Origin of the sequence: Metallococcus carri (genome assembly GCF_011440275.1) — a bacterium.
Taxonomy (GTDB): Bacteria; Actinomycetota; Actinomycetes; order Actinomycetales; family Dermatophilaceae; genus Metallococcus; species Metallococcus carri.
This window is the reverse complement of the sequence record NZ_JAAOIV010000007.1, coordinates 56,114-113,784: the sequence shown is the minus strand read 5'-3', so window position 1 is coordinate 113,784 and position 57,671 is coordinate 56,114. Positions and strand designations below refer to the sequence as shown.

At 68.5% G+C, this 57,671-nt stretch carries 53 protein-coding genes and 1 CRISPR repeat array (1 of these 54 cut by a window edge); of the genes, 31 read left to right on the top strand and 22 right to left on the bottom strand.

From position 1 onward, the window contains the following. The first annotated feature begins 378 nt into the window (after window positions 1-378). The 7 genes from cas3g to G9U51_RS10670 all read left to right on the top strand — a co-directional run bounded on the left by cas3g (window position 379) and on the right by G9U51_RS10670 (window position 10,945). Window positions 379-3,075 carry a type I-G CRISPR-associated helicase/endonuclease Cas3g gene (gene cas3g, locus G9U51_RS10700; RefSeq protein WP_166196816.1) on the top strand — a complete coding sequence of 899 codons (2,697 nt, stop codon included), beginning with the start codon at window positions 379-381 and terminating at the stop codon, window positions 3,073-3,075. Then, window positions 3,072-3,956: a hypothetical protein gene (locus tag G9U51_RS10695; RefSeq protein WP_166196814.1), complete on the top strand. Its 885-nt coding sequence runs from the start codon at window positions 3,072-3,074 to the stop codon at window positions 3,954-3,956. The genes cas3g and G9U51_RS10695 overlap by 4 nt, the downstream gene beginning before the upstream one ends. Window positions 3,957-3,965: 9 nt before the next feature. Then, window positions 3,966-4,586, top strand: a complete 621-nt coding sequence (locus G9U51_RS10690) for a type I-E CRISPR-associated protein Cas6/Cse3/CasE (RefSeq protein ID WP_166196812.1) — start codon at window positions 3,966-3,968, stop codon at window positions 4,584-4,586. After that, window positions 4,583-5,743, top strand: a complete 1,161-nt coding sequence (gene cas7g, locus G9U51_RS10685) for a type I-G CRISPR-associated RAMP protein Csb1/Cas7g (RefSeq protein ID WP_166196810.1) — start codon at window positions 4,583-4,585, stop codon at window positions 5,741-5,743. The genes G9U51_RS10690 and cas7g overlap by 4 nt, the downstream gene beginning before the upstream one ends. Beyond that, a complete protein-coding gene (csb2, locus tag G9U51_RS10680; protein WP_166196808.1) occupies window positions 5,740-6,969 on the top strand; it encodes a type I-G CRISPR-associated protein Csb2 in 1,230 nt (409 codons plus the stop codon). Before cas7g ends, csb2 begins: the two co-directional genes overlap by 4 nt. 44 nt (window positions 6,970-7,013) lie before the next feature. Further along, a CRISPR array of direct repeats spans window positions 7,014-9,869; the repeat unit is 28 nt; unit sequence GTCCGCTCCGCACGCGCGGAGGTTGAGG. A gap of 594 nt (window positions 9,870-10,463) precedes the next feature. Further along, a complete protein-coding gene (locus G9U51_RS10675; RefSeq protein WP_235945952.1) occupies window positions 10,464-10,688 on the top strand; it encodes a hypothetical protein in 225 nt (74 codons plus the stop codon). Next, window positions 10,685-10,945, top strand: coding sequence for a hypothetical protein (locus tag G9U51_RS10670; RefSeq protein ID WP_166196804.1), 261 nt, complete (start codon window positions 10,685-10,687; stop codon window positions 10,943-10,945). The genes G9U51_RS10675 and G9U51_RS10670 overlap by 4 nt, the downstream gene beginning before the upstream one ends. Window positions 10,946-10,966: 21 nt before the next feature. Here the strand turns inward: G9U51_RS10670 and G9U51_RS10665 are convergent, their stop codons facing one another. Further along, entirely contained in the window at window positions 10,967-12,187 is a 1,221-nt protein-coding gene (locus tag G9U51_RS10665) for a M20 metallopeptidase family protein (RefSeq protein ID WP_166196802.1), read from the bottom strand. Between the two features lie 49 nt (window positions 12,188-12,236). Continuing rightward, on the bottom strand, window positions 12,237-12,458 hold the full coding sequence (locus G9U51_RS10660; RefSeq protein ID WP_166196800.1) for a hypothetical protein: 222 nt from the start codon (window positions 12,456-12,458) through the stop codon (window positions 12,237-12,239). 251 nt (window positions 12,459-12,709) lie between these two features. Between G9U51_RS10660 and G9U51_RS10655 the strand changes: the two genes are divergently transcribed. Together G9U51_RS10655 and G9U51_RS17095 are read left to right on the top strand one after the other, a co-directional pair. Then, a complete protein-coding gene (locus G9U51_RS10655; protein ID WP_166196798.1) occupies window positions 12,710-12,940 on the top strand; it encodes a hypothetical protein in 231 nt (76 codons plus the stop codon). Further along, window positions 12,937-13,104 (top strand): hypothetical protein, encoded by a 168-nt coding sequence (locus G9U51_RS17095; protein ID WP_171715604.1) that lies wholly within the window; start codon window positions 12,937-12,939, stop codon window positions 13,102-13,104. The genes G9U51_RS10655 and G9U51_RS17095 overlap by 4 nt, the downstream gene beginning before the upstream one ends. 28 nt (window positions 13,105-13,132) lie before the next feature. Here the strand turns inward: G9U51_RS17095 and G9U51_RS10645 are convergent, their stop codons facing one another. Then, entirely contained in the window at window positions 13,133-13,987 is an 855-nt protein-coding gene (locus tag G9U51_RS10645) for an LLM class flavin-dependent oxidoreductase (protein ID WP_166196796.1), read from the bottom strand. A 190-nt stretch (window positions 13,988-14,177) separates the two neighbouring features. Between G9U51_RS10645 and G9U51_RS10640 the strand changes: the two genes are divergently transcribed. Then, window positions 14,178-14,639 carry a DUF2087 domain-containing protein gene (locus G9U51_RS10640; RefSeq protein WP_166196794.1) on the top strand — a complete coding sequence of 154 codons (462 nt, stop codon included), beginning with the start codon at window positions 14,178-14,180 and terminating at the stop codon, window positions 14,637-14,639. A 121-nt stretch (window positions 14,640-14,760) separates the two neighbouring features. Here G9U51_RS10640 and fgd read toward each other — a convergent pair whose 3' ends face one another. Continuing rightward, window positions 14,761-15,768, bottom strand: a complete 1,008-nt coding sequence (gene fgd, locus G9U51_RS10635) for a glucose-6-phosphate dehydrogenase (coenzyme-F420) (protein ID WP_166196792.1) — start codon at window positions 15,766-15,768, stop codon at window positions 14,761-14,763. A gap of 155 nt (window positions 15,769-15,923) precedes the next feature. Beyond that, window positions 15,924-16,151, bottom strand: a complete 228-nt coding sequence (locus G9U51_RS10630; RefSeq protein WP_166196790.1) for a hypothetical protein — start codon at window positions 16,149-16,151, stop codon at window positions 15,924-15,926. A gap of 82 nt (window positions 16,152-16,233) precedes the next feature. Here G9U51_RS10630 and G9U51_RS10625 point away from each other — a divergent pair, with 82 nt between their 5' ends. After that, window positions 16,234-17,145 carry a LysR family transcriptional regulator gene (locus G9U51_RS10625; RefSeq protein ID WP_166196788.1) on the top strand — a complete coding sequence of 304 codons (912 nt, stop codon included), beginning with the start codon at window positions 16,234-16,236 and terminating at the stop codon, window positions 17,143-17,145. 16 nt (window positions 17,146-17,161) lie between these two features. Here the strand turns inward: G9U51_RS10625 and G9U51_RS10620 are convergent, their stop codons facing one another. Next, entirely contained in the window at window positions 17,162-18,187 is a 1,026-nt protein-coding gene (locus tag G9U51_RS10620; protein WP_166196786.1) for a metallophosphoesterase family protein, read from the bottom strand. Window positions 18,188-18,329: 142 nt separating this feature from the next. Between G9U51_RS10620 and G9U51_RS10615 the strand changes: the two genes are divergently transcribed. Beyond that, window positions 18,330-19,154, top strand: coding sequence for an SDR family NAD(P)-dependent oxidoreductase (locus G9U51_RS10615; protein WP_166196784.1), 825 nt, complete (start codon window positions 18,330-18,332; stop codon window positions 19,152-19,154). Window positions 19,155-19,245: 91 nt separating this feature from the next. Continuing rightward, entirely contained in the window at window positions 19,246-20,037 is a 792-nt protein-coding gene (locus tag G9U51_RS10610) for a hypothetical protein (RefSeq protein WP_166196782.1), read from the top strand. Between the two features lie 77 nt (window positions 20,038-20,114). Here G9U51_RS10610 and G9U51_RS10605 read toward each other — a convergent pair whose 3' ends face one another. The 8 genes from G9U51_RS10605 to G9U51_RS10570 form a co-directional block, all read right to left on the bottom strand. Further along, the gene (locus G9U51_RS10605) at window positions 20,115-20,855 is read right to left on the bottom strand and encodes an IclR family transcriptional regulator (protein WP_207948222.1); all 741 of its coding nucleotides are present in this window, start codon (window positions 20,853-20,855) and stop codon (window positions 20,115-20,117) included. A gap of 35 nt (window positions 20,856-20,890) precedes the next feature. Further along, window positions 20,891-22,108 carry a cytochrome P450 gene (locus G9U51_RS10600; RefSeq protein ID WP_166196777.1) on the bottom strand — a complete coding sequence of 406 codons (1,218 nt, stop codon included), beginning with the start codon at window positions 22,106-22,108 and terminating at the stop codon, window positions 20,891-20,893. A 30-nt stretch (window positions 22,109-22,138) separates the two neighbouring features. Next, on the bottom strand, window positions 22,139-23,062 hold the full coding sequence (locus G9U51_RS10595) for a PDR/VanB family oxidoreductase (RefSeq protein ID WP_328823430.1): 924 nt from the start codon (window positions 23,060-23,062) through the stop codon (window positions 22,139-22,141). A gap of 227 nt (window positions 23,063-23,289) precedes the next feature. Next, window positions 23,290-24,114, bottom strand: coding sequence for an ATP-binding cassette domain-containing protein (locus tag G9U51_RS10590; protein WP_166196775.1), 825 nt, complete (start codon window positions 24,112-24,114; stop codon window positions 23,290-23,292). Beyond that, window positions 24,111-25,148: an ABC transporter permease gene (locus G9U51_RS10585; RefSeq protein ID WP_166196773.1), complete on the bottom strand. Its 1,038-nt coding sequence runs from the start codon at window positions 25,146-25,148 to the stop codon at window positions 24,111-24,113. Before G9U51_RS10585 ends, G9U51_RS10590 begins: the two co-directional genes overlap by 4 nt. 14 nt (window positions 25,149-25,162) lie before the next feature. Then, window positions 25,163-26,146: a substrate-binding domain-containing protein gene (locus tag G9U51_RS10580; protein ID WP_166196771.1), complete on the bottom strand. Its 984-nt coding sequence runs from the start codon at window positions 26,144-26,146 to the stop codon at window positions 25,163-25,165. Window positions 26,147-26,275: 129 nt separating this feature from the next. Next, on the bottom strand, window positions 26,276-27,154 hold the full coding sequence (locus G9U51_RS10575; RefSeq protein WP_166196769.1) for a TIM barrel protein: 879 nt from the start codon (window positions 27,152-27,154) through the stop codon (window positions 26,276-26,278). Between the two features lie 144 nt (window positions 27,155-27,298). Continuing rightward, the gene (locus G9U51_RS10570) at window positions 27,299-28,759 is read right to left on the bottom strand and encodes a CCA tRNA nucleotidyltransferase (RefSeq protein WP_166196974.1); all 1,461 of its coding nucleotides are present in this window, start codon (window positions 28,757-28,759) and stop codon (window positions 27,299-27,301) included. Between the two features lie 79 nt (window positions 28,760-28,838). Between G9U51_RS10570 and G9U51_RS10565 the strand changes: the two genes are divergently transcribed. The 8 genes from G9U51_RS10565 (at window position 28,839) to trxA (ending at window position 38,228) form a co-directional block, all read left to right on the top strand. Beyond that, window positions 28,839-29,324 carry an NUDIX hydrolase gene (locus G9U51_RS10565; RefSeq protein ID WP_166196767.1) on the top strand — a complete coding sequence of 162 codons (486 nt, stop codon included), beginning with the start codon at window positions 28,839-28,841 and terminating at the stop codon, window positions 29,322-29,324. 5 nt (window positions 29,325-29,329) lie between these two features. After that, window positions 29,330-31,657, top strand: a complete 2,328-nt coding sequence (locus tag G9U51_RS10560; RefSeq protein ID WP_166196765.1) for a DUF6049 family protein — start codon at window positions 29,330-29,332, stop codon at window positions 31,655-31,657. Beyond that, the gene (gene murJ, locus G9U51_RS10555; protein ID WP_166196763.1) at window positions 31,654-33,519 is read left to right on the top strand and encodes a murein biosynthesis integral membrane protein MurJ; all 1,866 of its coding nucleotides are present in this window, start codon (window positions 31,654-31,656) and stop codon (window positions 33,517-33,519) included. The genes G9U51_RS10560 and murJ overlap by 4 nt, the downstream gene beginning before the upstream one ends. 67 nt (window positions 33,520-33,586) lie before the next feature. Next, a complete protein-coding gene (locus G9U51_RS10550; protein WP_166196761.1) occupies window positions 33,587-35,350 on the top strand; it encodes a protein kinase family protein in 1,764 nt (587 codons plus the stop codon). Beyond that, on the top strand, window positions 35,347-35,895 hold the full coding sequence (gene sigM / locus G9U51_RS10545) for an RNA polymerase sigma factor SigM (RefSeq protein ID WP_166196759.1): 549 nt from the start codon (window positions 35,347-35,349) through the stop codon (window positions 35,893-35,895). Before G9U51_RS10550 ends, sigM begins: the two co-directional genes overlap by 4 nt. 148 nt (window positions 35,896-36,043) lie before the next feature. Beyond that, complete coding sequence (locus G9U51_RS10540; protein ID WP_166196757.1) at window positions 36,044-36,763, top strand: hypothetical protein; 720 nt, start codon at window positions 36,044-36,046, stop codon at window positions 36,761-36,763. A gap of 106 nt (window positions 36,764-36,869) precedes the next feature. Next, window positions 36,870-37,859, top strand: coding sequence for a thioredoxin-disulfide reductase (gene trxB, locus G9U51_RS10535; RefSeq protein WP_171715608.1), 990 nt, complete (start codon window positions 36,870-36,872; stop codon window positions 37,857-37,859). Between the two features lie 45 nt (window positions 37,860-37,904). Then, the gene (trxA, locus tag G9U51_RS10530; RefSeq protein WP_166196752.1) at window positions 37,905-38,228 is read left to right on the top strand and encodes a thioredoxin; all 324 of its coding nucleotides are present in this window, start codon (window positions 37,905-37,907) and stop codon (window positions 38,226-38,228) included. Between the two features lie 363 nt (window positions 38,229-38,591). Here the strand turns inward: trxA and G9U51_RS10525 are convergent, their stop codons facing one another. The 8 genes from G9U51_RS10525 to rpmH all read right to left on the bottom strand — a co-directional run bounded on the left by G9U51_RS10525 (window position 38,592) and on the right by rpmH (window position 44,166). Next, window positions 38,592-39,593 (bottom strand): ParB/RepB/Spo0J family partition protein, encoded by a 1,002-nt coding sequence (locus G9U51_RS10525; RefSeq protein ID WP_166196750.1) that lies wholly within the window; start codon window positions 39,591-39,593, stop codon window positions 38,592-38,594. Between the two features lie 100 nt (window positions 39,594-39,693). Continuing rightward, entirely contained in the window at window positions 39,694-40,713 is a 1,020-nt protein-coding gene (locus G9U51_RS10520; RefSeq protein WP_166196972.1) for a ParA family protein, read from the bottom strand. Between the two features lie 308 nt (window positions 40,714-41,021). After that, window positions 41,022-41,738, bottom strand: a complete 717-nt coding sequence (gene rsmG / locus G9U51_RS10515) for a 16S rRNA (guanine(527)-N(7))-methyltransferase RsmG (RefSeq protein WP_328823427.1) — start codon at window positions 41,736-41,738, stop codon at window positions 41,022-41,024. A 7-nt stretch (window positions 41,739-41,745) separates the two neighbouring features. Continuing rightward, window positions 41,746-42,270 (bottom strand): Jag family protein, encoded by a 525-nt coding sequence (locus G9U51_RS10510; protein WP_166196746.1) that lies wholly within the window; start codon window positions 42,268-42,270, stop codon window positions 41,746-41,748. Between the two features lie 55 nt (window positions 42,271-42,325). Then, window positions 42,326-43,354, bottom strand: coding sequence for a membrane protein insertase YidC (yidC, locus tag G9U51_RS10505; protein ID WP_166196744.1), 1,029 nt, complete (start codon window positions 43,352-43,354; stop codon window positions 42,326-42,328). 13 nt (window positions 43,355-43,367) lie between these two features. Then, window positions 43,368-43,643 carry a membrane protein insertion efficiency factor YidD gene (yidD, locus tag G9U51_RS10500; RefSeq protein ID WP_166196742.1) on the bottom strand — a complete coding sequence of 92 codons (276 nt, stop codon included), beginning with the start codon at window positions 43,641-43,643 and terminating at the stop codon, window positions 43,368-43,370. Beyond that, complete coding sequence (gene rnpA / locus G9U51_RS10495) at window positions 43,640-44,005, bottom strand: ribonuclease P protein component (protein WP_166196740.1); 366 nt, start codon at window positions 44,003-44,005, stop codon at window positions 43,640-43,642. The genes yidD and rnpA overlap by 4 nt, the downstream gene beginning before the upstream one ends. A gap of 23 nt (window positions 44,006-44,028) precedes the next feature. Continuing rightward, a complete protein-coding gene (gene rpmH / locus G9U51_RS10490; RefSeq protein WP_166196738.1) occupies window positions 44,029-44,166 on the bottom strand; it encodes a 50S ribosomal protein L34 in 138 nt (45 codons plus the stop codon). 530 nt (window positions 44,167-44,696) lie between these two features. On the opposite strand from rpmH, the gene dnaA reads away from it, so the two are divergent. The 10 genes from dnaA to G9U51_RS10440 all read left to right on the top strand — a co-directional run. After that, entirely contained in the window at window positions 44,697-46,157 is a 1,461-nt protein-coding gene (gene dnaA, locus G9U51_RS10485) for a chromosomal replication initiator protein DnaA (RefSeq protein WP_166196736.1), read from the top strand. A gap of 626 nt (window positions 46,158-46,783) precedes the next feature. Beyond that, entirely contained in the window at window positions 46,784-47,914 is a 1,131-nt protein-coding gene (gene dnaN, locus G9U51_RS10480; RefSeq protein ID WP_166196734.1) for a DNA polymerase III subunit beta, read from the top strand. Window positions 47,915-47,977: 63 nt separating this feature from the next. Then, the gene (gene gnd / locus G9U51_RS10475; protein ID WP_166196731.1) at window positions 47,978-48,889 is read left to right on the top strand and encodes a phosphogluconate dehydrogenase (NAD(+)-dependent, decarboxylating); all 912 of its coding nucleotides are present in this window, start codon (window positions 47,978-47,980) and stop codon (window positions 48,887-48,889) included. Between the two features lie 75 nt (window positions 48,890-48,964). Continuing rightward, a complete protein-coding gene (gene recF, locus G9U51_RS10470; protein WP_166196729.1) occupies window positions 48,965-50,110 on the top strand; it encodes a DNA replication/repair protein RecF in 1,146 nt (381 codons plus the stop codon). Further along, window positions 50,103-50,642, top strand: a complete 540-nt coding sequence (locus G9U51_RS10465; protein ID WP_328823426.1) for a DUF721 domain-containing protein — start codon at window positions 50,103-50,105, stop codon at window positions 50,640-50,642. The genes recF and G9U51_RS10465 overlap by 8 nt, the downstream gene beginning before the upstream one ends. Before the next feature lie 45 nt (window positions 50,643-50,687). Further along, window positions 50,688-51,596 carry a hypothetical protein gene (locus G9U51_RS10460; RefSeq protein WP_166196727.1) on the top strand — a complete coding sequence of 303 codons (909 nt, stop codon included), beginning with the start codon at window positions 50,688-50,690 and terminating at the stop codon, window positions 51,594-51,596. Window positions 51,597-51,775: 179 nt separating this feature from the next. After that, the gene (gene gyrB, locus G9U51_RS10455) at window positions 51,776-53,830 is read left to right on the top strand and encodes a DNA topoisomerase (ATP-hydrolyzing) subunit B (protein ID WP_328823425.1); all 2,055 of its coding nucleotides are present in this window, start codon (window positions 51,776-51,778) and stop codon (window positions 53,828-53,830) included. 156 nt (window positions 53,831-53,986) lie between these two features. Beyond that, complete coding sequence (gene gyrA, locus G9U51_RS10450) at window positions 53,987-56,617, top strand: DNA gyrase subunit A (protein WP_166196725.1); 2,631 nt, start codon at window positions 53,987-53,989, stop codon at window positions 56,615-56,617. Beyond that, entirely contained in the window at window positions 56,614-57,120 is a 507-nt protein-coding gene (locus G9U51_RS10445) for a DUF3566 domain-containing protein (protein WP_166196723.1), read from the top strand. The genes gyrA and G9U51_RS10445 overlap by 4 nt, the downstream gene beginning before the upstream one ends. Window positions 57,121-57,122: 2 nt before the next feature. Then, on the top strand, window positions 57,123-57,671 hold the 5' portion of the coding sequence (locus G9U51_RS10440; RefSeq protein WP_328823424.1) for a TrmH family RNA methyltransferase. It continues 282 nt past the right edge of the window; the window shows 549 of its 831 coding nt (coding positions 1-549); the start codon lies at window positions 57,123-57,125; its stop codon lies beyond the right edge, outside the window.

Genomic DNA, 57,671 nt, shown 5'->3' with positions numbered 1-57,671 from the left:
CCCGCGCACGCGGGGCGCGATCACGGATAACGTATAGGTTATGGGGATCTAGGGGACCCCTTGACGCCGAACGGGCGCCTGTGTAGCGTGGCCCCAACTCTCGCCTCGACGCAAGGGCGAGGGAGGGGAGGCGCAGATGTCAGCGACAGCGCGGCGTTTCACGGACTTCGAGAAGCAGCTCGCGATCTTCCTGGTGATGTCCGCACTTCTCACGCCCGGTCAGGTCGCTGCGGCGTATGGGATCACCCGGGCGACCTTGAGGCGTTGGTTTGCTGAGGGCCAGCGGAAGTACCTGGAAGCCGGCGTTGTCACATTCGCAGGCAGGCTGATCGAGAGCCACGAGGAGCTCGGTCGACTTACTAACAAGCCACGGCAGCCATGACGGGGTCCGCCTTCGGCGCCGCGCCAGGCATGCCAACTTTTCGCGAGTTCGTCCTGGCAGTGTTGGGTTTCTATCCCTACCGCTGGCAGGAGGAGTTGGCCGAAGCCATCCTCAGGGGGCATCCGCCGACCAGGATCACCGCCCCCACCGGCATGGGCAAGACCGTCATCGTCGTCGCCTACGTCTGGGCGCTCGCCATGGATCTCGAACGCTGCGCCATGGATACTGCTGCCCGGCGTCGGGTGCCGATCCGGCTAGTAGTCGCGGTGGACCGGCGCGTCGTGGTCGATGGAACCGCCGCAATAGCCACCGATCTCGCGGAGGCACTCGCCAACCCAGGCGAAGACTGTCCCGCGGTCGCTGCCGTCGCGCGGGTGCTGCGCGACTACGCACCCGACAGTCCTCAGCCGCTCCAAGTCACCGTCCTACGCGGCGGGATGCCCGAACGCCCCGAGAACATCCGGCACCCCGCTGCCCCGGCCGTCATCGTCGGGACCATCGACCTCACCGGCTCGCGCTTGCTCGGCCGACCGTATGGCGTTGCCCCAAGGCGGCGGGCGATCGAACTCGCGTTAGCCGGGTGCGACGCGTTGTGGGTGCTCGACGAAGGCCACATCGCGCCTCAGTTCGAAACCACGCTCTCGCTCCACACCGGTGAAGCTGGAGCTCGCGAGAGTCTCATCGGCGGTGCCATCCCGCCACTGCGAGCGATCACCATGACCGCGACTCCAAAGGCCGGCAGTGCCCCCTTCGACTGGGCCGCGGAGATCGACACCGACCCCAAAGTCGGCGTGCGCAGGTCCCAGCGACGCGCGACGAAGCTGAATGTGGTGACCGTCGAAGCGGGGTCGGGGGACGCCGGTGTGGCGCGGGTCGTCAGCTCAGTGAGCCTGCTGCCTGGCGAGTCCCTCATCGTCTATGCGAACACCCCGGCCTCTGCCCGTCGCCTGGCGGCTGCCCTTCGCAAACGCAAGGATCTGTGCCCGGCTGGCCAAGAGGTTCTCCTGTTCATCGGAGGTATGCCGGAGCTACTCCTCCAGACTCAGCGCGCCAGGCTTGATCGCGTCATGACCAAGGCCAGGCGAGAGGAAAACGCTTCACCTGGTGGCGACCCGATGCCTGCCCTCGTTGTCGTCGCAACGCAAACCCTGGAGGTGGGCGCTGACCTCGACGCGGATCACGTCGTGACTCCGCGGGCGTCTGCGGAGGCCATCACGCAGCGCGCCGGTCGCGTCAACCGGCTCGGTCTGCGGACCGCCGGCTCGATGACGATCGTCAACGCGACCGGCGCAAAGGAACCGGTGTACGGCGACCGCGCCGTTGCCCTCGGTCGCGACCTCGATGCTCGACGTCCCAACACCATCGGCGAGTTGGAAGACCTGCTGAGCAGCGACGAAGCGCGGGCCTGGCGTGCCGAGGAACAACCACCAGCGGTGCTGCCGGCACACGTCGCCGACCAATATCAACGCACCGCCGGGTCACCGCACGAACCCCCCGTTGCGCGGTGGCTCCGGGCGCCGAGCGACGGTCGCGCGGAAGTCCAGATCGTCTTCCGGCAGTCCGTCGCGCAGATCAGCGATGACGATGAGTTGATCGAGCATCTGCACCGGTGCCCACCCGACGGCGCCGAGATGTGGACTATGACCCCGGACACGGCTGCCGAGATCATCAAGGAACGCCTGCAGCGCGCGACCTCGGAGGGGGCGCGAGCTGCACGCCTCGTGGTCCTCGACCTCAGCCGAGTGCGCCAGCCCACGGTGACGACGTCGAGCCCCAGTCGTCTGACGAGCGGTGATCTCATTGTCCTAGCAGCGTGCCCGGACGACGCGCTACTCGGTATCGAGGGCCTTGGCGTGGACTTCAGCCAGGAATCGCCAGACCCCCCATTCCAACTCGTGCCGCCTGAGGACACAGCGGATGGTGCCGATGATTCCCCAGATGAGGGTGAGGCTGACGAGACTGCGCCTGTCGACGAGGGCCAGTCCCGCAACACCCTTTCCGACCACCTCATCTATGACGGCGACCGCGCCGAATGGTGGGAAGTCGTTCCCGTCCGCACTGCGGCCGAGGCCGCCAAAGCCGCCGAACCAGTCACCCTGGATGACCATCAGTCTGACGTCGCGCTGGTCGCCGAGCGATGGGCGCGGCGCCTCGGTCTTAACGACGACCTGGTCGCCGACATACGACTCGCCGCGCTCCTTCACGATGAGGGCAAGCGCCGGGACGCCGTCCAGCGCATGATGCGTTTCTCCGTCGACCGCAACGGGGCCCTTTCAGACCTGGGGGATGACACGGTCCTGGCCAAGTCGCGGTTACCGCGTCACCTGTGGCGGCGGGCGAGTCGGCTCGCTGCCCTGCCCGTGGGGTTCCGCCACGAAGCGGCCTCCGCTGAGTGCTTCGACCACAAACTGCACAGCCGCGAAATCGCGCCGCACGACCCCGAGCTGGTGCGTCATCTCATCCTCACCCATCACGGGCACTTCCGCGGGGCCGCACCGTGGATGGACGGTCCGGCCACGCCGTGGATGGAGGGTCCGGACGCTCCGGCATACCAGGATGTGACGCGAGCCGAGTGGCTGACGAGACCCGACGAGTTCGCCACCCTCTTGGAGCGATACGGCCCGTACTCGCTGGCGCTTCTCGAGACCATCGTTCGGCTTGCCGACTGGCACGTTTCCGGTGGGTCCAAATGACCACGACCCACACCGTGCGCGCGCTCGACGCGACCCACCCCGTCGATTACCTGGCCGCGATTGGGCTCCTGGCCTGCGTTTCGGACGGCAGTGTGCAGTTCAACGAGTCGAATCGTCCCGTGCTCCTGACACCGGCGAGCGCCGAGACCACTGCGACTGAGGTGACCGCAGAGCTGGAGCGATGGACCAACCCCATCCACTCGGCGCTGCCTACGAGCCTGCAGTCGACCACCCCGGACTGGCCGCAGCTCGAACCCCTCTGCCGTGACTCGTGGCAGAACCCGATCACCGACGGACACCTGCGGACATTCGACGTCGGCTCCGCGAAAGACCCGGCCCACCGTCCACTGCAGGTCTTGTCGGCCGCGCTCATGCTCGTCACGGGGAAGAGCTATTTGCGCAAATCACTCGAGGATCTCTGGCCAGCGCCGTCCCGGAAGAAGGACGTGCAGGCAGCCCGTGACCGGACCCGAGCCGAGTTGTATGACGGAGTGCTCGCCCTGCTCTGTGGTGAACGGCCGTCCAGTGTCCGCGGTGGAATGGCGCTTCGGCTGACCACGTCGGACATTTCCCCCAGACTGCGAAGCGGGACCGAAACGGCGCTCCTCACGCCGACGATCGAAGCCCTCGCTGCTGTCGGAATCTTTCACCTCCTGCCCCGGCAACGCGGCATCACTGTCGAACGGGGGCAGGGTCGGCGTCCGCAGCATCGGGCCGGCTTGACCTGGGCGCTCAACCCAGCGCCGCTCAGCTTGAGGTCGCTCGTCGACATCCACGAGGAGAGTCACCCGCCGCCGTCCTGGCCCCGCTTCACCTGCGTGGTGCAGACCATTGGCGGCGGCACCAAGGCCGCCCAATTCACTCACATCCGACCGATCTAGGAGGCACTCATGGACGTGGTCACTCACTGGCCGCTTGATGCGGCTCATCTGCGCCTGGCCGCAAATCCGGACACCCTGCACAAACGAGTGATGCGGTACCTGCCCGACCTGGGCGGCCGCTCATCCGCGATCCGAGCGGACACCGACACGCAATATCGGGTGGATCTGCCCAATGACGTGTGCGGTGACCGCGGCCGCATCACCCTGCGGCTGAGGAGCCACGCACTCGAGGGCTTCACCGCCTCGGAGGGAGCACCGCAACTCGCGAACGGCATACGACTGACGGCGGTGGTGGCCGCCGAGAAGCGTGCAACACAGGACGACGGACGGGTACGAATTCGACCCGTCACCGATGACGAAGCCGAGGAGTGGGCGCGGGAGTTGCTGCGTCGTCACGGGTTCGACACATCCACGCTCGCAGTCTCGGCTGCACGCGCGTTCGGCTCCCTCAAGGCGAGGCGAAGCGTGCACTTCACGGTCCGAGACATCGTCGCAACCGTCAACATCGCTGATCCAGCGCTTGCCGCCTTGGCTGTCGAGCGAGGGATCGGTCGCGGTCGCGCCTACGGACTCGGCATGCTGGTCGCGATGCCTTCGGCGGCTCCAGTCCGAGCGGAGTCGGCGTCATGAGCGACTTCGTCACCCGCATTCGAGACTTGCTCAACGACGACGCGGCTGCCGGTCTGAGGATCATCACGCGGTATGACTCTGCCCAGCTCACGGTGACCCCGCCGGCCGGCACGCTCCGAGCTAATGGGCAGGACGTGCAGGGCGAATTCGGTATGCCGAACGGAACGACGGCTGTCACCGTCGACTCGTGGTCATCCCAGATGTCTCGGTTCGAGCTTGAGGCGGAGGCTGTGGCTGACGCCATCGGCTATCCGCTGATTCGATTTATCGGCCCCGACGGCGAACGGTGGACGAGTTCCGCAAGGCTGTCGCATCGTCAGGCGGACGCGACCTGGCGGGCTGCGCGGAACGTGTTGGAGGCTGCCGGCGTGCCGTTCGGCGACATCCAGGCGGCCACGGTTGCCGATCCGTCAGCCCTGCTGCGCTGGTTCCCGCTCTCGATCCTGGGCGGATGGTGGCACTCACATGTCGTGCCCGCGCCGAAGAAGGCCGTTGACCAGGCGAAGGCTCGAAAGATCTGGGCGAGGGACCAGGACACCGTCGACGCTTTTGCTGGCTATGCCCGCATGCGTCCGGACGCTCGATCAGCGCGGCTCGTGACGTCCGAAATCATTGCGCTCAACGCACGTCGGCGGTCGCGGATGGCGGCCAAAGTCGACGACCTGTTCGGTGCAGTGACCGGGAAGGAAGGTGAGCAGAAGGGCCCATCCGCGGTCGGTTTGGGTTCGCTGCCCCCGGTGCTGGAGTCGAAGGCTCCGGTCGACGTGACATTCGGAGCCATCGAGGGCCGGTGGTTCTTCTCGTTCGCCGGCTTGCGTGAGTTCGCCTTCGACGACGACGTCCGCGACGACGCCCGGGTCTTGGCGGTTGCCCTCGCCGTTCTGCTGCATCTCAAGGCTCAGCAGCGGACACGGTTGCGGGCAGGGACCGAACTCATTGTCGACGTGAACTCTTCACGCACTGAGGTGTTGCGCCACGACGGAGCGGCGGAGCCCATCGAGCTGCCGCCGATGTCGGACCTCATCGACGTGGTCAAACGGCTGGGCGCACGGGTGGGTTGGGGCGGCCCGGTAGACATCTCTTTCACCGAAGATTCGATCTTGGCGAGGCTCGTTCGCAACCTCACCAAAGACGGCGCCGCGGAAGACGAGGCGTGACCCTCGTCATCGAGGCCCGGTTCCCCCTCGGCCAGTATCTGGCGCATGACGGTGCCGGGTTCCCGGAGTGGCCACCATCACCGGCGCGGCTCGCTGCTGCGACCGTGGCGGCGGCATACCGGATGGGAGAAGGAATCGAGGCGGCTCGGCGATTCTGCGACCTGGACCCACCGACGATCGTGACGCCGATGGTGGGAATGCGGGATGGCTCAGTGTCCCGCTGGGTGCCGGTCGATAACCCGGTGGATCCCGACAAGGGCACCATCGGTCGAGGCGGACTCTCGGCGAAAATCGCAAAGCCCCCTGAGCGGGGGACCGTGGTCGGCGATGCACCGGTCAGGTTCGAATTCGTGAGCGCGCCGCAAGACGACGAATGGCGCACCGGGCTCGGGGAGGTTCTGCGCGGCGTTCCCTACCTCGGTCGGCCGACAAGTCCGGTGCTCCTACGCGTCGCGAGCTCGATGCAGCTGTCTGACGGGGGATATCTCTGGGAGCCGGACAGGGCTGGCGACCGTCTCCTCCCCACCGCAAACCGCGCGTTCCTGGAAGCGCTTGATGAACGCGAGCGAGAGCGTGAACGCTCGGGCGTTACCGGCCATCACCCCCGGCTAGCGGTCCGACCGGTCACCCGTTATCGCCGCGTTCGCTTGGGTGCCGACCAAGGTGACTGTCGCCCAGCGACATTGCGTGAGGCGCGAGCCCATCTGCAGTCAATGGTCTACATCAGGACAGCGAAGGCGGAGCCGGCGGACATACGCAAGGTGATCGACGCGTTCACGGAGGCCGAACTTCTGCTGCCGGTCTACGGAGTGGTGACCAAGCAAGGTCTTGAGATCCCTAGGCTCTTCGGCGTCCTTGCTGCTCCAGCGTGGGTGCGCGCATCCGCAGTGGCCCTCGGGAGTGGCAGCGTGGTGGTTCGTCCAGAGCTTCCGCCTGACACACGCCACGTCGTTGACGCAGTCAGGACCGCCTGGGGCGAAGCGCGCGCGTGGACGACCGCAGCACCTCTCAAGGGATCAAAGGAGGAGATCGCGGATCTGATCAGGGGTTGGTCCGCGGGGTTCAACGCGAAGCTTGTGCAGGCTCAGAGCCACAGTTCTCCCCGCCTCGTTGGACCGGAGGCCACAGAAGATGAGTTGCACGTGTCGCTGCTCTTCGATCGTCCCCTTTCCGGACCGCTCGTCCTGAACCGCTGCGCCCTGATTCCGTTTGCCCTCGAAGAGTGATGCTGAAACTGCGCGAGGCTGAGTGTTTCCCCAGGTCAGCAAGTGTCCGCTCCGCACGCACGGAGGTTGAGGCACCCCGCCGCGGGCGGTGAGGGCACGTAGGTGGTCCGCTCCGCACGCGCGGAGGTTGAGGGGCGCTGAGCACCTACAGGATCGATGATGAGACGTCCGCTCCGCACGCGCGGAGGTTGAGGCAGAACTCGCTGGCGGGGATGAGGGCTCCGGAGGTCCGCTCCGCACGCGCGGAGGTTGAGGGAAGAACAGCTTGACTGATCAACTCCAGGAGGAGTCCGCTCCGCACGCGCGGAGGTTGAGGGATGGGCGGGTCGCACCCACGGCAGACATCTATGTCCGCTCCGCACGCGCGGAGGTTGAGGGTCATCCGACTTGTCGGCCCCGGACTGGAAGCCGTCCGCTCCGCACGCGCGGAGGTTGAGGCGACTGCTCGGTGACGGTGGACCCCGACGCCCCGTCCGCTCCGCACGCGCGGAGGTTGAGGTGGTCACTCCCGCAACGGAACCCGTGCGCACCAGTCCGCTCCGCACGCGCGGAGGGTGAGGCCACATCACCGCCGGCGCGACCGACCTCCTCGGGTCCGCTCCGCACGCGCGGAGGTTGAGGGCGCTTGAACCCCAAGACGATCCGCGCCCGGCAGTCCGCTCCGCACGCGCGGAGGTTGAGGCGCGGTGGTGATGAGCGCATGACCGCCTGCCAAGTCTGCTCCGCACGCGCGGAGGTTGAGGGCCGTTGAAGCGCGCCCAGACCCGGTCGCCCTGGTCCGCTCCGCACGCGCGGAGGTTGAGGCCTCGTCACCCTGACTGAGCAGGCGGACCTTGAGTCCGCTCCGCACGCGCGGAGGTTGAGGCACGTCAGCGATGTGGTTCGCCGACGACGCCGAGTCCGCTCCGCACGCGCGGAGGTTGAGGGCAAGACCGGCGATCATGAGCGACCGCATCCGCGTCCGCTCCGCACGCGCGGAGGTTGAGGCGGGGGCCGGGTGGACTGGTACTCGGCATACGCGTCCGCTCCGCACGCGCGGAGGTTGAGGTGATCCAGGACAACACCGCCGGCATTCAAGCACGTCCGCTCCGCACGCGCGGAGGTTGAGGGCGGCGGTGCGCAGCACGTTCGAGCAGTTGGAGGTCCGCTCCGCACGCGCGGAGGTTGAGGGCACAGGTCGACTCTGCGACGGCCCGGCTGCTGGTCCGCTCCGCACGCGCGGAGGTTGAGGCAGCTGCGTCGATGAATCCCCGCTTGGTCCCCAGTCCGCTCCGCACGCGCGGAGGTTGAGGCCTGTCCGGGAAGCGCCGCCTGATCGGCACGGCGTCCGCTCCGCACGCGCGGAGGTTGAGGGGTGTATTGCGGGACGAGGTTCCCGCCGGGGGCGTCCGCTCCGCACGCGCGGAGGTTGAGGCCGTTGACGTCGGCGACAAGGCGGACAACTACTGTCCGCTCCGCACGCGCGGAGGTTGAGGGCATCGGCAAGGTCGCAACCGGATTCGGGATGTGTCCGCTCCGCACGCGCGGAGGTTGAGGCTCCTCCTGCAGGTCGTCGACGTCGGTGCGCCAGTCCGCTCCGCACGCGCGGAGGTTGAGGCACGAACGCGAACTCGGCGTCCGGTTGCCCGCAGGTCCGCTCCGCACGCGCGGAGGTTGAGGCGTCGGCACAGGCAGGTCGGGGAACATCTGCTGGTCCGCTCCGCACGCGCGGAGGTTGAGGCCAGCCGCCCTCGCGTTCTTCCCACGCCTTCTCGTCCGCTCCGCACGCGCGGAGGTTGAGGCCGGCCCAAGCCGATGACGTACGCAGTGCGTGCGTCCGCTCCGCACGCGCGGAGGTTGAGGCGGGCAGTCGTTCAGCGTGGAGCTTGATCAGACGTCCGCTCCGCACGCGCGGAGGTTGAGGCCCGGGCGGTGCGGCATGAGCCCGATCCGCCCGGTCCGCTCCGCACGCGCGGAGGTTGAGGCGAGCGCCGAGGTGGGGATCACGACGTTGCCGTGTCCGCTCCGCACGCGCGGAGGTTGAGGCGCCCAGGTCTACGGCAACGTCCAGGTCTCCGAGTCCGCTCCGCACGCGCGGAGGTTGAGGGCCATCTCGGCGTCCAGGCGCTGCCGCTCCAACGTCCGCTCCGCACGCGCGGAGGTTGAGGGCCCGAGAAGCGGTTGGGCCCGGTATTCCGGGCGTCCGCTCCGCACGCGCGGAGGTTGAGGCACGCCCAGCGCGGTGTCGATCCACTCGCTCACGTCCGCTCCGCACGCGCGGAGGTTGAGGCGTGCCCTGCGGAATCGACGCCGTGACGACGGTGTCCGCTCCGCACGCGCGGAGGTTGAGGCGTCGCCGGTATGTCGGCGAGCGCTCGCGGCACGTCCGCTCCGCACGCGCGGAGGTTGAGGCCTCGCCGTCGAACTCGTCACCGAACTGTGCTGGTCCGCTCCGCACGCGCGGAGGTTGAGGCCGTCACCTACCAGGTGACGACCGACCCCGACGGTCCGCTCCGCACGCGCGGAGGTTGAGGCCTGCCGGGCGTGCCGGTGGTGGAGTTCACACAGTCCGCTCCGCACGCGCGGAGGTTGAGGGGCCACCGACACCCTCACCGGCACCTTGGCGGCGGTCCGCTCCGCACGCGCGGAGGTTGAGGCTCAGTGCGGCTCGTAGCCGGCACCAGCCGCTCGTCCGCTCCGCACGCGCGGAGGTTGAGGGCGGGCGGTGAAGCTCATGCCGCACCGCCCGGCGTCCGCTCCGCGTCGCCTACGTCCGCTCCGCACGCGCGGAGGTTGAGGCCCGGGGAGTTCGATGACGGTCGACTGGCCCCGGTCCGCTCCGCACGCGCGGAGGTTGAGGGAACTCCGACCAGGGGAAGGTGTCGACGAGCTTGTCCGCTCCGCACGCGCGGAGGTTGAGGGCCCCACCGAAAACCGGTGAGGCTCAATGAGATGTCCGCTCGAGCGTGAGCCCCGCGCCCGCGGGGGGTCGAGGTCACCACGCGCTGATCACCAGCTACGACGGCAAGTGAGCCCCACGCGTGCGGGGGTCAAAGCAGATCGTTGAGTCGTTCCGCGAGGTCATGGAGGTGAGCCCCGCGCCCGCGGGGTCGAGGCTTCAAACCTGGTGCTGACCACCAGACGTCCGAGTGAGCCCGCGCCCGCGGAGGTCGAGGCTGCGCCAGGTGTCGACGACGCTTGAAAACTCGACAGTTGCGACCCTCGAAAAGTGAACACTCATGACGATCGGAGAGTGATCACTTTGGAGAACTGGGCGTCGATCCAGCGGCTGGCGAGCCGGGGGTCCGCTCCGCCCGCGCGAAGGTTGAGGGCTGTACGAGCAGTTCACGAACCACACCGTGGAGTGCTCCCCGTAAAGGCGGGGGGCTGAGGCCAGCTGACTGGAGGGACGAGTACGGGCGCTATCCCCAGGGCTGCGAGGGCCAACTTCGTCGTCCACAAGTGGTAACCAAGGTTGACACGCAACTCGATATCGGTAACTATGGTTGTCAACGGTGGAGATCACGGAAAGTGCCAGACGCCACGGCGTGCGTGATGCCGACATCCGGCATGCGGTGCGTCACCTGCTTCGGCAGTGGCCGATGGACGACGGCTTCACGATGATCGTCGGGCCAGCGCAAGACGGTCAGCTTCTCGAGATCGGCGTCAACGCGAACGACGTGATCATCCACGCTATGCGGGCACGGCGGAAGTACCTGGAAGGGAGGGAGCAGAGGTGACAACAAGAACGAAGAGGTCCGACGCTGACTTCCTCGCAGAAGTCGAGCGCGACGAGGACAAGCCACTCGGACCAGCCATTGACGGTGCACCCATCCGGGCCATCACCGCGGCCGTCGACCGGCGCCAACGGGTCGAGACCGAGATCGCCGAGCACGTTGCCGCAGCCCGAGCGGCAGGGTTCTCGTGGGCGGTGATCGGCGAGGCGCTCGGGGTGACCCGCCAGGGCGCGCTCAAGCGCTACGGCGCGAACCGCTGACCACCGTCGGCGCCGGTGGAGTCACGCCGTCGGATCTGCCGCGGAGGACGCCATACCGCAGCGGCGCAGCGCCATCTCGGCCAGCCAGGCCGCGGCATACGGCAGGACGCTGTCGTCGAAGGCGGCACGCGGCGAGTGGTTGTCCGGCGCGCCCTCGGGCTCGTCCGAGGGGCAGGCGCCGAGGAAGAAGTAGGCGCCGGGCACCCGCTCGAGGACGAACGAAAAGTCTTCCGCGCCCATCTCGGGCGTGCGCCGCTCGGTGAAGGCGTCATCGCCGAACAGGTCACGGATCACCTGCACGCCCAGGTCGTATGCCGTGTCGTCATTGATCGTCGCCGGATAGGAGTCGAACCAATGGAATTCGGCGCGCACATCGTGGGCCGTCGCGATGCCGGTGGCCACCCGCTCGATCACCCGGCGGGCGCGCTCACGCGTCTGCGGCCCGAGCGAGCGCACCGTCGCCACCAGGTGCGCGTCGTCGGGAATGATGTTGGACGCGGTGCCAGCGTGCAGCGACCCGACGGTGATCACCACCGGGTCGAAAACGTCGAATTCCCTTGTCACTCTTGTCTGTAGCGCCGTCACGAGTTCCGCGATGGCCGGGATCGGATCCTTCGCCTCCTGCGGCTGCGACCCGTGCCCGCCGGCGCCGTGCAGCGTGATCCGCACATCCTCGGCGGCCGCCATACAAGTGCCCGGCCGGGAGGCCCAGTGCCCGCGTGGCAGTTGCGAGGCCGCCACGTGCAAGGCGTATGCCGCCTCGACCGGTCGCCCGGCCGCGTCGAGCACACCTTCGGTGAGCATCACCTCTGCGCCCCCGCCACCCTCTTCACCAGGCTGGAACATGAAGACGACGTCGCCTGCGAGTTCGTCGCGTCGGGCATGCAGCAGTCGCAGCGCACCCATCAGCCCGGCCACGTGCAGGTCGTGCCCGCAGGCGTGCATGCACCCATTGGTCGAGCGATAGTCGACCTCGGTCTGCTCGACGACCGGCAGCGCGTCCATGTCGCCGCGCAGCAACACCACCGGGCCGTCCGGGCGCGCCTTGCCGCGCAAAACGACTGTGACAGAGTCGAGTTCGCGACCGGTCGTGATTTCGATGTCGTCCAGCTCGGCCAGTTGCTCCAGCACGACGGCCTGGGTCTGTGGCAGTCGCAACCCAAGCTCGGGGATCTGATGCAGCGTGCGGCGCAGGGCGGACAGCTGTGGGCCGAGGAGGAGCGCTTCGTCGACGATCGTCATACGGCTCAGTGTGCTGACCACCGGACGGGATCGCGCGGGCGGGCTGCCCTCAATCAGGTGGTCGGTCCGCTCCTGACGGGGTGACGCCGCGCTGGGACCGCAGGTAGGCCCGCCAGGTGAGCACCGCCGAGAGGATCCCGAAGAGCAGCAGGAGCAGCGTGAGATCCCACGCGCGGGCGCAGGCGAACGCGACGGCCAGCCCGAGTGCGACGACCGCCTGGACCAGATAGACCCGGAACTCCCGCGAAGGGCCCGGCAGCTGACGACCCACGACTCACCCGGACGTGGCATCAATCGGCTCGCTGCTCAGACATCTCGGTCGATCCGACGCACTCATGGCAACCCCCACCTGCGATTCCCCGAGCCGCGCGCTGGACATCCCCCGACAGCGCCCGCCCCAGGATGCCGAGTCTAGGCGCGAATGCAGCGCACCTACAGAGGTGAATCGGCCGACCAACCTGGCAGGCCCGATGGCTCCTTACGGATCGATGCATCACTCAAAGATGCACCTACGATGCAGGGATGCGGACGACCGTCGACCTTCCTGCCGCGCTGCACCAGCGTGCCGTCGCTCTCGCGCGCCAACGCGGCACGTCACTCTCCGCGGTCGTCGCCGACCTAGCGGCTCGTGGGCTCGGTCAGCTCGGTGAGCCGCTGGAGGTCACCACCGATGCGACCTCGGGATTCCCGGTGATCAGCGTCGGGCGCCGGGTCACCTTCGACGAGATCGCGCAAGCACTGGCCGACGAGTGACCACCTACCTGCTCGACGCCAATGTGCTGATCGCTCTCACCGTCGCCGAGCATGAGCACCACGATGCCGATCCCGCCAGCCTTGCTGCGTCGTATGGCGGCCGCCTCGCCACCCTCGATGTTGCCCTCGCCTCCGCGCGCCCGGACGTCGTCACCGCGGTCTGAAACCGGCGCGCGGGGCACAACGCCGCGGTCAGCCTCGCCAGCGGGGCAGCACCTCGGAGGCGACTTGTTCGAGGGTGGCGACCGAGCCGGCATACGGGCTGTCGGGCCGCGGCCAGTGGGTGATCAGGTCGGTGAACCCGAGCTCGCTCGCGCGACCGGTCATCTCCTCGAAGGCACCGACGCTCGACAACGAAAACTCATGTCCCGCATCGAGATTCAGATAGCGCGGGAAGGTCGCACCGAGGTCGTCGAGCTTGCTGGACAGGTCCGAGAGCGACGCCCACCAGTCGTCCTGGGAGTCACCCTTGACGCCGGTGGTGACCCAGCCTTGCCCGTAGCGCAAGGCCAGCCGCAGCGACCGGGGACCGTTGCCGGCCATGATGAACGGCGGCCGCGGCTGCTGCACCGGGCCCGGCAGCGTGCGCACGTCGTGGGTCTCGTAGAACGTGCCGCGGTGGTCGACGTGGTCGGTGGTGAGCAGCGCGTCGAGCAGGCCGACGAACTCCTCAAACCGGTCAACCCGTTGTCGCACAGTCAAATCCGGGCCGCCGAGGATATGGGAGTCGAGGTTGCCGCCGGTGCCGAGCCCGAGCAGCAGCCGCCCCGCGCTGATGTCGTCGAGGGCGAGAATCTCGCGCACGAAGGCTCCGGGGTGACGGAAGTTCGGCGAGGCGACGAAGAAGCCGAGGTCGATGCGCTCGGTCACCATCGCGGCAGCGGTGAGCGTGGTCGTCGCGCTGAACCACGGCGCATCTGGCAGGCCGGCCCAGGTGAGGTGGTCATAGGTCCACGCGTGGTCGAAGCCGAGCTGCTCCGCAGCGCGCCATTTCGGCTCCGCCTCACGCCACGCGAACTCCGGCAGGATCGTCAGCCCGAATCTCATGTGACGAACGTAGCGCGTCCGTGCGACACTGCTGGCGGCGTGACTGACGCCGAGCCCGCCCGGGGCCCCAGCTTCCGGCGCAGCGGCGAAGGGGAGCGAATCCTCCAGTCGGACAACGGATTTCGGCATCACGCACGACCGCAGAGCGCGGGCTGGGGACGCGGCATACGCGGTCGGTGAGGTGACCCGAATGACCACAGACCACGACTTCAAGCAGCTCGTCCGCGCGCGCATGCGCGAGACCGGCGAGAACTACACGACCGCGCTCATGGCGCTGCGCGACGACGTCGCCTACCGCGAGGCCGAGCGCGAGCAGCACCGGATCGTCGCGCGTTGGTTCGACGACGGCCGGTTGCGCGATATGCCCGCCCGCCGGGCGGTGCGGGCGGCCGTGTTGCTTGAGGTGCTCTCGCGCTTCGAGCCCGGCCGTCGCTATCGCGAGCGTGAGGTCACCGCGTTGCTCTCCACGGTGTATGCCGACCACGCCTGGCTGCGGCGCCTGCTCGTCGAGCACGACTATCTCGAACGAGCCGACGGTGAGTATTGGGTGGTGACCACGCCGCCGGTGCGCGAGGGTCAGCGGCTGACCCAGGAGACGCCAGCCTGGGAGCTGGCCTGGCTGCCCCGCTTCATCACTCGTGGCACTCGCTGATTGAGCAGGGCCCGAGCGTGCGCGATGTCCTGAGCAGCGCGACGACGGCGCCGTCCTGAGTAGCGCGACGTAGGAGCGCGTATCGAAGGGAGCGCGTGTCGAAGGGAGGGCCGCGTCGAAATCACCCGAGGTCGGCCAGCGGCGAGCGCAGGTCCTGCTCGAAGAGCTCGAGGAAGCGCCGCTGGTCCGCGCCCGGTGCGTGGAACACCAGGTGGTTGAACCCGGCGTCGACATACGGCTGCACCTCGGCGAGCACCTCGTCCGGGGTGGACGCGACGATCCAGCGCTTGGCGACCTGCTCGATCGGCAGTTCGTCGGCGAGGCGCTCCATCTCGCGCGGGCTGTCGACGCTGTGCTTCTGCTCCGGGGTGAGCGACAGCGGAGCCCAAAAGCGAGTGTTTTCAAGGGCTTTCGCCGGATCGCGGTCATACGACAGCTTGATCTCGATCATCTTGTCGAGCGCGTCGTAATCCTTCTTGCCGACCTCGCACCCTTCGCGCACCGCGGGCAGCAAACGGTCGACATACAGCTCCATCCCCTTGCCCGAGGTGCAGATGAAACCGTCGCCCATGCGGCCGGCATACTTCGCGACGGTCGGTCCACCGGCGGCGACATAGACCGGCACACCGCCCGTCGGGGTGTCGTAGATCGACGCGCCGGAGGTGCGGTAGTAGTCGCCGTCGAAGTCGACCGCGTCGCCCTTCCACAGTGCGCGCATCAGGCGCACCGACTCCCGCAGCCGGGCGAATCGCTCCTTGAAATCCGGCCACTCGCCGGTGAAGCCGGTGGCGATCTCGTTGAGCGCCTCGCCGGTGCCCACGCCGAGCACGATCCGGCCGGGGTAGAGCAGACCCATGGTCGCGAAGGCCTGCGCGATGACCGCCGGGTTGTAGCGGAAGGTCGGCGTCAGCACCGACGTGCCGAGGGTGATCGCGCTGGTGCGCTCGCCGACCGCGGTCATCCACGCGATCGCGAAAGGCGCGTGCCCGCCCTCATGCCGCCACGGCTGGAAGTGGTCGGACACGAACGCCGACTGCATCCCGTGCGCCTCGGCGGCGACCCCCAGTTCGACCAGCTCACGCGGGTCGAACTGCTCGGCGGACGCCTTGTACCCCAGCTTGATCGCCATGCCTCGATCGTATGCCGGTCTCGGTCGCCGCCCGCTCGCCTCTGGTCGAACGCTGGTTGAGGAAGGCGCGAGCTTGCGCGCCGTCCTGAGCGCGTGTCGAAGGGAGGGCCGCCTCGAAACCTACGGGCACGCGGTCCGAGGGAGGTTGATCACACTCAGTGCATGCCGGTGCGCGGGGCGTTCCAGGGGCTGTTGATCTCGATGATGCGGCGCTGCAGGTAGGTCTGCTCACGCCATTGGCCGACGATTTCGCGCCAGGTGCGGTGGGCGGCCCGGGCGAGCAGCGTCGGCCGGCGACGGCTGCGCACCACGGCGAGGTCATAGGCGACGCGCTCGGCGTCGCGGTCGATGGGCTGGTGACGGAGTGACTGTGCGGTGTTCATGGCTTCTACGATCCGCCGACCAACTCGTCAGCACAAGCGAATGTTTCTTCACAACCATTCAGTGATGCTTTAGCATTGAGCCATGCTTGATGTGAACCGCCTGCGGGTCTTTCGATCGGTCGTCGCTTCCGGCTCGGTGAGCGCGGCCGCGACGCGCCTCGGCTACACCCCGAGCGCGGTCAGTCAGCACATCAGCGCGCTGCAGCGCGAGACCGGCCTGACCCTCTTCGAGAAGTCCGGTCGCGGCATCGTGCCGACCGCGCACGGCCGCGAACTCGCTTCTCGCAGTGAGGAACTCATGTCCTCACTGCAGAAGCTCGACGTGATGGTCGACGACCTGCGCGCCGGCCGGACCGGCCGCCTCACGGTCGGCACCTTCGCCTCCGCCGGCGAGTGGTGGCTGCCGTCGGTCGCGACGACCGTCGTGCAGGAGTTCCCCGACACCCAGCTGATCATCGAGCTCACCGACCCGCCGACGACGGCGCAGCCGCCGGATATCGACATCCGCACCGAGAACCCCGCTGAGGAGCCGACGGTGCCCACCGGGTTCACCCGATGCGAGATCACCACCGAGCCCTATGTGCTGCTGCTGCACCGTGACCACCCCCTCGCCGATCGGGAGCAGGTCGCCGCGGCCGAGCTCGCCGACGAGCTGTGGATCCGCGACGACATCGCCGAGAGCACCTGCTCCCGGATCACGAAAACCGCTTGGCGCTCAGCGGGTTTCACACCCAAGTCGATCATCCAAGCGGCCGACCACCACGGGGCGATCGCCTTCGTGGCCGCCGGCCTGGGCGTCTGTGTCATGCCCCGGTTGGCGGCGGCGACGATCCCCGACCAGGTCCGTCGCCTCGCTCTTGTCGACCCGACTCCCGAGCGACGCATTGCGGCATATGTGCACGACAGTGCGCGCAGTCACCCGGCGACGGCACGGATCGTGGACCTCATCCGCACCGCCGCCGCTGCGCCGCTGCCGGCCGATCAGCCGGCCTGATCAGACGGGCGGGTGATCAGCTGGTGTAGGGCACCCGCGTCCAGGACAACACCTTGGCGCTGCCGGGCTTGTTGACGGTGATCTTCAGCCAGTCGGTGTTGTTGCTGGAACCGTCGACCGTGACGCGCTCCAGGTTGGGCACCGAGCCCTGCACGCCATACCGCTCCAGCCAGGTCGAGCCGGGCGCGAGCGGGCGGTCGTCGTTGTACTTGTGGCTGTCGCCGTCGAGCAGGTAGACCGGCTTGCCGAACTGCTGCGCCTCCTTGGCCAAGGCCTGGACATAGGGCGTGAACGCCGAGATGTCCTCCGGCGTCGGGCTGTAGGTCGGGTCGAACATGTCGGCCTGCTGCATGACCACCACGGCGCGGTCGCCGCGCTTCTTCGCCTCGCCAAAAGTCTTCTGCAGCAACGCGATTGCGCCCTTGGTGCGCAAGCGGTAATCGGCCATCTGCTCAGCCGTCGGCTCGGTGTAGCCCAAGCCGGTCCACGGCTGGGTGCCGTCATTGGAGCCCGGCATGTTGATCGCGGCGAAGTCCACCCCCGCCTTGCGGTAGGAGACATTCTCCGGCAGGCCCATCGAGGCCTGGGAGTAGACGTTCATCTGCTTCTGACCGAGCGTGCGCCCGGGCTGGTTGAAGAACACCGAGCGCAGCTTGGCGAGCCGCTCGAGCGGGTTGTAGGCGCCGTTGTTCTGCCGGTGGCAGTCGGTCCATTCGTTGTCACCAGGGGTGTAGACGAAGGGATCGGCGAAGGTGTCGAAGTCCTTGCGGATCATCGAGAAGTACTCGTTCGAACACACCGACGAGCCGTTCTTGATGTCGCCCAGGTGCACCACCGAGCGCACATCCGGGTCGGCGTTGATCTGCTGGATCCAGCCCGGGAAGGCGGCGATCTGGTCGGCGCCATACGGCACATCGCCGATGGCGGCGAAGGTGTAGGTCGAGCGCCCGTTAGGCGTGCCGCCCTGGTCGGCGGACGCGGTCGGGACGGAGGCGGCGATCGCGGTGACGGTCGCGATGGCGGCGAGGGAACGGGTGCGCATGCGAAAACTCCTCGTGGGGAAGGGCGCGCTGCCCCGAGCCAGCGCGGCGCGAACCCGTCCACCCTGTCGGGCTCGGGCGAACTCCAGGCGACAACGAGGCGAACCCTTCGTCCGCGCCGACGCCCGTGCGACCCTGTCCCGTATGACGACCGCACCCTCCCCCGTGCTCATCACCGGCTGCTCGACCGGCATCGGCCGAGCCACTGCCGAACGTCTCGCCCGCAAGGGCCTCACGGTGTACGCGACCGCGCGGAAGGTGAGCGACCTCGAGGGGCTGGCGGACGTCATACCGCTGCCCTTGGACGTGACCGACGAGGCGTCGATGCGCGCGGTCGTCGAGCAGATCGAGGCCGAGCACGGTGCGGTCGGCGCGCTGGTCAACAACGCGGGCTATGGCGTCTACGGGCCGATCGAGGAAGCGCCGATGACCGATGTGCGAAAGATGTTTGATACCAACGTTTTTGGTCTCGTCGAGCTCACTCGACTGGTGCTGCCGGGGATGCGCCGCGCGGGCCGCGGCCGGATCGTCAACATCGGTTCGATGGGTGGCAAGGTCACCTTCCCGATCGGCGGTTTCTATCACGCGACGAAGTACGCGGTGGAGGCGCTCACCGACGCGCTGCGCCAAGAGGTCGCGCAGTTCGGCATCCAGGTGAGCCTGGTCGAGCCCGGCCCGATCCGCACCAACTTCGAGTCCACGATCAGCCGGTCCGCGGCATACGACGGGGCGGACGGACCGTATGCCGGGCTCGTGCGCCGGATCGCCTCGACCAACAGCGGGGCCTACGCCAACAAGCTCGTCGCACCGGGACCGGAGTCGGTCGCGAAGGCGATCGAGAAGGCCCTCACGGCGCGCAACCCGCGCACCCGCTATCTGCTGACGCCGGCCGCCCACGTGATGGTCGGGACGCACGCAGTGGTGCCGGATCGGGTCTGGGACACCCTCGTGCGGGTCGCGACCCGCTGACTTGGCCACGCGATCGTCGCCTCCGGTTCCCTTGCGCGACACCTGATCCCGTCATGCTCGGCCTCGCCTGTCGTCGACGTCGGAGGTCGGTATGCCGTTTCGCCGCATCGACGCGCCACCCGTGACGGGAGACGCGCCGTGCGTCGTCTCGCTGACCTCGTATGGCGTCCGCATCGCCACCGCGCACCACGCGATCGAGAGCATCGCGAAGGGGTCGGTGCGGCCGGCCCGGCTGGTGCTGTGGCTGGCCCACGACGACCTCGCCACCGGGCTGCCCGAGTCCTTGCTGCGGCTGCGCCGCCGCGGGCTGGAGATCGTCGGATGTGACGACCACCGGTCCCACAAGAAGTACTACCCCTACGTGAGATCCATTGTGCGACACCGGCTTCCGCTGGTTACCGCCGATGACGACACGCTCTATCCGAGCGACTGGCTGGAGCGGTTGCTGCGGGCTCACCGTCGCGCGCCGGAGCTCGTCCACGCGCAGCGTGCTCGCCGGGTGCTGCTGGACGAGACCGGGATGCGGCCGTATGTCGAGTGGCCGCTCGTCGCGGACCGGGCGCCGTCGCCGCTGGTGTTCCCGACCGGTGTGGGCGGCGTGATCTATCCAGCACCCTTGCTCGCCGAGCTGCGGTCGGCCGGTGACGGCTTTATGCAGTTGGCGCCTTCGGCCGATGACGCGTGGCTGCACGTGCACGCCATACGGGCGGGTTTCGTTGCGCGACAGGTGAATTCGCGAGCGCCGCGCTACTACTCGTTGAAGCGTGCGCAGCTCAACGCGTTGTGGATCCGCAACCGGTGGGCGGGCGACAACGATGCGCAACTGCGGCGGCTCTACGGCCCCGCCGACCTGGCCTTGCTCGCCCGCGCCCGCGCCGCCTGATTCCCCTCCTCCTCTCCGCCGGTTCGGCTCCACGGCGTACCGCGGTCGCTCCACCTACCTGCGCCGCGCTGCGGGACTCAACTCACTCGGGACCGCGCGCTGCGAGCGCCCAGCACAGTCGACGTTTGGCGAGCGCTCTCGACGAGGAAACCCAACGCCATACGCGCCCGGTCGTCGCGGGGCACGACGAGCGACATCGCGCCGACGACCTGTCCGTCGCGGCCCCGCAGTGGGGCTGCCAGGCCCGTCGTGTCGGCGTGGAGAAAGCCGGGACACAGGGCGTACCCCTCGCGGCGCACCATGGCCAAGAACCGACGCAGTGCGCTGGGGTCGACGATGCTGTCTGGGGTCGCTGCCGGCAGCGGTTCGCTCAGCACCTGCTCCAGCAGATCCGTGCCAGCGTGGGCTAGCAGGACCAGCCCAGACGAGGACAAGGTCAGGGGCAATCTCGTCGCCACCCGCGTAAAGTTGACCGTCGCACCCGGCCATGACAGCCGTTCCAGAAAGACGACCTCACGCCCGTCGCGGACGCCGAGCTGGGTGTGCTGGCGAATCCCCGCGTGCAACACCTGCATGAACGGCAGCGCGGCTTCCCGCAGGCTGAGCGCCGGCTGGGCCCGCGCGGCAAGCTCCCAGATGCGCAGGCCGAGGCGGACCTGGCCGTCGGGATCCCGCGTGAGCAGGCCCTCGTCGGCCAACTGACCGATCAGCCGAGACGCGGTCGCCACGTGCAGCCCGGACCGCCGGGCGATTTCCGAAACACTGAGCACCGTGTCGGTCTCGGTGAAGGCCTCAAAGATCCGGACGAACCGACGCACGATGGGCTCACTCGCTGCGGTCCTCCGGTCGCCGCTCATGCCTCAGTCAACCGCAGCGGCAGATAACCCCACGACCGGAGTGTGTTGTTGTGCTTGCGCCGTGGCGTGCCCGTCAGCTCGATGCGACGCACACGGCGGACCAGAGCGGTCAGCAGGGCCTCGGCTTCGAGACGGGCGATGTGCTGGCCGGCGCACTGGTGAATTCCCATCCCGAACCCGACGTGACCGCTGGGGTCGCGCTGGAGATCGAAACGGTCCGGCTGCACCCAACGGCGTGGGTCTCGATTCGCAGAGCCAAGAAACATCAGCACCTTGCTGCCGGCCGGGATCACGGTCCCGCCCAGCGATACATCCTGTTCGGCGACCCGGAAGAAGGTCTGGACCGGCGACTCGAAACGTACTGCCTCATCGAATGCCACGCGGATGAGTTCCGGCCGCCGACGCATCAGCTCGTACTGCTCCGGATTGCGAGCCAGTGCAGAAAGCACGGCAGAGATGCCATTCACGGTCGTGTCGACGCCGGCGGTCAGCAACGAGCGCACGATCAGCGGTGCCTGCTCAGCGGTGATGTCACCCCGGTCCGCTGCTCTCCAGATCTGCTCACCGAACCCGCCTGGCGCCAGCCTGTCCCGCGCACACTGTTCGCCGATCCACTCGGCGACGGCGCCGATGGTGGCTTCGCCGTCCTGGACGAGCGCGTTGCGGGGCCCGAAGGCGTTGAACGCGTGAGAGCCGTACGGCAAGAGGTTTTCGCGGCCGTCCTTGGCCAGCCCCACCGCGTCGGGGAAGACCCGCAGCGGGAAGACCTCGGCGAGCTCGCTCACCGCGTCGAGCTCACCACCACGCTTCACAAGATCGTCCACCAACGATTCAGGGTCGGCGAACCATTGATCGCGCAAGCCACGCAGGGCGCGCGAGGACAGCACGCTGGTGAGGACCGCGCGAGGCGCGTCGTGATGCGGCGGATCGGCTTCGAGCAGCAGACTCGGCGGGCGCCACGGAGTTTCGGTCCGAAAGTTCGCGAGTCCGACGCCAGCCCCGGAGATGAACGACTGCCAGTCACTGAGCGCTGCACGCACCTGCTCGTAGCGGCCGAGCGCAAAAACGCCGTAACGCTCGAGATATGCCACCGGGCCGCTGTCTCGGAGCCGAGCATGGAACGGATGCGGATCCTCGAGCAGTTCCGGCCCGAACGGATCGTCGTCGAAGTGCGGCAGCTCGGTCGAAGCCGCGTGATAAGTGGTGTCGGTCATGGTGCCTCCAGGGTGAACAAATCCACGTCGTCACAGGTCGAGGACGAGCCGGTCGCCGCAGGATCGGGAGACGCAAATCATCATGCGGTCCCCCTGACGGCGCTCGTCATCATCAAGCAGGGTGTCGCGGTGGTCCGGGGTCCCCTCCAGCACGCCGGTCTCGCACGTGCCGCACAGACCCTGCTCACAGGAGGACAAGACCGGCACCCCCGCATCACGCACCGCGTCGAGCACGGAACACTCCGGCGTGACCCGGACGCTCCTCCCGCTCCGGGCGAGCACGACCTCGAAAGCTTCGGAGCGCACCGGGGGCTCGGTCGCCGCAGCGACGAACCTTTCCGTGCGCACGCTGCCGGCACGCCAGCCAGCCGTGTGGGCGTCGACGGCGGCGAGCAGCGGTGCCGGGCCGCAGCAATAGGCAACCGTGCCGGGCGCGCCTGAGCCGAGAAAGTCCGCGACCGGAAGCAACCCAAACTCATCCTGGGGATGGATCAGCACCCGGTCGCCGTAGCGGGCCGTGAGTTCGTCGGCGAACGCCAACGACGCGCGGGTCCGGCCGCCATACAGCAAGGTCCACGAACTGCCGAGCCGCTCGACCGCTTGGATCATGGGGAGGATCGGCGTAATGCCGATCCCGCCGGCAACGAACCGGTAGTCGCGCGCTGGCACGAGCTGGAAGTTGTTGCGCGGACCGCCCACCAGCACGTTGTCACCCGGCGAGAGCTGATCGTGCACGTATGCCGAGCCCCCGCGGCTTGCGCTCTCGCGCAGGACCGCAATGCGGTAGGTGGCGGGGTCCCACCGGTCGCCGCACAGGGAGTATTGCCGCGTGAGGCCACCGGGCAGGATGAGATCGATATGCGCCCCGGGCGTCCAGTCAGGCAAGCGTTGCGCGTCCTCCTGACCAAGACGGACACTGACGACGCCGTCGGACTCCCTGCGCTTGTCGAGCACGGTCAGGGACAGCTGGGTGCGCGTCGCAGCGGTGGGCATCGGGGTTGGCAAAGTCATGGTGGCCTCACTGTGGTTGTGTGACCGAGTTCACTCCGCCCGCAACGCCGACACCACGGCTCTCTCACTGAGTGAGAGAGCCATCGAAATTACCCCGCCCAATCCCCACCAAAAGCGACGCTGCGCGCCGGCGTCGGGGAGGTGGTCGCGATAGCCGCCGGATTCCTCTACTACGGGTGTAGGTCGCGCAGCTCGTGCTCGAGCGCGGTGAGTTCGTCGCCGCCGGCCATCTCACCGGTCAGCTGCTCCAGGGTGATGTGGTCGCGCTTCGCCTCGAGCGACACCTCACCCAGCTTCAGCACCACAAACCGGTTGCCCACTAGGAACGCGTGATGCGGGTTGTGGGTGATGAAGACGACCCCGAGCCCGGCATCCCGCGCCTTCACGATGTACTTCAGCACCACGCCCGACTGCTTCACGCCCAGCGCCGCGGTCGGCTCGTCCAGGATGATCACCTTCGCGCCGAAATAGATCGCCCGCGCGATCGCCACGCACTGCCGCTGCCCGCCGGACAACGCACCGACCGGCCGATCCAGATCGGGTATGACGATGCCCATTTTGCGCAGCTCGCTGTCGGCGATCTGCTTCATCTGCGCTACCCGCAGCATGCCGAGCGGCCCGTGCAATTCCTTGCCGAGGAAGAAGTTGCGCCATACCGACATCAGCGGCGCGAGCGCGAGGTCCTGGTAGACGGTCGCGATCCCCGCATCCAGCGCCTGCCGCGGCGAACCGAAGTGGGTGACCTGCCCGTGCACGAGCATCCGCCCCTCGGTGTAGTCGTGCAGCCCGGCCATGATCTTGATCAGCGTGGATTTGCCGGCGCCGTTGTCGCCGAGCACGCAGGTCACCTCGCCCTGCCGCACGTCCAGGTTGATCCCGTGCAGCGCCCGCACGTTGCCATAGGACTTGCCGACATCTTCCAGCCGTATGACGGTCTCGGTCACCGAGGTGCCCCCGTCCGGCCCATCCGTGGGCCGCCGTGCAGCAGTGCTCATCGCTTCGCCGCCTGACGCCGCACAAAGGTGTTGATCAGCGTGGCACCGACGAGCATCACTCCGAGGAAGGTCTTCAGCCAGTCGGGGTTCCAGCCGGCATAGGTGATGCCGAGGTTGGTCATGCCGTAGATCAGCGCGCCCAGCGAGGCGCCCGCCACCGACCCATAGCCGCCGGTCAGCAGGCAGCCACCGACGACCGCCGCGATGATGTAGATGAACTCGTTGCCGATGCCCATATTGGTCTGCACCGCGTCGAAGTTGAACAGCGTGTGCATGCCGAGCAGCCAGGCACAGAAGCCGACGAACATGAACAGCCCGGTCTTGGTCCGCGCGGCCGGCACACCCACGGCCCGCGCCGACGCCTCGTCACCTCCGGAGGCCAGGATCCAGTTGCCGATCCGCAACCGGGTCAGCGCGACCGCGGCCACCACGGTGAGCACCAGCCAGAAGAGCAGGGTGATCTCCAAGTGCAGGCCACCGATCGAGATGTCGGAGGCGAAAACCGCTGCGGCAGAGTCGTATCCGTCGATGTCGGTGATCCGCGGCGAAGTCACCCCACCGGCCACCAGCTTGGTCACCGCCAGGTTGCAGCCCTGCAGGATGAAGAAGGTCCCGAGCGTCACCAGGAAGCTCGGCAGCTTGGTGCGCTGCAGCAACCACCCGTTGAACCAGCCGATCCCGAGCGCCAGCACCAACGACAGCAGCACCCCGACCCACACATTGAGGCTCCACTGCCAGGCGATCATCGACGCGGCCAACGCGGCCGTCGTCACCGCGACGCCTGCCGACAGGTCGAACTCGCCACCGATCATCAGCAGCGCCACCGGCACGGCCATCATCCCGATGGTGGAGGCCTGGTAGAGGATCGTGCCGCTGTTGTCGATCGCGCGAAACGGTGGCGCCACCGCCATGAACAGCACGAACACCGCGATCGCACCGATCAGGGCGCCGATCGCCGGGAAGGACAGCAATCGCGCGTATGCCGGCCGCGCGGCCACGCGCCCGTCGCCCTCGTCGGCGGTGGCGGTCGTCATACCCAACCTCTCGTTCAGCGGGTGCCGGCCGCCGCGAACTTCGCGACCGCGTCGACATTGGACTTGTCGACGAAGGCCGGCCCGGTGAGCGTCGGCATGCCACCGCCCACGGTGTCACCGTTGGTCGTGTAGAGCCAGATCGAGTCGACCGCGAGATAACCCTGCAGCCACGGCTGCTGGTCGACCGCGAATTCGACGTCGCCGCCCTGGATCGCCTTGACCAGGTCGGCGTTGGTGTCGAAGGTGCCGACCTTGGCGCTGGACCCGGCGGCCTTCTTGGCCTTGACCGCATTGAGTGTGATGTCGGCGTTGAGCCCGACGATCCAGTCAATCGCCTTGTCCTGCTGCAGTTTTGCCGTGACCGTGGATTGCACCGACGGCAGGTCGTTGCCGTTGACGTAGACGATCTGGGTCGCCGGCACCTTCTCCTTCACGCCATTGCAGCGGTCCTCCAGGCCGACATTGCCCTGCTCGTGGATGATGCAGATCGGCTTCTTGGCGCCGGCCGATTTGAGCTTGTCGCCGACCGCCTGCCCGGCGACCTTTTCCGGCTGACCGAAGAAACCGATCATGCCGAAGTTCTTGTAGACATCCGAGCCGGAGTTGAGCCCGACCACCGGGATCTTGGCCTTGACCGCGTTGCCGACCGCGCCCTTCATGGCGTCCGGCTTGGCGAGCGTCGTGGCGATGCCGTCGACCTTCTTGTCCACCGCCGCCTGCACCAGCGAGGCCTGCTTGGTGCCGTCGGGGTCGGCCGAATACTCCAGCTTGATGTTGTCCTTCGCCGCGGCCGCCTGCGCGCCCTTGCGCACCAGGTCCCAGAAGGTGTCGCCCGGCCCCGAGTGGGTCACCAGCGCCACCGTCATCGACGGGGTGTTCGCCTTACCTCCGGGAGCAGCCGAGCTCTCGGTCGCCTTCTTGCCGCCGGAGCTGGAGCAGCCGGCCAGGGCGAGCGCGGCCGCCAGGCCGAGGGCCGCCATACGGGGTGTGCGGTTCATTGCTGGTCCTTTCGGTCACTCACGTCGCGACGAGACGCGAGGGCGTATGCCGCTGCGCGCGGCATCCGTGGGACATCCCACCAGCCCGGGCGGCCGGATGGGGTGCTTTGTGGCGAGGCGTGTCGCTCCTCATGCCAGGCCCAGGCCCATCAGGAAGGCGATGGATGCGCTGACATCACGCATCGCGCTCACGCCGGTGTCCCCGTCGGCGAGCATGGTGTCCTGCTCGAGGACGTACCAGCCGGCATACTGCTCTGCCTCGAGGGCGGTGACGATGCCGGCGATGTCGACCTGGCCGCTGCCGAGCGGCACGTACAGGCCAGCTCGCACCGCATCCGCGTAACTGAGATCACCGGCGCGCACGGCGGCAGCGAGATCGGCGCGCACATCCTTCAGGTGCACATGCGCGATGCGCTCGGGCGTCTCGCGGGCGATCCGCACCGGGTCGGTGCCACCGATCAGCAGATGACCGGTGTCCAGGCATAGGTCGATCCGGCTGTCGTCGAGGGCGCGCCGCACCTCCGGCTCGCGTTCGATCATCGTGCCGACATGCGGGTGCAGGGCGGCGGTCAGCCCGCGCTCGGCGGCCGCGGCCCGGATGAGGTCGAGCCGCTCGAGCAGCAGCTCCCAGCCCTGCTCGTCCAGGCTCGGCCGGCCGTCATAACCCGCCGTCCCGGTCGCCGCGGCCAGCACGAGCACATTCGCTTGCGCGACGACGAGCGCGTCGAGGGCGTCCGCAATCGCCGGCAGCGGGTCGTGGTCGGTCCGGTGCAGCACCGCCGGGACGAACTGGCCGACCGATCGCAGTTCGTATGCCGACAGCAGGCTCACCTTCTCGGCCGGGTCCTTGGGCAGGAAGCCATCGGGGCCGAATTCCGTTGCGCCCAGGCCAAGTTCGCCCATCTGGTCCAGCACGATTCCGGGGGCAAGCTGCCAGCCCCAGTCCGGGACCTCACATACCCCCCACGAGATCGGCGCGCCGGCGATCCGGCTGGCGAGAGCCGTCATACGGCTAAATGTTAGAACATTTGCACACAGCCGTCACCTGCATGCGGGCGTGGCACTCGCATGCGGGCACAGCACTCGCAGACGGTGGTCACCGCATGCGAGTCGACCGCAGGCATGCAAGTGGGCCGGGGGCAGGCGAGTGAGCTACTGACCGGATTCGGGCTGCTCGGCCCACCAGCGCAGCAATTCCTCCCGCGCCGCGTCCTCGCCGACCGGGCCCTGATCGAGCCGGAAGGCCAGCAGGTGCTGATAGGCCCGGCCGAGCACCGGACCCGGAGGTATGCCGAGGATCTCGCCGATCCGATTGCCGTCGAGTTCCGGCCGCACCTTGCCCAGCTCCTCGGCGGCCTGCAGCTTCTCGATCCGCGCCTCCAACTCGTCATAGGTCGAGGCGAGCCGGGCCGCCTTGCGACGATTGCGGGTGGTGGAGTCCGAGCGAGTCAACAGGTGCAATCGCGACAGCAAGGGCCCCGCGTCGGTGATATAGCGGCGGACCGCGGAGTCGGTCCACTGGCCCTCGCCATACCCGTGGAAGCGCAGGTGCAACTCGATCAGCCGGCAGACATCGCGGATCGTGTCCTTGTCGAACCGCAGGGCGCGCAGTCGTTTGCGGGCCAGCTTGGCGCCGACCACCTCGTGGTGGTGGAAGGACACGCCGCCACCGGATTCGAACCGCCGGGTCGCCGGCTTGCCGATGTCGTGCAGCAGCGCAGCCAACCGCAACACCAGGTCGGGGCCGGGCACCGGTTCGACCGTCTCGACCCCGGGCACCGACCGCGGGCCCTCGAGTGCCATCGCCTGCTCGAGCACGGTGAGCGAGTGCTGGTAGACGTCCTTGTGCCGGTGGTGCTCGTCGATCTCCAGCTGCAGGGCGGGCAGCTCGGGCAGCACCAGCTCGGCCAGGCCGGTGTCGACCAGCAGCGCCAGACCCGGCCGCGGGTTGTCGGCCAGCACGAGCTTGCTCAGCTCGTCGCGGATCCGCTCGGCCGACACGATCTCGATGGTCGAGGCGCGCTCGCGCATCGCCGTCTCCACCCGGGGCGCGACCCGGAAGTCCAGCTGCGCGGTGAACCGGGCCGCCCGCAGCATTCGCAAGGGGTCGTCGGCGAAGGACACCTCGGGTGCGGTCGGGGTGTCGAGCGTGCGTTCGGCGAGGGCGCGCAGGCCGTCATACGGGTCGACGAACTCCAGATCCGGCAGCCGCAGCGCCATCGCATTGACGGTGAAGTCGCGGCGGACGAGATCTTCGGTGAGCGAGGAGCCGAAGGCGACGACCGGCTTGCGGGTCTGCCCGTCGTAGGCGTCGGCGCGGTAGGTGGTGATCTCGACCTTGTCACCGTCCTTGAGCACCCCGATCGTGCCGAAGGCGCGACCGATATCCCACACCGCTTCACCCCAGGGGCGCACGAGTGCCTCGGTCTGCTCCGGCGAGGCCGAGGTGGTCAGGTCGAGGTCGGAGGTCCGCCGGCCGAGGAAGGCATCGCGCACCGGGCCGCCGACCAGGGCGAGCTCGTGCCCGGCAGCGGTGAACACCCGGCCCAGCTCGGTCAGCAGCTCCAGGTGCGGGGCGAGCCTGGCGACGGCCCGTCGTTGCAGGTCACGCATGGTCGCGTCGTCGGGGGCAGGCACCGGACAAGCCTACGGGGAGGCTGCGATCGGGCGTTCCGCTGGCTACAGTGACGGAATGACCCTGCAGGTTCCTCGAGCGCACCGCCCCACCCGGCGGCTGCCTTCGCTGGAGGAGATCTCTGCAGGTGGGGTGATCATCGACGTGCGCGGCGGTTTCGCCTGGCTCGCGCTGATCGCGCGCTACAACCGCGCCGGCCGGCTGGAGTGGTGTCTGCCCAAGGGCCATGTCGAGCCCGGTGAAACCCTGGTCGAGACCGCGGTGCGCGAGGTCGCCGAGGAGACCGGCATCAGCGGTCGAGCGCTCGTCACCCTCGGCACGATCGACTATTGGTTCTCCACGCCGCGCTTCCGGATCCACAAGCGGGTGCATCACTATCTGCTCGAAGCGCTCGGCGGCGAGATCACCATCGAGAACGACCCGGACCACGAGGCGGTCGAGGCCGCTTGGTTCCGGCTGGACGAGGTCGACCAGCGCCTGACCTTCGCCAACGAGCGCCGCATCGCGCATGCGGCCTGGCAGCACCTGTCCGGGCCCGCCTGAGCTCCGTGTCCCGCCTGCGTCGCGCGACGGCCGTCTGGGTCGCCCTCCTCACCCTGCTCGGTCTCGTCGGTTTCGCACCCCCGGTGTATGCCGACGCCCCGACCGTCGCGCTGCACCTGGACCCGGCGGGTGAGCTGGCCAGCAAGAACTCGCCGACCACGGTGGGCGGCACGGTGACCAACACCACCGGAGGACCGCTGGACCAGGTCGTCGTCCACGTCGCGCTCGGGGGAAGCCTGCTCGACACGCCATACGGCGTCTCGTCCTGGTCGGACGGCAGTCGCCGGATGGCCCAGCAGGAGGTGGCGACCACGACGGTGGGGAATCTCGCCCCGGGTCAGACGGTGCGGTTCACCGCCACCATCGCCGCGGACAAGCTCGGCTACTCCTATACCTATGCGTCGCTGCCGATGACGATCACCGTCACCGAAGGCAGCGCGGTGACCAGCACCTCGACCCTGCAGTCGACCCGCACCACCTTGGAGTGGGGCACGCAGAGCGCCACCACGCCGATCGGCACCACGGTGATCGTGCCGTTGACGCTGCCGGCCGACCCGGCGCTATTCGGTCCGGCCGGAGCGGCCCGCACCGCCGCGTGGACCAAGGCGATCGGCCCGAACTCCGCGATCGCCCGCACGGTCGCGGCCTTCCAGGGTGACCCGGTGACCTTCGTCGTCGATCCCTCGATCGTCGACCCGCCGGTCGCGGCCGACCCCGACCTGCCACCGCTGTCCACCCCGACCCAGGGCGAACCGCCCACCGCCACCGCAGCGCCGTCGTCCTCCACCTCGCCGTCGGCGACGTCCACCCCGACGTCCACCCCGACCCAGACGCCGTCGCCGACGAGCACCGCCTCCGGCACGGACTCACCGACCAGCAGCGGGCCGACGAGTTCCTCCAGCAGCAGCACCACCACACCGACCACGACCGATCCGGTCACCGCGCTCGCCGACACCCTGCTGCGGCAGCTGCAGGACAGTCGCGTCCCGGTGTGGTGGACGCCGTATGGCGACCCCGACCTCACCGGTCTCGGCAGCCTGCGGGCCAACCAGATCCTGCAGCGCATGCTCGGCCGGGGCCTGCCGCAACGGCTCGCCCAGGTCAGCACCACCACGGTCGCCTGGCCGGCCGCCGACCAGTCCGCGAGCGCCACGGGGGCGATGTTGCGCCTGTGGCAGGCGGCCCGCGGCTCGGCCGCGTCGTTGCTGCTGCCGACGCGCGCGGTCGACGCCAGCGGGGTGCTCGGCACCGACGTGCGCCGCCTGACTGGCACCGCGGGCGTCCTGCTGTATGACGACCGGCTGAGCAGCCTGCTCGCCGATGCGAGCGTCGACCCCGGTGTGCGGGTGCGCCGCCTGCAGGCGGAGCTGCTCGCCCTTTACCAGCAGCGGCCCGGCGACACCCGCAGCGCAGCGCTGGTCGTGCCGCGCACCGCAATCTCCGACCCTCAGTCGCTCTCGGCCGTCGTCGCCGCGATCCGCACCGCGCCCTGGCTCAGCACCGCCACAGCGACCCAGTCGCTGACCGCGCAGGCCAAGGCACCCGCCGCCCGGCTCCTCTCCACCCCGGCCGCCCCCAGCATCCCCGCCCCGCCGCCGGTGCCCGTCGGCCGCGACGACCTGCGTCAGCTGGCGGAGTTCCGGCGCCGGCTGGACGCGGTCACCTCGATCGCGGTCGACTCCAGCGGGATCGCCGCCGACCGGGGTCGCGCGCTGGACGAGATCGGCTCGGTGCGCTGGCGCGGCAATGCCACCGGCCTGCGCCAGGTGTTGTCCGCCGACGGCACCGCGCTCGCGAACATCCTGGCCAAGGTCACCGTCAACCCGTCCAGCGTCAACCTGCTCGCCGACTCCGGCAAGCTGTCGGTCACGGTCGTCAACGGGCTGTCGCGCCCCGTGCACGATCTGCGCCTCACCCTCCAGCCGCGCAAATACCTGCTGCGCATCCCGGAGCAGCCGACCCTGCCGGCGCAGGTCGGCGCCACCTCCCGCACCAGCGTGCGCACGACTGTGGTCGCGGTCGCTCCCGGTGAAGTGTTGGTCGACGCGGTCCTCACGACCCCCGACGGCACGCTGCTCGGCCCCGATCCGACCTCGCCGACGCAGTTGAGCATCAACGTGCGTCCGCCGTCGTCGTGGATCTATGTCGTCCTCGGTATCGTGGCCGGGCTGGTGTTGCTGGTCGGCACGCTGCGCAGCATCCGCCGGGGCCGGCCGACCTCGCCGGTCACCCCGGGTGGCCCGCTCGCCACCCCGGCCGAAGCGGTCATCGACGCCGACCCGCAGCGCGCCCCCACCGACGACCTGACCCCGAGACCACCGGACGAGGAATGACGCCACCCGACGCTCCCGGTTCGTCCCTGGGTTCGCTGTACCAGGCGGCCTCGCCATACCACCCGGCTTTGCCGGAGATGCCGGGCTCGCTCGGGCAGCAGTATGCCGAGTGGATCGGGGCGGACGCCGCCGCGAACCGGCCCAGCCTCGGCACAGCTTGGCGCAGCGCCGGCGACGGCCATCCTTCGCCGGTGACCGCGTCACCGGACGCCGCGCTGGCCGGCGAGACCGGACCTGCGGCGGAGGCGGCCGACACGGGTGGCCGCGGTGGCATCCTGCGGTCCAGCGCGATCATGGCCGCCGGCACCCTGACCTCCCGGCTGCTGGGCTTCCTGCGCACCGGTCTGGTGGCCGCGGCGATCGGCGATGCGACCAAGACCGCGGACGCGTGGAACACCGCCAACACCTTGCCCAACATGATCTACATCCTGTTGGCGGGCGGTGTCCTCAACGCCGTGCTGGTGCCGCAGCTCACCCGGGCGCTCAGCCACGGCGACGGCGGCAAGCGCTACACCGACCGGTTGCTCACGCTGTCGATGACCATCCTGCTCGCCATCACGGTGCTGTTCACCGCGGCGTCGCCGCTCGTCTTCCGGCTGATGGACACGAGCGGCCGGCTGCCCTTCAGCCTCGGCGTCACCTTCGCCTTCATCTGCCTGCCGCAGATCTTCTTCTACGGCGTCTACACGCTGCTCGGCGAGGTCCTGAACTCGCGCAGCCGGTTCGGGGCGTTCATGTGGTCGCCCGCGCTGGCGAATGTGGTGTCGATCATCGGCGTGGCGTGGCTGCTGATGACCACCCACCGCGGCGACCTGGCCACCGCGAGCAATTGGACCACCGGCAATATCGTCGCGCTTGCCGGGTTCACCACCTTGGGCATCGCCGCCCAAGCGCTGGTGCTCGTCATCCCACTGCGCCGTGCCGGTTACACCTTCACCCCGGATTTCACCTTCCGCGGCGTCGGCCTGCGCACCGCCTCGACCATCGCCATCTGGGCCTTCGCCGCGGTGGTCGTGCAGCAGGTGGGAGTGACGGTCTCGACCAATGTGCTCAACAGTGTCCCGCCCGGCAACAGCGGCAGCTTCGCCAACTCGATCGCCTTCTTGTTGTTCATGCTGCCGCACTCGCTGGTGACGCTCAGCCTGGTGACCGCGCTCTACACCCGGATGTCCAAGGCGGCCCACGAGCGGCGCACTGGCCAGGTGCTCGACGACATCACCACCGGTTTGCGGCTGTCCGGTCTGTCCACCGTGGCGGTGACGATCGGTTGTCTCGTGCTCGCCGTGCCGGTCACCCGCGCCTATCTGGGTGGCGACGGCACGATCGTCGGTTATCCCACGATCGCGATGATGATCGGCATCGTGCCGTTCACCGTCTGCGTGCTCGTGCAGCGGGTGTTCTACGCCTACGAGGACGCCCGCACGCCGTTTTGGATGCAGGTCATCTGCACCGTGGTCGCGATCGCCTTCACCATGGTCGCCCTGACCCTGCCCGACCGCTTCGTCGGCCCGGGCGTCGCGGCCGCGCAATCCCTCAGTTATGTCGCTCAGGCCGTTGTCGGGGTCGTCTGGCTGCAGCGCTCGGTCGGGAGGTTCACCCTCACCGGTGTCGCTCGCACCTACGTCCGCCTGGCCATCGCAGCGACCGCCGGCGCACTCGCCGCGGCCCTCGCCCGGTTCGGCATCGAAGCCGTGCTCGACCCTTATGCCCGGCTCACCAATGTGCTCACCGTCGTCATCGGCGGCGCGCTCTTCCTCGGGGTGTATGTCGTGCTCGCCCGCCGGATGCGGGTGAGCGAGATCGACCAGCTGTTGCGGCCGCTCACCTCCCGGGTCCCGGGGTTATCCCGCCGCGCCACCTAGGATGCATGCCAGACCACACCGCCGGACACCCTGAAAGCCGGCGCCCACCCACCACGAGGGAGATCACGTGCAGGGCATCGCCGCGGGCTCGACGCTGGCCGGCCGATACGCGCTGGACCGCGCGCTAGCCACGAGCGAAGCCAGCGAGACGTGGGTGGCCACGGACCGCACCCTCGACCGCGAGGTCATCGCGACCCTCTTCCCGCGCACTTCGGACAACGCCGCCGCCACGCTGGATTCGGCACGCCGCGCCGCGGCGGTCGAGGACCGGCATCTGCCGCGCGTGCTCGACGTCGGCACCGAAGACGACACGTCATATGTGATCACCGAGGCGCTGCACGGCGCGGAGTCGCTCGCCTCGATGCTGCAGTTCGACCCGCTGCCGCCCGAGGAAGCCCGGCGGATCATCGGCGAGGCCGCCAGCGGTCTGCACACGGCTGCCGGTCGCGGGCTGCACCATGGCGCCCTGACCCCGCACGAGCTGGTCCGCTCGCGGGACGGCTCGGTGTCCGTCCTCGGCGTCGCCACCCTCGCGGCGCTCTCCGGCGAGGACGACCGTCCCGGCGATGTCGCCTCCCGCGACGACACCGTGGCGCTCGCGGAATGCCTGTATGCCGCGCTCACCGGCCGCTGGCCGGGGGAGAAGCCGGTGCGTGGGCTGCCCTCGCAGGACCGGCGGGTCGACGGCATGCTCCCGCCGGCCAAGGAGCTCGTGCCCGACGTCCCCGGTGACCTGGACACGCTGTGCTCCGCGGTGCTCAACGACGACGAAGGCCCGCGCACGCCTGGTGAGCTGGCGCGTCAGCTCGCCCCGTGGTCGCCGGACCAGGTGACCGAGCGCGACCCGAGCGGTCCGCAGCGCCACCTCTCCGGCGCCGCGCCGCGGGGTTCTCATCGGTATGTCGCCCCGGCAGCCGCTGCGGGAGCCGGGGCTGCCGGCCTCGCCGCCGCGGGTGCAGCCGGCGCCGCCCGCGCCGGTGCGGCCGGCCGCGGCACCGACACGTCGGCGCCGACCGAGCGGTCGGTCAGCACCGACAGCGACCCGACGATGGTCGGTCGGCCCGCCGGCTACGACGAGGACGACACGGGAACCTTCGACGCCACGGCATACCGCGGTCGCGACGGCTATGAGGACGATGACGACGGCCGGCTCGACCCGCCGATGCCGCTGTTGCAGTCCGGCTCGGACGACCCGGACCAGTCCTCCAGCAAGATCGCCCTGGCGATCGTCGCTGCGTTCCTGGTCACCGCGCTGATCTTCGGCGTGGTCGGGGTGAAGGGGCTGTTCAGCGGCAAATCCTCGGACGAGCCGCAGGGCGGCGCCACGAGCAGCGCGACCACGACCGGCGCGCCGACCTCGGCGACGACGAGCTCCAGCCCCTCGGTGCCGCGGGGCAACAAGATCGCGGTCTCCTCGGTGGACGTCTTCGACCCCGAGGGCAATGGCACCGAGCACCCCGAGCTGGTCAAGAACGTCACCGACGGCAATCCCTCGACCGAGTGGATGACCCGGATCTACCGCACCGCGCAGTACAGCGGGCTGAAGTCCGGCAGCGGGCTGGTGCTCGATCTCGGCAAGTCCCAGCAGGTCGGGTCGGTGAAGATCACCATCACGAGCAACCCGTCCACGATCCAGGTCTTCGTCACCGACGACCCCAAGGACAAGGGCACCACGCCGTTCGGCACCGTGACCAATGGGTCGGGCGAACAGACCGTCACCGGCACCAAGGAAGCCACCGGCCGCTATGTCGTGCTGTGGATCACCGCGCTCAGCAAGGGCAATATCGGTGGCTACCGCGAGAAAATCGCCGAGGTCGAGGTCCTCTCATGACGCAGGTCGATCCACGCGACGACCGCGCCCTGATGGCGGCGCATGTCGCCGGCGACCCCGATGCCTTCGGAGAACTCTTCCGGCGGCACAAGGACCGCATGTGGGCGGTGGCGCTGCGCACCTGCAATGACCCCGAGCTGGCCGCCGACGCGGTGCAGGACGGCTTCATCTCCGCCTTCCGCCGCGCCGCGTCATACCGCGGGGACGCCCAGGTCACCACCTGGCTGCACCGAATCGTCGTCAACGCCTGCCTGGACCGGCTGCGCCGCGTGCGACCGACCTCCGAGCTGCCCGAATACGACCTGGCTGACCGGCACGACCACCACGCCAGCACCGTGGTCCGGCTGGACGTGCAGGAAGCTCTCAGCAAGATCCCCAAGGCTCAGCGACTGGCGCTCACGCTGGTCGACATGGAAGGTCTGTCGGTCGCCGAGGCCGCCACCACGCTGGAGGTCGCCGAAGGGACGATCAAGTCCCGGTGCGCCCGCGGCCGGGCCGCCCTGGCCGAACTCCTGCGCGACAAGCACGGCGAGGGCTACCGGTGAGCACTCGGAAAATTCTTCGGAACCCATGCAACCGTGACCGCGTCGTAGTCCTGACAGGCCTGGAGAGCGGCTCATTGACATCCGTGATGAGCAGGCACCGGCGTCCCCACCGGGGCGTCATCTCGCCTGCACCGACGGGAGGAACGCTGTGAACACACCAACGCCGCGCGATGTCGACCGGGAGTTCGAAGAGGACCCCACCGGCATCGGCGCCTTGTTGCGTGCTCAGCCCGATCCCGGACCGATGCCGGCCGCGCTCGCCGACCGGATCACCGCCTCCCTGCGCGCCGAGCGCGACGCTGCCGCCAGTGGTGTGGCGTCACTGAGCGAGCACCGGTCGGCCGCGATCCACCACCGTGACTCGACACCCCAGCGTCGCTCGAACCGCACGCTGCGCGTCGTCGGGGGCCTCGGCGCCGCCGCGGCCATCGGCGCAGTCGCGGTGCTGGGTTACCAGGCCTCGCAGAGCTCGACTCCCGCGACCAACGCCGGCCAGTCCTCGCTGCCGGCCGACCTGCAGGGCAAGGTGTTCGTGCAGAACACCGGCGCCAACTACACCCGCACCTCGCTCGGCACCCAGGCCGCCGCGCTGCTGAAGAGCAACTCGTCGGGCACGCTCGATGCGGACAAGGTCAAGCAGCTTGGGTCCATCGCCACGCCCGCCGGCGCGATGTCGTGCGCGTCCTCCATTGGTGCCGACATGCTCAACAAGCCGGACAAGGTGACGATCGACATCGCCAAGTTCGAGAACCAGCCGGCCCTGGTGATCGTGGTGGATCGCGACGGCAAGTCCACCGCGTGGGCGGTCTCGCGCGACTGCAAGAGCTCGCAGAAGCCGCTCGCCGGTCCGACCTCGGTCACGACCTGAGCCGCGGTCGCCGGGTGCTGGGCAGCGCGGGAACATCCGGGCCTTACGATCGGTTGTGCGGGAAGACCCGCTGAGATCAGGTCCGAGAGCCTTCCCGAGGAGAACTGTGAGCAACTCCGCCACCGATGACGACGTTCGTCAGCTCATCATCATCGGATCCGGCCCGGCCGGATACACCGCGGCGGTGTATGCCGCCCGGGCCAACCTCGCCCCGCTTGTTTTCGAGGGGTCGGTGACCGCTGGCGGCGCGCTGATGAACACCACCGAGGTGGAGAATTTCCCCGGCTTCGCCGAGGGCATCATGGGCCCGGACCTGATGGAGCAGATGCGCGCTCAGGCCGAGCGCTTCGGCGCGACGCTGGAGCGTGATGACGTGACCGCCGTGGATCTCACGGGGGACATCAAGCTGGTCACCGATGGTGAGGGCCGCGTGCACAAGGCGCGGGCGGTCATCCTGGCGATGGGGTCGGCATACCGTGAACTCGGCCTGCCGGACGAGAAGCGACTGTCCGGTCACGGCGTCTCGTGGTGCGCGACCTGCGATGGTGCGTTCTTCCGCGACCAGGACATCGCCGTCGTCGGCGGCGGCGACTCGGCCATCGAGGAGGCGACCTTCCTCACCCGGTTCGCCAAGTCGGTGACCCTCGTGCACCGCCGGGACGAATTGCGTGCTTCCAAGATCATGGCCGAGCGGGCCCACCGCAACGACAAGATCCGTTTCGCGTGGAACAGCGAGGTCGTCGGGCTGCACGGCGAGGGCAAGATCAGCGGCATCACGCTGCGTGACACCCAGACCGGTGCGGAGCGCCCGCTTGAGGTGACCGGTGTCTTCATCGCGATCGGACACGAGCCGCGCAATGAGCTTGTCCTTGGTCAGGTGGAGACTGACGCCGAGGGATACGTCCTCGTGCAGGGCCGGACGACCGCGACCAACCTGCCGGGCGTGTTCGCCTGCGGTGACCTGGTCGACCACACCTACCGCCAGGCGATCACCGCGGCAGGCTCAGGTTGCGCGGCCAGCCTCGACGCGGAGCGCTACCTCGCCCACATTCCAGCCGATCAAGACCTGACCGAATTCCAGCCGATTACCTTGTGACACAACGGTTTTCAGCGACAAACCATTAGGAGAGGACACACTTTCATGGGTGCCACCAAGCAGACCACCGACGCGACCTTCGAGCAGGACGTGCTGAAGAACGACAAGCCCGTGCTGGTCGACTTCTGGGCGCCCTGGTGTGGCCCGTGCAAGGCCGTCGCGCCGATCCTGGACGAGATCGCCCAGCAGTATGACGGGATCGAGGTCATCAAGCTCAACACCGACGAGAACCCGATGACCTCGGCGAAGTACGGCATCACCGGCATCCCGACGCTCAACGTGTATGTCAACGGTGAGGTCGTCAAGACCCTCGTCGGCGCACTGCCCAAGCCCAAGCTGGTCCGCGAACTGCAGGACTACCTCGCCTGAGCATCAGCGCACCAAGGCCCCGGCATCCTCTGGCGGAAGCCGGGGCCTTCTGCATCCCGTCGAAACCCACCGCCGGTTGGGACATGCCCTTTCGTGGTTGAGCAAGGGGAGGAGCGAGCGACGACCCGCGTCGAAACCCCACCGCTGGTTGAGCGAGCGTTGTCCTGAGCGAGCGCAGCGAGTCGAAGGGCGGAGCGAGTCGAAACCACACCGCCGGTTGAGCGTTGTCCTGAGGAAGGCGACGAAGGCGATGTCCTGAGTGGCGCGAGGTAGGAGCGCGTATCGAAAGGAGCCGCCTCGAAGGGAGCCGCATCGAAACCCGTTGCGCCCCAACGGATTTCACCTCGAGACGGCCCGTCCTGCTCAGCTCAGGCCGAGGACGTCCAGGATCCGGTGCAGGTCATCGGCGCCGGCATACTCAATGACGACCTTGCCCTTCGAGCGCCCCTGGGAGACATTCACCCGGGTGTCCAGCCGATCCGACAGTCGCGCGCCGAGGTCGTCGAGTTCCTCGGACCGCTCGCGAGGGGCGCTGTGCCGCTGTGGCTTCTCCTTCTCGCCGAGGCTGACGATCTCCTCGGTGGTCCGCACCGACAGGCCCTCGGCCACGATCCGCTGGGCGAGCCGCTCCTGGGCTGCGGCATCCGGCAGCCCCAGCAACGCGCGCGCGTGCCCGGCGGACAGCACACCCGCCGCGACGCGGCGCGCCACCAGGGGCGGGAGCTTCAGCAGTCGCAGCATGTTGCTGATCTGCGGTCGGGACCGGCCGATCCGCGTGGCGAGCTCCTCATGCGTGCAGTCGAAGTCATCCAGCAGCTGCCGGTATGCCGCCGCTTCTTCCAACGGGTTCAGCTGCGAACGGTGCAGATTCTCCAGCAACGCATCACGCAGCAGGTCATCGTCGGAGGTGCTGCGGACAATCGCCGGGATGGTGTCCCGCTCGGCGGCCTTGCTGGCACGCAACCGCCGCTCACCCATGATGAGCTCGTAGCGCGCCTCACCGTCGGCATCCGGCAACGGCCGCACGACCACCGGCTGCAGCACGCCGATCTCGCGAATGCTGTGGGTGAGCTCGGCAAGGTCGTCCTCGTCGAACACCGTGCGCGGCTGACGCGGGTTGGGCCGGATCTGCTCGACCGGGATTTCGGCGAAGGCCGCACCCGGGACGGCCTGCAGCTCACCGGTCGATTCGGCCGGCCGCGCGTCCTCGGCGGCGGAAGCGTTTCCCGTGAAACCTTCGCCAGCGGTGCGCGATGCGCCGGGGAAGAAGACGTCCGAGGGACGCGCCGTCGCCGGCGCTCCTTCGGCCGTCGTGGGGATCAGGGCACCGAGACCGCGTCCGAGACCGCGCCGCTTGTCGCTCATAATCGCTCAGCCTATCGACGCCGGACTGGTGCCTCGTGACCGGCTGTCGGCATGGCGCACACCAGGTCGACGGGGCCGCTGCGCCGGGAAAAGGGGCTGGTCAGGCGCGGCGGGCTAGTTCGGTGGCCGCCTCGAGATAGGAGAGCGCACCACTAGAGGTGGGGTCATAGGTCATCACGGTCTGTGCGTGACTGGGCGCCTCCGAGATCCGCACCGACCGGGGGATCCGCGCCTTCAACACCTGGTCGGGGAAGTGCGAACGCACCTCGTCGGCGACCTGCGCGGACAGCCGAGTGCGGGCGTCATACATCGTGAGCAGGATCGTCGAGACGCTGAGCGCCGGGTTGAGATGCTTGCGGATCAGGTCGACATTGCGCAGCAATTGCGACAGGCCCTCAAGCGCGTAGTACTCGCACTGGATCGGGATGAAGACCTCGGTCGCCGCGACGAATGCGTTGACTGTGAGCAGGCCGAGGCTCGGCGGGCAATCGATGAGCACGTAGTCGAAACGGTCCTCGCCGGCCCGGTCGGACATCAGCTGCTGCACCGCGCGCGCCAGCCGGCTCTCGCGCGCCACGAGCGAGACCAGCTCGATCTCGGCGCCGGCCAGGTCGATGGTCGCCGGCGCGCACCACAGGCCCGGCACGTCGGGACATTCCTGCAGCACGCTGTCGAGCGATCGGTCCTCGACCAGCACGTCATAGATGCTGGGTACCTCTGCGTGATGAGGTATGCCGAGTGCCGTGCTGGCGTTGCCCTGCGGATCGATGTCCACGACGAGCACGCGCAGGCCTTTCGCCGCGAGCGCTGCCGCGATGTTCACCGTGGTCGTCGTCTTGCCGACCCCGCCCTTCTGGTTCGCGACGGTGAGCACCCGGGGCCGGTCAGGCCGGGACACCTCGGTGGCTGCGACGACGCGGCGGCGCTCGGCCTGATCCCGCAGCTGACGGGCCAAGGGCGCATCGGTTTCCCGTGAAACGGTGACCTGTCCGGCCGCGTCCGCCGCAGCCGCGGGGTCCGGCTCGGCCATGACCGACGGCCGCTCGGTCACCGGCCGACCGGGCTGCTCGTCCGGTTGTGGGTCGATGCGCTCAGTGTTCGGATCGGTGCGCGAGGGCATCAACACATCCACCCAGGGTCGATTGGGGGGTACCGCCGTGGAGCCTCCGACCGATGCCTGTTCGGTGCGAGCCTCGCCCGCTGGTTCGCCCCCTGGGTCGTCGGCAGCCGAACCCGCGGCTGCGGCGCTGGCGTCCGGAGCGTCCACCGCGGCGGATTCCGCCGCCACGCCATCCGCCAGCACAACCGGTCGGGCAGCCGGGGCAGGCACCTGCCGCACATCCGCGGTGACGACCGGCTCCTGCCAGCCCACCGGCTTCGGCGAGGCCTGGGTGCGCGGGGCAGGTGCGATCCATCCGGTGGCGGAGGTCATCGACGGGCCTTTCGTGATCGACGGGCGCGGCGGGCGGCCGGGCGTGGGTCAACGCGACGCTCGCGCAGAATGTCCACGACCACGGTCGGTGGCTCGACCACCCCGACGCCGCATTCGCGCACCTGCGGGGTCGCACCGCCCAAGGCCGCGATCGTATCGCTCGCCTCCGCAACCTCATCGGCCGCCGACGACCCTTTCATCGCCAGCATGTGCCCTCCTGCCGGCAGCAGCGGCAGACACCACCCCGCCAGCGTGTCCAGCCGAGCGACCGCCCGTGAGGTGACGACATCGACGGTGAGCTCCCCGTGCAACTGCTCAGCCCGGGCGCGGCATACGGTGACCTGCTCCAGGCCGAGGTCGGCACGCACGGTTTCCAGCCAGGTGACCCGACGCAACAGCGGCTCCACCAGGGTCACGCGCAAATCCGGGCGGGCAATGGCGAGCACCAGGCCGGGCAAGCCGGCGCCGGAGCCAATGTCGGCGATGGCAACGCCGGAGGGAATGCCGTCGGCAATCACCGCGCAGTTGAGCACATGCCGATCCCACAGCCGCGGAATCTCGCGCGGTCCGATCAGCCCGTGACTGGTCCCGGTGTCGGCCAGATGAGCCACGAACCGCTGCATGAGTGGGAGTCGGTCGCCGAGCAGGCTCCGTGCCGCCTCCGGTGACTCGGGCGGCTCGGGCGAGGCGACCGCGGGCGCCTCGGGTTTCACGTGGAACTCAGTTCGCGGGGAGCACGACGACATATCGCCGTGGCTCGACGCCTTCGGACTCCGAGCGCAGCCCGGCCGCCAGCACCGCGTCGTGGACGACCTTGCGCTCGAAGGCGGTCATCGGGTCCAGCGACACCCGCTCACCGGTCTGCTTGACCGTCTCGGCGGTCTGCTCGGCCAGGGCGATCAACTGAGCCCGCTTCTCGGCCCGGAAACCGGCGACATCGAGCATCAGTCGGCTGCGCTGCCCGGTCTCGGCCTGCACGGCGAGCCGAGCCAGCTCCTGCAAGGCCTCCAGCACCTTGCCGTCCGGACCCACCAGGCGCCGCGGCACGCGACCCTCCTCGGAGTCGACGATCGAGACGACGGCGCGGTCGCCGTCCACGTCGACGTCCAGGTCGCCGTCAAGGTCGGCGATATCGAGCAACGACTCCAGGAAGTCGGCAGCGATTTCGCCCTCACGCACCAGATCGTCGGTGGTCTCGGTCTCCTCGACGGCGGGCGTGTCCTGATCGGTGGTGGTGTCGGTCATCGATGCACACTTTCGGTAGAAACGGCCCCCTGACGGGGCAGGTCGGGACGCGCGCTCAGCGCTTGCGGTTCTTCTTGCGTTTGTTGCTCGTCGGTTGCACCCGTTGCCCGCTGCCCTTGCCGGCGAGGGAGCCGCCGGCGGTGGACCGGCCCGGCGTGCCCTGGGTGGCCACCACCGCCGAATCGGCACCATCGGCGGCCTCCGCTTCCGGCTTGGTCAGGCCCGGGATGCTCAGCTTGGCCGACGGCTTGCCCTTCGCGGCCCGGCGGGCCTCCAGCGCCTTCTCGGCCTCCGAGCCCGGCGCCGGCATATGCCGGATGACGTAGAACTGCTGGCACATCGTCCAGATGTTCGTCACCAGCCAGTAGATGAGCACACCGATCGGGAAGTTCGGTCCGGTGAAGAAGAAGACCAGCGGCAGGATGTACATCAAGATCTTCTGCTGCTTGGCCATCGGGTTGTCGAGCGCCGCGGCCGGCATGTTCTTGGTCATCAGCTGGTGCTGGGTGGTGAAGGTGCTCACCGACATCAGCACGATGAGGACCAGCGTGACGATCTTGGTCGACATACCGCTGGAGTTCATGAAGGTCGCCGACAGCGGCGAGCCGAACAGCGTCGACTTCTCCGCCTGGTCGGCCAGCTGGGCCGACAGCGGGCCGATCGGCGACTTCTGTCCCGAGCCGATCTCGGGCAACCGGGACAGCACGCGGAACAGCGCGAAGAAGAAGGGCGCCTGCAACAGCATCGGCAGACAGGAGCTAAACGGGTTGGTGCCCGTGCGCTTGTAGAGCTCCATCGTCTCTTCCGTCATCTTCTGACGAGACTCTGGATCCTTCTTGCCCTTGTACTTCGCCTGGATCTTCTGCAGCTCGGGCTGGATCAGCTGCATCCGCCGCGAGGACTTGATCTGCTTGACGAACAGCGGGATCAGCAGGATCCGCAGCACGATGACCAGGCCGACGATGGACAGCGCCCAGGTCCAGCCCGACTTCTCCGGCATACCGATGGCGGAGAACGCCGAGTGGAAGCCAACCATCACCACCGCCACGAACCATTCGAGCGGGAAGAGGATGGTGTCCAACATGAGGATCCTTAGGTCAGGAGGCGGAGGTCACGGAGGTTTCGGAGGGCTGTCCCGCCTTCGACGGAACGTGGTCCACGCCGCCAGGGTTCCACGGGTTGCAGCGGGCGATGCGGCACAGGGCCAGCCAACTGCCCTTGATCGGTCCGAATCGCTGCAGCGCGGTCACGGCATACGCCGAACAGCTGGGGGTGAAGCGGCAGGTCGGCGGGGTGAGCGGGGAGATGAACCGCTGGTAGAGCCGCACCAGGATGACCAGCGGCCAGGCAAGGATGCGGTTGACCGTGCTCATCGGCCACCGGCCAGGGTGCGGTCGAAGGCCCGATCGAGAGCCGCGGCCAGGTCGGCGCTGGTCGCCTCCGCGGCCGCGGGATTGGCCCGTATGACGACCCGCGCGCCCGCCGGGAGCCGGTCCAGTCGGGCCGCGACCAGGTGACGCAGCCGGCGCTGGGTGCGGTGCCGGACGACCGCATTGCCCACCGCCTTGGACACCACGAAACCGACACGGACCGGTGTCACCGGAGTGTCGGCATCGGGTCGTGCCTGGCGCACATAGACCACCAGCAGTGGGCCGGCCGCTCGCCGGGTGCCGCGATCGCGCAGGACCGCGCGGAAGTCCGCGCTGTCACGCAATCGGTGGGCTACCGGGAGCATGTCCCCGCGTCAGCCGATCGGCGTCAGGCCGACAGCTTCTCGCGGCCCTTGCGGCGACGCGCGGCCAGGATGGAACGGCCGGCGCGGGTGCGCATCCGCAGGCGGAAACCGTGGGTCTTGGCCCGGCGGCGGTTGTTGGGCTGGAAAGTACGCTTGCTCACGTCGGTCTCCGTCGAATGGTCCGGGCGGGCTGCCCGGTCGGTCAGGGTCGTGGACTCGCCGTCGCGGGACACCACGACACGGACGGCATACGCGAGATCTGGCCTCGCCGCCGCCTCGTCTCGCTGAGATGACCGAATGTCACCGATCGCGGCGGGCAGAGTTACCCATAAACTTTACGGGCGAGCCGCGACGGGGGTCAAACCGAGCGCGGCCGCTCGCCACACTGGTCAACCTCTCAGTGAACCGCCCTGACCCCAGGCCGCCCGCGCGACACGCCGAGCGAATCGAAAAAGTTCGCCGCTTCAGGTTGCCCACGGCTCGGCCCGCTTGTTAGCGTCGGCGCTCGCGCTCCTTCTCGATGTCATCCACAGCCTGGGGATAAGCCTGTGGATTGCCGTCTACGATGGTCAGCGCATGACCCCCGGTCAGCGCCCTTTTCGGCAGTGCCCGGTGTGAGGACGAGCCAGTCGTCCCCGCAGCCGGCCCGCCGCACGCCCCGTTCGCGTGCCGCCCGCCCGGCACCAAGGAGATGATCGCCCTGTCCGCCGAGTCCGAGCTCAACCTGCCGCAGATCTGGCACGCCACCCTTCTCGGGCTCGAAGACTCCGGCATTCCTCCGCGTGACCGCGCGTTTTTGCGGCTGACCCGGTTGGTCACCGTCGTGGGCGGCACGGCGGTGCTCGCGGTGCCCTACGCGCACACCAAAACCTTCATCGAAGGGGAGCTGAACGACGCGATCTGTGCCGCGCTCGCCGACCAGGTCGGTGAGTCGGTGCGGCTAGCCGTCACCGTGGACGAGTCGCTGAGCTCGGTGCCCGAGGCGGACAGCGCGGCCGACGGTCCCGCGCTGGTGGAACCGCAGGAGCAATCGCCGGACGGACAGACCCGGCTGGAGATGGCCACCATCTCGCGGGTCTCGGTCACCGACCGGCAACTCGACGACGCCCGGCTCAACCCCGACTACACCTTCGACACCTTTGTCGTGGGACACGGCAACCGGTTCGCGTGCGCGGCCGCGCAGGCGGTGGCCGAGACACCGGCTCGCTCCTACAACCCGCTGCTGGTCTACGGCGACTCGGGGCTCGGCAAGACCCACCTGCTGCATGCCATCGGCAACTACGTGCGCAGCTACTACCCGAATATGCGGGTGCTCTATGTGAACTCCGAGGAGTTCACCAACGACTTCATCAACAGCATCCGCGACGAGAAGGGCCAGTCCTTCCAGAAGCGGTATCGCGACAATGTCGATGTGCTCCTCATCGACGACGTGCAGTTCTTGCAGGGCAAGGACGGTACCCAGGAGGAGTTCTTCCACACCTTCAACGCACTCCACAACAGCCAGAAGCAGATCGTGCTCACCTCCGACCAGCCGCCGAAGAAGCTGTCCGGGCTGGAGGACCGGCTGCGCTCGCGGTTCGAGTGGGGACTGACCACCGATGTCACTCCGCCCGACCTGGAGACGCGCATCGCGATCCTGCGCAAGAAGGCGACGGCGGACAAGATCCAGATCCCCGATGATGTGCTCACCCTCATCGCCGACAAGGTGCCGAGCAATATCCGGGAGCTGGAAGGTGCGCTGATCCGGGTCACGGCCTACGCCTCGGTGTCCAAGCAGCAGATCACCGTGGAGAACGCCAGCCAGGTGATCCGCGACCTGATGGTGGGCAACACCGCAGGTCAGATCACCGCGTCGCTGATCATGGACAAGACCGCGGAGTACTTCAACATCAGCGTCGATGAGTTGTGTGGCTCCTCGCGATCGCGCAATCTGGCCAACGCCCGGCAGATCGCGATGTACCTGTGTCGTGAACTCACCGACTTGTCGCTGCCCAAGATCGGCCAGCAGTTCGGCGGCCGCGATCACACGACCGTCATGTATGCCGACCGCAAGATCCGTCAGCTCATGGGCAGCCGGCCGCACCTGTTCGACCAGATCACCGATCTGACGTCGCAGATCCGCCAGGCCGCCAACAAGCTCGGCCGCGCCTGAGCGACGCCTCCGACGGACCGCCCTCCACTCGCCCCGTCGCGTTCTCCACTGCGACGTCCACACCGCCGCTTCGACATTCGCCCAGCACACGGGCGGTTTATCCACCTCCTCTCCACAATCTGTGGATAACTCTGTGCACAACGGTGGGGACGACGCTGTGGTCTTCGGCGCCCGGCAGCCGACCTTGCGCTGCGGCATCTGCACAGCCGTCCTGTGTACAACACTCGGTAACTGTGGATAACAGCCCCGGTTATCCACGACCACCGCCGGACCGGTTGTGGAACAAGCCGAACTATCCACAGCCCCCGCGGTCGTGTCCCTACTTATCCACAGCATCACTCACCGGCCTCGGCATACCGTGACCAGCGGTAATGGTCGTTCTCCCCAGAACTCACAACTGCTACTACCACCAACATCCTTCTCCTACCCCTCTCCGCGCACCGCGCACTGCCCACAAGCTCACCTTCCCGCTGCCCTCGCGCCGGACCCCGGTGCGCATTAGGGTCGGGGCGGGCTCCTCCCGCGCGAGTGGGCGAAGCCCCGAGTTCTGGTGCGGCACCGTAGGCCGGACCACCGACACTTATGCTCGTGCTCCCACATCAGCGCGCCGGAAAGAAGAGAGTGACGTGAAGCTGCAGGTCGAACGCGATGTCCTCGCCGAGGCAGTCACCTGGGCCGTTCGCGGCCTGTCGCCCCGTCCGCCGGTGCCGGTGCTGGCCGGTGTCTTGCTGGAGGCGACCAGCGAGGGGCTGACGCTCAGCGCGTTCGACTACGAGGTGTCGGCCAAGGTGACCGTTCCGGCCGAGGTGACCGAGGAAGGCACCGTGCTTGTGCTCGGCCGCCTGCTCGGTGACATCTCCCGCTCACTGCCGAACAAGCCGGTGACCATCGCGGCGGAGGGCAGCAAGGTCGAGGTGACCTGCGGGTCGAGCCGGTTCAGCCTGCACCAGATGCCCACCGCCGACTACCCGACGCTGCCGACCGCACCCGAGCCGACCGGATCGGTCGCTGGCGATGTGTTCACCCAGGCCGTCGCGCAGGTGTCGATCGCGGCCGACCGCGGTGACACCCTGCCGATCCTCACCGGCGTGCGGGTCGAGATCGATGGCGACAAGATCACCTTGCTGGCCACCGACCGCTACCGGTTGGCCATGCGCGAACTGACCTGGAACCCGAGCCAGAGCGACGCCCAGCATGTCGCGCTCGTTCCCGCACGCACCCTCGCCGACACCGCTCGCGCCCTCGGGGCGGCCGGCTCGGTCGACATCGCCCTCGGCAGCGCGGCCGGCGGTGAGGGCCTGGTCGGTTTCGCCGCGGGCCAGCGCCGCACCACGACCCGACTTCTCGACGGTGAATACCCCAAGGTCACCTCGATCTTCCCCACCAGCGTCGACACCGTGGCGATCATCGACACCGCCGCCCTGACCGAGGCAGTCAAGCGTGTGTCACTCGTCGCAGAGCGCAATACGCCTGTGCGACTTCGGTTTTCGGAGGGCCAGCTTGCGATCGAGGCGGGCCAGGGCGACGACGCCCAGGCCAGCGAAGCGCTCGAGGCGACGCTCACCGGCCCGGACATCGAGATCGCGTTCAACCCGCAGTTCCTGCTCGATGGCCTGGGTGCACTCGGCACCGCGCACGCGCGACTGTCGTTCACCCAGCCCAGCCGTCCGGCGGTGCTGTCCGGACAGGCCGAGGCCGACGGTGAGGCCGACGACAGCTACCGCTACGTGCTGATGCCGGTCCGCTTCGCCAGCTGACCTCCACCGACGCGAGTAGCGTCGGAGCGACGACTTCCGCCATCCACCAACGAAGGGTGCGACATGCAACTCGGTTTGATCGGTCTGGGCAAGATGGGCGGCAACATGCGCGACCGCATGAAGGCCGCCGGCATCGACGTCATCGGCTATGACACCAACCCCGAGCTGTCCGATGTGAAGGACCTCAAGGAGTTGGTGAGCAAGCTCGAGCCGCCGCGCAATGTGTGGGTGATGGTCCCCGCCGGCAAGGTGACCCAGTCGGTGATCGACGAACTCGGCGGCCTGCTCGACAAGGGTGACCTGGTGATCGACGGCGGCAACTCCAAGTTCACCGACGACGCCAAGCACGAGAAGGAACTGGCCGAGAAGGGCATCGAGTTCGCCGACTGCGGCGTGTCCGGCGGGGTGTGGGGCAAGGAGAACGGTTACGCCCTGATGGCCGGTGGCTCCAACGCCAATATCGAGCGGCTGATGCCGGTCTTCGACGCGCTGCGGCCCGAGGGCCCGCGCGACGAGAGCTTCTGCCACGCCGGCGACGTCGGCGCCGGCCACTACGTGAAGATGGTCCACAACGGCATCGAGTACGGCATGATGCAGGCCTACGCCGAGGGCTACGAGTTGCTCGAGGCCAAGGAGATCGTCAAGGACGTCCCGGCCGCTTTCAAGGCCTGGACCCGCGGCACGGTCGTGCGCTCCTGGCTGCAGGAACTCGTCGCCGCCGCGCTCGACAAGGACCCCGGCCTCACCCAGATCGAGGGCTTCGTCAACGACTCCGGCGAAGGGCGCTGGACCGTGCAGGAGGCCGTCGAGTATGGCGTGCCCATGCCGGTCATCTCGGCCTCGCTGTTCCAGCGCTTCTTCTCCCGCCAGGGCACCGACTCACCGGCGATGAAGGCCGTCGCCGCGATGCGCAACGAGTTCGGCGGGCACGCGGTGACCAAGAAGGGCGAGAAGGGCGTCGTCACCGACCACTGAGTCGCGGGTCGGCGTGCCCGCCCGGCCCAGCCGAGGCAAGCACTCGGGGCGACCCACGTCCGGCATACTCGCTGGGTGCATGTCCGTCATCTCAGCCTGGTGGACTTCCGGTCCTATGAGACCGCGGAGGTCGCGCTCGAGCCGGGCGTGGGCACCTTCGTCGGGCTGAACGGACAGGGCAAGACCAATCTGGTCGAGGCGATCGGGTATGTCGCGACGCTCGCCTCGCACCGCGTTGCCCAGGACGCACCGCTGGTCCGCTCCGGCGCCGAGAAGGCAGCGATCCGCCTGGCGGTGGTGCGGGACGGCCGCGAGCAGCAGGTCGAGCTGGAGATCCTGCCCGGGCGCGCCAACCGGGCCCGGCTGGGACGCGGTGGGCCGGTGCGCCCGCGGGAGATCCTCGGCACGCTGCGCACCGTGCTCTTCGCCCCCGAAGATCTGCAGCTGGTCAAGGGCGACCCGGCCGCGCGCCGCACCTTCCTCGATGACCTGCTGGTGGCACGGCAACCGCGCTGGGCCGGGGCACGCGCCGACTACGACAAGATCCTGAAGAACCGCAATGCCCTGCTGCGCTCGGGACGCCAGGGTGTCGACCGCGGCGCGCTCGAGGCGACGCTGCCGGTCTGGGACGAGCATCTGGCAAGCGTCGGCGCGCACCTGATCTACGCGCGATTACGGCTGTTGCGCGACCTCGCTCCCTATGTCGGCAAGGCGTATGACGAAGTCAGCGCGGGAGCCTCGGATGCCGGTCTCACCTATCGCAGCGGGTTGCACGAGCAGATGGCCGAGGCGCTCGCCGCGGGCGAGGTGCCCGAGGTCGACGCCCTGCAGGCGGCGATCCACCAGACCTTCGAGCAGCAGCGCCGCAGCGAGCTCGACCGAGGCGTGACGCTCGTGGGACCGCACCGCGACGAGGTGACGCTGCGGCTGGGGGAGCTGCCGGCCAAGGGTTATGCCAGCCACGGCGAGTCCTGGTCGTTCGCGCTCGCCTTGCGGCTGGGTGCCTTCCAGTTGCTGCGGCACGACCTGGGCACTGACCCGGTGCTCGTGCTGGACGACGTCTTCGCCGAACTCGACGGCACCCGCCGCGAGCGCCTCGCGGCGATGGTGGCCGACGCCGAACAGGTGCTCGTGACCGCCGCGGTCGCAGCCGACGTGCCGCCCGAGCTCGCGGGACGGATGTATGACGTCACCAAGGGCTCGGTGACCGCGCGTGAGTGAGCTGCCCCCTGGCGAGCAGCCGGATCCGCTGGAACGTGATCCGCTGGAGGCGGTTCGCGAGGCGGTCGCCCGGGCCCGGCAGGCCGCGCGGGACAAGGGTCTGCGGCCCGGTGCGCGACCTCGCAAGACCTCGGCCAAGACGCCCCGCACTGGTGGCCGCCCCCGCGAAGACACCCGCGACCCGGGGCTGGTCGGTGACCAGGTGCAGCGCTTGTTCGCCGACCGCGGCTGGACCGCCGATGTCGCCGCCGGCTCGGTGCTCGCGCGCTGGCCGGAGATCGTCGGCGCGCAGGTGGCCGAGCACGCGCGGGCGGTGTCCTTCGAAGAAGGCGTGCTCGTGGTGCAGGCCGAGTCGACCGCGTGGGCCACCCAGCTGTCGCTGATGACCAGCACCGTGCTCGGCCAGATCGAACAGGTCGTCGGCAAGGACGTCGTGCTCGAGTTGCGCATCGTCGGGCCGCGCGCACCGTCATGGAGCAAGGGACCGCGCAAGGTCTGGGGCGGTCGTGGCCCCCGCGACACCTACGGCTGAGCCGCTCATCCCGGTCTCAGCCAGCACCAAAGCTGGCGCACTAGCTTGGCTGGTTCCCGCTCGCGACCTACCGTGGTGGGGCTCGGCACGGCATACGAAGGGATCAGCAAGGCGATGACCGACGGACACGGCAACCGACCGCCGGGGCGCGACGATGACTCCTTCGACCGGTTCTTCGCACCGGACCCGGAGGCGACCGACCCGCAACTCGGCCAGCGTGCGGGCGGCCCGGCATACGAGGGCGACGAGACCCAGCCGGCCTTCGGTGACTATTACGGCGCACCGAGCGCGCCCGCGCCGGACGGGCCGCGGCGGCCCGCCTATGACTACGGTGCCGCCGAATACGGCACGACGCCGCAACAGCAGCCGGATGCCGAGCAGCCCCAGCGCCAGCCCTACGTCGACCAACCTCGTCGGGGCGGCGGGGCCTGGCTGCCGATCGCGGTGATCCTCACCTCGCTCGTGGTGATTGCCCTGGTGGCATGGGCGGTCTTCGGCTCGCGCGGATCGTCCACAGACGCGGGGAACTCACCGATCCCGACGGCGCCGGCCACCTCGACCTCGGCTGACACCGGCTCGACCTCGCCGAGTTCGCCGGGCAGCTCGAGCAGCAGCTCGTCTTCATCGTCGTCGAGCTCGACCTCGTCATCCTCTTCGTCGTCGACGTCCTCGCCGTCTACGTCGGTGACGCTGCCGGCCGGGATGAACACCCAATGCTCGAGCGCGTTCGCGACCTCGCCGGGCGTGAGCTGCACCTTCGCCGCCGATATCGCCGCCAAGGCCGGTGGCATCGCCGAGGGGCAAAGTGGCGCCTTCACCGTGCGCAGCGCCGCGACCGGCAAGGACTATGCGGTGAGCTGCCAGCACCCGACCGGCAGCTACATCACCTGCACCGGTGTGGCGCAACCCGACGACGGCAGGCGTCCGACGGTCTACGTCCTGCCCGGGCAGTGATCCGGCCCCGACCGCTCAAACGCGCTGAGCGCCGGTGAACCCCCAGGACGTATGACGGGGGTCAGGTGGGCGGGTGCGGGAGCCTTGCACACGCCATACAGGGGGTCAGAGCGGGTGTTTGTGGGTGTGGCCAGGTAGACTTTCGGAGGTTTGACACTCAACCACCGATAAGGAGCACCGTGGCCGAGGATCCGCAGCAGGACAAGGACGCGACCCCGACCCCTTCTCCCGGCGAACCCGCCTATGACGGCGACGCCATCCAGGTCCTCGAAGGCCTGGAAGCGGTGCGCAAACGCCCGGGCATGTACATCGGCTCCACCGGTGAACGCGGGCTGCACCACATGGTCACCGAGATCGTGGACAACGCGGTCGACGAGGCGATGGCGGGATATGGCGACAGCATCGAGGTGACCCTGCTCGCAGATGGCGGGGTGCGCGTGGTGGACCACGCGCGCGGCATACCGGTCGATATGAACGAGGCCTACGGGATGTCGACCGTCGAGCTCGTGCTCACCCAGCTGCACGCCGGCGGCAAGTTCGGTGGCGGCGGGTACAAGGTGTCCGGTGGTCTGCACGGTGTCGGCTCCTCGGTGGTCAACGCGCTGTCGACCAAGCTCACCGCCGAGGTGCGCCGCGAGGGCAAGGTCTACTTCGTCGAATTCGACCACGGCGCGCCGATCGAGCCGCTGAAGGTCGTCGGCGAGACCGAGGTCGCCAATACCGGCTCGACCATCACCTTCTGGGCCGACCCGAAGATCTTCGAGAGCGTCGACTACGACTTCGAGACGCTGCGGGCGCGCTTCCAGCAGATGGCCTTCCTCAACAAGGGCCTGACCATCCAGCTCACCGACGAACGCCGGCATGAGGTCGACGCCGCCGAGGTGGACGAGGCGCAGGCCGAGGGCGAGGAGGCGCCCAAGGAGTCGGATGTCCAGACGGTGACCTACCGCTACGACAACGGGCTGCTCGACTATGTCAACCACCTCAACTCCTCCAAGCGCAGCGAGCCGGTGCACGAGGACGTGATCGCCTTCGAGTCTGAGGACACCGGCCGGTTGCTCGCGGTCGAGGTCGCGATGCAGTGGACGACCTCCTTCAGCGAGTCGGTGCACACCTACGCCAATGCGATCAACACCCACGAGGGCGGCACCCACGAAGAGGGCTTCCGCACCGCGATGACCTCGCTGATCAACACCTTCGCCCGCAACAACAAGCTGCTGAAGGACAAGGACGACAACCTCACCGGTGAGGACATCCGCGAGGGTCTGACCGCGGTCATCTCGGTGAAACTGGGTGAGCCGCAGTTCGAGGGTCAGACCAAGACCAAGCTCGGCAACTCCGAGGTGCGCGGTTTCGTCAACACCGCGGTGCGCGACGAGCTCGGGCACTGGCTGGAGGCGCACCCGCGCGAGGGCAAGGCCATCGTGCAGAAGTCGGTGCAGGCCGCCGCGGCCCGGATGGCGGCGCGCAAGGCGCGTGAGGCCACCCGTCGCAAGGGTCTGCTCGAGTCCGGTGGCCTGCCCGGCAAGCTCAAGGACTGCCAGAGCAAGGACCCGACGATCTCCGAGGTGTTCATCGTCGAGGGTGACTCGGCCGGAGGGTCGGCGGTGCAGGGGCGCAACCCGCACAACCAGGCGATCCTGCCGATCCGCGGCAAGATCCTCAACGTCGAGAAGGCCCGCATCGACAAGGTGCTCGCCAACAACGAGGTGCAGTCGCTGATCTCGGCGTTCGGCACCGGCATCGGCGAGGACTTCGACATCACCAAGGCGCGCTATCACAAGATCGTGCTGATGGCCGATGCCGATGTCGACGGCATGCACATCCGCACGCTGTTGCTGACCCTGCTCTTCCGGTTCATGCGCCCGATGATCGAGCACGGCTATGTCTACCTGGCCCAGCCGCCGCTCTACCGGCTGAAGTGGAGCAACCACGAGCACGAGTTCGCCTTCTCCGATCGCGAACGCGACGGTATGCGTCAGGCCGGTGAGGCCAAGGGTTGGCGGCTGCCGAAGGAGAACGGCGTGCAGCGCTACAAGGGTCTGGGCGAGATGAACTACCAGGAGCTGTGGGAGACCACGATGGATCCGGAGTTCCGCACCCTGCTGCAGGTCACGCTGGACGACGCGGCCGCCGCCGACGAGATCTTCGCGGTGCTGATGGGCGAGGACGTCGAGTCCCGCCGAGGGTTCATTCAGCGCAACGCCAAGGACGTGCGGTTCCTTGACATCTGACGAAACGCGTAGCGCAGGTTGGCGGCGAGCGTGCGAGTCGCCGGCCGGAGCGGAGTGTGAGGAAGATGTCAGAAGACTTGACATCTGACATCTGACATCTGACGCGGCACTGAACCACTCGCCATACCTGAAAGTCCTTGAACGACAAGGGAATTGATGACTGACGACACCACCGTCGAGCACAGCAGTGTTGACCCGGTTGACCTGAACGCCGAGATGCAGCGCAGCTACATCGAATACGCGATGAGCGTGATCGTGAGCCGCGCGCTCCCGGATGTGCGCGACGGGTTGAAGCCCGTGCACCGCCGGATCGTCTACGCGATGTATGACGGGGGCTACCGCCCCGACCGTGGCTACAACAAGTGCAGCCGCGTCGTGGGTGACGTGATGGGCCAGTACCACCCGCACGGCGACACCGCGATCTACGACGCGCTGGTGCGGCTGGTGCAGCCGTGGTCGATGCGCTATCCGCTGGTCGACGGGCAGGGCAACTTCGGCAGCCCGGGCAACGACGGCGCGGCCGCGCCGCGATACACCGAATGCCGGATGGCGCCGCTGGCGATGGAGCTGGTGCGCGATATCGACGAGAACACCGTCGACTTCGAGCCCAACTACGACGGCAAGACGATGCAGCCGACGGTGCTGCCGGCGCGCTTCCCCAACCTGCTCGTCAATGGTTCGGCCGGCATCGCGGTCGGTATGGCGACCCAGATCCCGCCGCACAACCTGCGCGAGGTGGCCGACGCCGCCCAGTGGCTGCTGGAGAACCCCGAGGCGACCCGCGAAGAGCTGATCGAAGAGGTCATCCAACGCATCCCCGGCCCGGACTTCCCGACCGGCGCGCTCATCATGGGCCGCAAGGGCATCGAGGAGGCCTATCGCACCGGGCGCGGCTCGATCATCATGCGCGCGGTGGTCGAGGTGGAGGAGATCCAGGGCCGGCAGTGCCTGGTCGTCACCGAGTTGCCCTATCAGGTCAACCCGGATGCGCTGGCCGAGAAGATCGCGGCGATGGTGCGCGACGGCAAGATCGGTGGCATCGCCGACCTGCGCGATGAGACCTCCGGGCGCACCGGTCAGCGGCTGGTGATCGTGCTCAAGCGCGATGCCGTCGCCAAGGTGGTGCTGAACAACCTCTACAAGCACACCCAGCTGCAGCAGACCTTCGGGGCCAACATGCTCGCGCTGGTCGACGGCGTGCCACGCACCCTGCCGATCTCCGCCTTCATCCGGTACTGGGTGAACCACCAGATCGAGGTCATCGAGCGGCGGACGGCATACCGGCTGGCGAAGGCCGAGCGCGATATCCACCTGTTGCGCGGTTACCTCAAGGCGCTCGACATGCTGGATGAGGTCATCGCCTTGATCCGGCGCTCGCCGAACGCCGACGAGGCGCGCACCGGGCTGATGGAGCTGCTCGATGTCGACGCCGACCAGGCGACCGCCATCCTCGGGTTGCAGTTGCGCCGGCTGGCGGCCTTGGAGCGGCAGCGGATTGTCGATGAGCACGACGAGCTGCAGACCAAGATCGATGACTACAAGGACATCCTGGCCAAGCCCGAGCGGCAGCGGCAGATCGTCAAGGACGAGCTCGGCGAGATCGTCGGCAAGTATGGCGACGAGCGCCGCACCCAGATCGTGCCCTTCGACGGCGACATGTCGATGGAGGACCTGATCCCCGAGGAGAACGTCGTGGTGACGATCACCCGGGGCGGTTACGCCAAGCGCACCAAGATCACCGAATACCGCAGCCAGCGCCGCGGCGGCAAGGGTGTGCGCGGTGCGCAGTTGCGCGGCGACGATGTGGTGAGCCACTTCTTCACCACGAGCACCCACCACTGGTTGCTGTTCTTCACCAACACCGGACGCGTCTACCGGGCCAAGGCTTATGAGCTGCCCGAGGGATCGCGCGACTCCAAGGGTCAGCATGTCGCCAACCTGCTGGCCTTCCAGCCGGGTGAGCAGATCGCCCAGGTGATGGCGCTGCGCGACTACGGCGTCTCGCCATACCTCTTGCTCGCCACGCGCAAGGGGCTGGTGAAGAAGACCCGGCTGGCCGAATACGACTCGCCACGCTCCGGCGGCCTGATCGCGGTCAACCTGCGCGACGGGGACGAGCTGGTGAGCGCCGGGCTCGCAGCGAACTCCGACGACGTGCTGCTGGTGTCGCGCAAGGGGCAGTCGGTGCGCTTCCACGCCACCGACGAGTCGCTGCGGCCGATGGGCCGGGCGACCTCGGGCGTGACCGGCATGAAGTTCCGTGACGGCGACGAGCTGCTCAGTATGTCGATCGTTGCCGAGGGCACCGATCCGGACGTCTTCGTGGTCTTCGAGAACGGTCTGGCCAAGCGCACCGCCGCCTCCGACTATCCGACCAAGGGCCGGGCGACGCTCGGTGTGAAGGTCGCCGCGATCTCCGACCGGGGCGGGGTGTTGGTGGGTGCGCTCACCGTCGACCCGACCGACGAGGTCATGGTGGTGATGGAGAAGGGCAAGATCGTCCGCTCACGCGTGGACGAGGTGCGTCGCACCGGCCGGTCGACCCAGGGCGTGCAGTTCGCGACGCCGGGCAAGGGCGACAGCATCGTGGCAGTTGCGCGGAACACCGAGGCGGAGGTCGAGGCAGAGGCCGATGATGCCGTAGCGTCGTCCGACGAAGCGCCGCTCGACGCCGAGACCCCGGTCGAGACACCGGACTCCCCGGACGAGACGACGCCGGAGGTGACCGAGGTGGTCACCGACGAACCCGAAGAGTCCGACCCCACTGAGCCGGGAGACGAGAAGTGAGCAACGTCGAAGGCGTCGCGAAGACCCGCGCCGGTCGCACAGCCGGTGATGCGCCTGCACGCAAACTGCCGAGCGGGGGTGCGGGGTCGGGGGCGGCTCGCGGCGCATCCGGCGGCACCCGCCCGGCGCGCAAGCGCAGCACGCCCCGCCGGGTGCGGCTGACCGTTTCGCGCGTCGACCCGTTCTCGGTCTTCAAGATCGCCTTCCTGCTGTCGGTGGCGATCGGCATCGCGACCGTGGTGATGGTGGCGGTGCTGTGGACCGTGCTGGCCGGGATGGGCGTCTTCAACAACCTCAACGACGTGCTGCGCTCGCTGGACCGCAACGGCTCGACGTTCAACATCCTCGACTACATCGGTTTCGGCCGGGTGGTGTCGCTGTCGGTGCTGATCGCGGTGATCGACGTCATCTTGATGACCGCGATCGCCACCCTGGTCGCCTTCCTCTACAACATCTGCAGCTCGCTTGTGGGCGGCCTGCAGCTCACCCTCACCGACGAGTGACGGTGGACTCTTCCGGTGGTGACCTGCCGGTCATCACCGACCGGGGCGAGCCGGCGATCCAACGCTTGGTCGACCTGGCCCGGTCCTCCCGCGGCACCGCCAAGCGGATGTTCCTGGAGGACCCCGAGCCGCTGTTGCAGGCGATCGCTGCGGGCGTCGAGTTCGTGGAGGTGTATGGCGTCGCCGGCACCCCTGTGCCCGGTGAGGTGCTCGCGGCGGCGACCGCGGCCGGCATACCGCTGCGGTTGATCGACCCGGCGCTCGCGGGCGACATCTTCAAAGTGGAGAAGAAGCCCAAGGTGTTCGGCGTGGCGGTGCCGCCGGCGCCGGCGCGGCTGCACGACCTGGCCGGGCTGCCCGGTGACATCGTCGTGCTCGACGGGGTGCGGATCGTCGGCAATATCGGCGCGATTGTGCGCACGAGTGTGGCGCTCGGCGCGGCCGGGATCGTGCTGCTCGACAGTGAGCTGACCACCATCGCCGACCGGCGGTTGCTGCGCGCCAGCCGGGGTTATGTGTTCTCGCTGCCGGTGGTGCTCGCCCGGCCGGCG

Coding starts and splice junctions, on each gene's coding strand:
- cas3g (WP_166196816.1), top strand. CDS start 379: ATGACGGGGTCCGCCTTCGGCGCCGCGCCAGGCATGCCAACTTTTCGC.
- G9U51_RS10695 (WP_166196814.1), top strand. CDS start 3,072: ATGACCACGACCCACACCGTGCGCGCGCTCGACGCGACCCACCCCGTC.
- G9U51_RS10690 (WP_166196812.1), top strand. CDS start 3,966: ATGGACGTGGTCACTCACTGGCCGCTTGATGCGGCTCATCTGCGCCTG.
- cas7g (WP_166196810.1), top strand. CDS start 4,583: ATGAGCGACTTCGTCACCCGCATTCGAGACTTGCTCAACGACGACGCG.
- G9U51_RS10665 (WP_166196802.1), bottom strand. CDS start 12,187: ATGACGATCGTCGACGAAGCGCTCCTCCTCGGCCCACAGCTGTCCGCC.
- G9U51_RS10655 (WP_166196798.1), top strand. CDS start 12,710: ATGCGGACGACCGTCGACCTTCCTGCCGCGCTGCACCAGCGTGCCGTC.
- G9U51_RS10645 (WP_166196796.1), bottom strand. CDS start 13,987: ATGAGATTCGGGCTGACGATCCTGCCGGAGTTCGCGTGGCGTGAGGCG.
- G9U51_RS10640 (WP_166196794.1), top strand. CDS start 14,178: ATGACCACAGACCACGACTTCAAGCAGCTCGTCCGCGCGCGCATGCGC.
- fgd (WP_166196792.1), bottom strand. CDS start 15,768: ATGGCGATCAAGCTGGGGTACAAGGCGTCCGCCGAGCAGTTCGACCCG.
- G9U51_RS10630 (WP_166196790.1), bottom strand. CDS start 16,151: ATGAACACCGCACAGTCACTCCGTCACCAGCCCATCGACCGCGACGCC.
- G9U51_RS10625 (WP_166196788.1), top strand. CDS start 16,234: ATGCTTGATGTGAACCGCCTGCGGGTCTTTCGATCGGTCGTCGCTTCC.
- G9U51_RS10620 (WP_166196786.1), bottom strand. CDS start 18,187: ATGCGCACCCGTTCCCTCGCCGCCATCGCGACCGTCACCGCGATCGCC.
- G9U51_RS10615 (WP_166196784.1), top strand. CDS start 18,330: ATGACGACCGCACCCTCCCCCGTGCTCATCACCGGCTGCTCGACCGGC.
- G9U51_RS10610 (WP_166196782.1), top strand. CDS start 19,246: ATGCCGTTTCGCCGCATCGACGCGCCACCCGTGACGGGAGACGCGCCG.
- G9U51_RS10600 (WP_166196777.1), bottom strand. CDS start 22,108: ATGACCGACACCACTTATCACGCGGCTTCGACCGAGCTGCCGCACTTC.
- G9U51_RS10590 (WP_166196775.1), bottom strand. CDS start 24,114: ATGAGCACTGCTGCACGGCGGCCCACGGATGGGCCGGACGGGGGCACC.
- G9U51_RS10585 (WP_166196773.1), bottom strand. CDS start 25,148: ATGACGACCGCCACCGCCGACGAGGGCGACGGGCGCGTGGCCGCGCGG.
- G9U51_RS10580 (WP_166196771.1), bottom strand. CDS start 26,146: ATGAACCGCACACCCCGTATGGCGGCCCTCGGCCTGGCGGCCGCGCTC.
- G9U51_RS10575 (WP_166196769.1), bottom strand. CDS start 27,154: ATGACGGCTCTCGCCAGCCGGATCGCCGGCGCGCCGATCTCGTGGGGG.
- G9U51_RS10570 (WP_166196974.1), bottom strand. CDS start 28,759: ATGCGTGACCTGCAACGACGGGCCGTCGCCAGGCTCGCCCCGCACCTG.
- G9U51_RS10565 (WP_166196767.1), top strand. CDS start 28,839: ATGACCCTGCAGGTTCCTCGAGCGCACCGCCCCACCCGGCGGCTGCCT.
- murJ (WP_166196763.1), top strand. CDS start 31,654: ATGACGCCACCCGACGCTCCCGGTTCGTCCCTGGGTTCGCTGTACCAG.
- sigM (WP_166196759.1), top strand. CDS start 35,347: ATGACGCAGGTCGATCCACGCGACGACCGCGCCCTGATGGCGGCGCAT.
- trxA (WP_166196752.1), top strand. CDS start 37,905: ATGGGTGCCACCAAGCAGACCACCGACGCGACCTTCGAGCAGGACGTG.
- G9U51_RS10525 (WP_166196750.1), bottom strand. CDS start 39,593: ATGAGCGACAAGCGGCGCGGTCTCGGACGCGGTCTCGGTGCCCTGATC.
- G9U51_RS10520 (WP_166196972.1), bottom strand. CDS start 40,713: ATGCCCTCGCGCACCGATCCGAACACTGAGCGCATCGACCCACAACCG.
- G9U51_RS10510 (WP_166196746.1), bottom strand. CDS start 42,270: ATGACCGACACCACCACCGATCAGGACACGCCCGCCGTCGAGGAGACC.
- yidC (WP_166196744.1), bottom strand. CDS start 43,354: ATGTTGGACACCATCCTCTTCCCGCTCGAATGGTTCGTGGCGGTGGTG.
- yidD (WP_166196742.1), bottom strand. CDS start 43,643: ATGAGCACGGTCAACCGCATCCTTGCCTGGCCGCTGGTCATCCTGGTG.
- rnpA (WP_166196740.1), bottom strand. CDS start 44,005: ATGCTCCCGGTAGCCCACCGATTGCGTGACAGCGCGGACTTCCGCGCG.
- dnaA (WP_166196736.1), top strand. CDS start 44,697: ATGATCGCCCTGTCCGCCGAGTCCGAGCTCAACCTGCCGCAGATCTGG.
- gnd (WP_166196731.1), top strand. CDS start 47,978: ATGCAACTCGGTTTGATCGGTCTGGGCAAGATGGGCGGCAACATGCGC.
- gyrA (WP_166196725.1), top strand. CDS start 53,987: ATGACTGACGACACCACCGTCGAGCACAGCAGTGTTGACCCGGTTGAC.